The organism is Ensifer sp. 22460, assembly GCF_052044935.1.
Taxonomy (GTDB): domain Bacteria; phylum Pseudomonadota; class Alphaproteobacteria; order Rhizobiales; family Rhizobiaceae; genus Ensifer.
The window spans coordinates 55310-110211 of the sequence record NZ_JBQENZ010000009.1; the positions used below are offsets into that span (position 1 = coordinate 55310).

The following is a 54902-nucleotide window of genomic DNA, read 5'->3' on the forward strand; positions in this document are numbered from 1 at the left end:
AGGAATACGGCGGCAGTGCTTGCGGCCAGGACGGTGGTTGCGGAGAGCGCGTGGCGCGACGCGCGCATGACGTGGATCGGCAAGGTCTTTCGCATGTCTGGCCCTCTTGCGGGCGCACGAAAGCCCTCCGGCAAACGCCAGAGCAAAGCGCCCCAATATCCGAGCGAGATGAGGAAAAGTGCGTGCGGTTTTCCGCCCGCCTCTCGCTCTCATTTCTGAGAATCGATCACGTTTATGATTGTGGGTCGAACGACCCACAATCATCGTGATCTAGTGAAAACGACGGCTGATCTGCCGTCGGAGGCGGTGTCCCCGCCGCCCGAAAAGAGGGATAGTCCGTTTGGAAATGGGCATCAAGAAAAATATGATTCTTTTATTCATGTTTTTCTTGATGAAAACGTCAAGCGCGCAAGGCGCGTGCCGCCGCTTGGTGAAAAGCGGTTAGATATCGAAATGCGCGATGACGGGCACGTGGTCGGAGGGGCGTTCCCAGCCGCGCGCTTCGCGCAGGATGTCGACGTGCTTCAGCGCCGGCGCCAGGTCCGCGGAGGACCAGATGTGGTCGAGCCGGCGGCCGCGGTCGGCCGCTTCCCAGTCCTTCGCCCGGTAGCTCCACCAGGTGTAGAGCTTGTTCGGGGACGGTGTGTGCTGGCGCATCAGGTCGACCCAGCCGCCGCCGTTCATCACCGTCGTCAGGCCTTCGGTTTCGATGGGCGTGTGGCTGACGATCTTCAGGAGCTGCTTGTGCGACCAGACGTCGTCTTCCAGCGGCGCGATGTTGAGGTCGCCGACGAGGATCGAGGAGATGCCAGCCTCGGCTTCCGCATGCAGCAGCTTCATCTCTTCGACGAAATCGAGCTTGTGGCCAAATTTCGGGTTGATGCTGCGGTCCGGCTCGTCGCCGCCCGCCGGGACATAGAAATTATGCAGACGGATCTTCTTGCCGCCGGCCTCGAAAACAACCGAGAGGTGGCGGGCGTCGCCGACGCCGCAATAGTCGCGGCGGTCGCTGAGCTCATGCAGGGGCAGGCGCGAGATCGTCGCCACGCCGTGATAGCCCTTCTGGCCGTGCATCTCGATATGATTGTAGCCGAGCGCTTTCAGCGGCTTGGAAGGGAACTGGTCGTTCGGGCACTTGGTTTCCTGTAGGCAGAGGATGTCGGGTTGCCAGGTCTTCAGGAGATGCTCGACCAGCGGCATGCGCAGGCGAACGGAGTTGATGTTCCAAGTGGCGACGGAAAGGGCCATGCGTCATTCCCTGATCGGCTGGGGCCGGACGCTTGCGAAGGGAACGCCGGCTCGGGATGGATGTTTGACCCGAGCTTTAAGCAGGTCCGGCGCGCCGGGACAAGGAATGCATGAAGAAGGCCGCACTAAACCGCGCGTCTTGTGGGCGCGTATAGGTTCGTAGCGTTTGAATCGCTCAGCCGCCCCGCTTGTTACGGACCTCGTCGTAGGGGATCTGGAAGACCTTGTCGTCCAGCGCCATCCCGGTCTGGACATTGAAGATCATGACCGATGTGTCCTTCTTCTGCGCATCGGTGATCGTCCACTGGCGCAGATCATAGGTCTTCGGGTCGAACATCATGGTGATGGTCGAATCGCCGAAGATCGAGCGGTCGCCAAGCACGATGGTGATGAGGTCGGACTCTTCCTTGACGTCGCGCACCATCTTGCCGGTCAGGTCGATCTTCTCGCTGAGCAGCAGATTGAGCGGTGTCTTCGACAGCGGATAGATGTCCCAGGTCTTGAGCTTCATATTGCCGATGACCACCGACTTGCCGTCGGCAATGACACGCATCGGCGAGGGGGCCTCGTAGTTGAAGCGGATGCGGCCGGGGCGGCGGATATAGAACTTCCCGCCGGTCTGCTCGCCGCGCGGGCCGAACTGCACGAACTCGCCGGCCATCGTCTTTACCGAGGAGAAGTGATCGGCGATCTTCTGGGCGGCTCTCGGCGCCTGGGCGAAGGCCTCAGCGATGTCGAGACCGGTGCCGCCGATGCCGGCGAATGCCGCAAGCCCGCACACGAAGAGGCGGCGCGAAATTACCGGGTGGTTGCGCTCGCCGTTCTTGGTCTCTGTCATCTCAGTCTCCTTCATTTACGGATCATCTGGAGCGCAAGTGCGGCGCCTTCAAGGCGCTACTTTCGAGCTTTAGGGCTCGCGCTCTCACATGACCGTTACCAGTTCGGCCCCGCAATCCGGTGCGGGATTGCCGTGTTGATCTATCGGCGTAAATCCGGACGAAAAATGCCCCGAGATCCTGCCGAAATTGCTTTATTCCTCGGTCGGAACCAGTATTTCGCGTTTTCCGGCGTGGTTCGCCGGGCCGATGATGCCTTCCTGCTCCATGCGCTCGATCAGCGAGGCGGCACGATTGTAACCGATCCCGAGGCGCCGTTGAACGTAGGACGTGGAAGCCTTGCCGTCACGCAGGACGACGGCAACCGCCTGGTCGTAAGGGTCGTCCGAATCGGCGAGATTGGAGGTGCCGGCCGGGCCGCCGCCTTCGCCATCCTCGTCATCATCCTCGGTAATCGCGTCGAGATATTGCGGCACGCCCTGGGTCTTCAGATAGGCGACGACCTCTTCGACCTCGGTGTCGGAGACGAAGGGACCGTGGACGCGCTGGATGCGACCGCCGCCGGCCATGTAGAGCATGTCGCCCATGCCGAGCAGCTGTTCGGCACCCTGTTCGCCAAGGATCGTACGGCTGTCGATCTTCGAGGTGACCTGGAACGAGATACGGGTCGGGAAGTTGGCCTTGATCGTGCCGGTGATGACATCGACCGAGGGGCGCTGCGTTGCCATGATCACGTGGATGCCGGCGGCACGCGCCATCTGGGCGAGACGCTGGACGGCGCCTTCGATATCCTTGCCGGCGACCATCATCAGGTCGGCCATTTCGTCGATGATGACGACAATGTAGGGCAGCGGCGTGAGGTCGAATTCCTCGGTCTCGTACATGGCTTCGCCCGTCTGGCGGTCGAAGCCGGTCTGCACCGTGCGGGTGATCTGCTCGCCCTTGGCAAGCGCCTGCTCGACGCGGCTGTTGAAGCCGTCGATGTTGCGCACGCCGATTTTCGACATCTTCTTGTAGCGCTCTTCCATCTCGCGCACCGTCCACTTCAGCGCGACCACCGCCTTCTTCGGGTCGGTGACGACGGGCGAAAGCAGGTGCGGAATGCCGTCATAGACGGAGAGTTCGAGCATCTTCGGGTCGATCATGATCAGCCGGCACTGGTCCGGGCGCAGGCGATAGAGCAGCGACAGGATCATGGTGTTGATCGCCACCGACTTACCCGAACCGGTGGTACCGGCGACGAGCAGATGCGGCATCTTGGCGAGATCGGCGACCACGGGTTCGCCGCCGATCGTCTTGCCGAGCGCCATGGCAAGACGCGCCTTGGAGGTCTCGAAGTCGCGCGAACCGATGAGCTCGCGCAGGTAGACGGTCTCGCGCCGCTGATTCGGCAGCTCGATGCCGATGGCGTTGCGGCCGGGAACGACGGCGACGCGGGCAGCGATCGCGCTCATCGAGCGGGCGATGTCATCGGCAAGGCCGATGACGCGGGACGACTTGATGCCGGGTGCCGGTTCCAGCTCGTAGAGGGTTACGACCGGGCCGGGGCGCACGTGGATGATCTCGCCCTTGACGCCAAAGTCCTCAAGCACACCCTCGAGCATGCGGGCATTCTGTTCGAGCGCGTCCGGTGAGAGCGATGCGTCGCGGCCGACGTTCTTCGGCTCGGCAAGGAAATGCATCGGCGGCAGCGTGAAGTCGCCATCGTCCTCGACGAAGGAGCGTTGGGCTTCGCGCTCGATCCGCTGACCGGTCCTCGGACGGGGAGCCGGCGTTGCCACGCGCGAGCCCGACTTCAGCAGACCCTGCTTCGGCGGCGCTGCCCGCGGCGCCCAGTCGGCTGCCGGATCGTCGTCTTCGTCGTCGGGCAGGATGCCGGCGGGGCGACGCTCGTCGATGTCGAAGGGCATGTCGTCGTCCTCGTCATCGGCCATGATCGGCGGCGGCGTGACGATGCGGCGTTCGGAGCGGTCGAGCGAGGGTTCGATGCGGTCGCCGGCGGCCATCGGCTTCGGCCGAACCGGCTCGTTCAGCGTGCCGAACTCGTCGTTGTTGAAATCGTAAGGCTCGTCATACTGGCGCTTGGGCGAACTGCGCGTGCCGCTCATGCCGAAAATGCGGCGCACGCGTGCGTGCATGGTGTAGCGCATATGGGCGAAGGAGCCCATCAGCAGGGTGAAGGGGCCCTCGCTGTCGTCCTCGTCCAGCTCGTCGCGAACGGTGCGCGCCTTGCTCGGCGTCGGCTCGACAACCTCTTCGTCTTCCTCTTCATCGCTGACGCCGATGAGGCCGGCGCTGTAGATCAGGCACCAGGCGGCCGGTGCGGCGAAGATGCAGGCGAGTACGGTCGCGAGCGTGCCGGTCGGGAAGGCGCCGGTGAAGAGTGCCGGGAAGCGAAGAATCATGTCGCCGAAGACGCCGCCGAGGCCGTTGGGCAGCGGCCAGGTGATCGGGGCGGGGACGCAGCTCAGCGCCGCGCCGGCAAGCACGGAGCCGATGAACCAGACGCCAAGGCGCTTGAAGGTCTTGTCGAAGCGCTTGCCGCTGATCAGCACCAGCGCCCAGGCGACAGCCGGCAGAAGGGCGACGACGCTGGCAAGGCCGAAGAACTGCATGAAGATATCGGCAAAGGCCGCACCCGGATAACCAAGCACGTTGGTCGGTGCTTCCGATGTGGCGTAGGAGAAGCTCGGGTCGGCGACGTTCCATGTCGATAGCGCCGCGACGGCCAGCGCCAATGCGCCGAACAGCGCAAAGCCCGCCAGCGACGCGATCTGTCGCCAAACGAAGGTGGTTAGCACGAACCGGTTGGAACGGCTGTCAAGCGTTGCCGGATTGCTTCTGCTCATGTTGCCTGCTGCCCGTCTCGATCTCTAGGGCGCATTGCGCGCCATAGAATCAACCTAAGCGGAGTACGGTTAATGCGACATTAACCATGCGTAGTTGCCGCTAAAATAGCGGTGGTTGACCTGAAGATCGGCATGAAAAAGGCCCGGACCTTTCGATCCGGGCCAAGGGCGATCCGCATCAGACGGATCGCGACGGGACTATGAGCGGCGCCAGATTCGACGCTGCAATCCGCTTAGATGTGGTAGGCGGCTTCGCCGTGGGACGAGAGGTCGAGGCCTTCGCGCTCGGCTTCGACGGAGACACGCAGGCCGACGATCGCGTCCACGATCTTGAAGATGATGAGCGAACCGATGCCGGACCAGACGACGGTGACGAGTACGCCCTTGAGCTGCGCCAGGACCTGGGTTGCCACGCCGGGATAGCCCGCCGCGAAATCCGCGGTCGAGTAGTCGACGATGCCGGCACCGCCGAGCGCCGGATTGACAAGAATGCCCGTGGCGATCGCGCCGAGGATGCCGCCGACGCCATGAACGCCGAAGACGTCAAGGCTGTCGTCGTAGTTGAACTTGTTCTTCACGACGTCGACGAAGAAGTAGCAGACGGGGGAGACGATGAGACCGAGCACGATCGCGCCCATCGGGCCGGCAAAGCCGGCGGCCGGCGTGATCGCGACGAGACCGGCGACGGCACCGGAGGCCGCACCAAGCATCGAAGCCTTGCTGCGGACGAGCGTTTCGACGACCGCCCAGGAGATGATGGCAGCGGCAGTTGCGAGGAATGTATTGATCATCGCGAGGCCGGCATAGGCGTTGGCTTCAAGGTTGGAGCCGGCGTTGAAGCCGAACCAGCCGACCCAGAGCAGCGATGCGCCGACCATCGTGAGCGTCATCGAATGCGGTGCCATGATTTCCCTCTTATAGCCCGTACGCTTGCCGAGCAGAATGGCGCCGACGAGGCCGGCAATACCGGCATTGATGTGGACCACGGTACCGCCGGCAAAGTCGATAGCGCCGAAGGAGAAAATCAGGCCGGTCGGAGCCGTGTAGGCGCTCGGGCCGCCCCAGAACCAGACCATGTGGGCGATCGGGAAGTAGACGAAAGTGACCCAGAGAATGACGAACAGGACGACGGCCGAAAACCGGATGCGCTCGGCAAAGGCGCCGACGATCAGCGCCGGCGTGATGCAGGCGAAGGTCATCTGGAACACCACGAAGACATATTCGGGGATGAACACGCCCTTGGAGAAGCTCTCGGCGAGCGTTGTCGTATCAACGCCGGCAAGGAACATCTTCGAAAAGCCGCCGACGAACGGGTTGAGCGATCCGCCGTCAGTGAAGGCCAGCGAGTAGCCGTAGGTGACCCAGATAATCATGACGATCGCGGTGATCATCAGTACCTGCATCAGAACCGACAGCATGTTCTTGGCGCGCACCAGGCCGCCGTAGAAGAGCGCAAGGCCCGGAACCGTCATGAGGAGCACGAGGATGGTGGACAAGAGCATCCAGGTGGTATCGCCCTTGTCGGGAACCGGGACGGCGGCAACAGCCTCCGTTGCAGCCGGGGCTGTTTCCTGTGCGAAGGCGACAACCGGCGCAAGCAAGGCGGCCGTCAGCGCGCCGAGGCGTCCAAGAGAGGTGGAAAGTTTCGTAGATGACATCGAGTAGTGCTCCCTGAACGGCGTGATTTACAACGCTTCTGAATCGGTTTCGCCGGTGCGGATGCGCACGGCATGGTCAATGGCGTAGACGAAGATCTTGCCGTCGCCGATCTGGCCGGTCTTGGCGGCTGCGGCGATCGCTTCCACCGCCATGTCGACGAGCTCCGAGGGAACGGCGATTTCGATCTTCAGTTTCGGCAGGAAGCTGACGGCATATTCGGTGCCGCGGTAGATTTCGGTGTGTCCCTTCTGGCGGCCGTAGCCTTTGACTTCGGTCACGGTCAGGCCCTGGATGCCGACAGCAGTGAGGGCTTCGCGAACCTCATCGAGCTTGAACGGCTTGATAATGGCCATCACAATTTTCATCTGGTTTCATCCTTGTTCGCCTCCGGAGGAGGCCATCTCTCCTTGCTGCGGAGCGCCAGTGCGCCGTGCAACCGGATAATGACATTCAAGGGGCGTGCCAGATTCGGATGTCTGTTCTAAGTCTATGAAAAACAATGGGAAAAACGGACGCCGCAGCGACAATGCTGCGGCGCATCAAAAAATCGTCAATTTAGAAGATTAAAAAATAGGCAGATTGAAAAAACTGCCCGTTTTCTATTCAGTTGCCTTTTTCCGGATCAGCCCTTCCTGGGCGACGGAGGCGATCAGCACGCCGGAACGCGTAAAAAGGCTGCCTCTGGTCATCCCGCGGGCACCATGTGCACTCGGACTGTCCTGGGTATAGAGCAGCCAGTCGTCCATCTTGCAGGGGCGGTGGAACCACATGGCGTGATCGAGGCTCGCGACCTGCAGGTTCCGATCGAAGACCGAGGTGCCGTGCGCATAGAGCGAGGTGTCGAGCAGGGTCATGTCGGAGAGATAGGCAAGGATGGCCGCCTGGATATGGCGCTCGTCCGGAACCGTGCCGACCGCCTTGACCCAGACGTCCTGGATCGGCTTGCCGTCGTTACGGGTGAAATAGTGGTGCAGCGAGGCCGGGCGGATCTCGATCGGTCGCGGCCGCTCCCAGTAGCGCCGGATCGCTTCCGGCGCATGCACGAGGAATTTCTCCTTCAGCTCCTGTTCGCCCGGCAGGGTTTCCGGCATGGCGAGTTTCGGCATTTCGATCTGGTGGTCGAAACCGTCCTCGTCGTACTGGAAAGAGGCGGACATCGAGAAGATCGCCTTGCCGTGCTGGATGGCGACGACGCGCCTTGTGGCGAAGCTCGAACCGTCGCGGATACGGTCTACCTCGTAGATGATCGGCACGGATGGATCGCCCGGCCGCATGAAATAGGCATGCAGCGAATGGACGAAGCGGTCCGCGTCGACGGTGCGCTGGGCCGCCACCAGTGCTTGGCCGATGACCTGGCCGCCGAAGACCCGCTGCCAGCCGACCTGCGGGCTCAAGCCGCGGAACAGGTTTTCCTCCAGCTTCTCGAGATCGAGAATGGCGAGCAGCGCATCCATGGGCGTGGTGGTCTCGGTGGGGCGCGACATTTCGGCTGTCTCCGATGGTAGGAACGTCGATGGCATTGATCTATATAGACATAAAACGATGCTCAAGTGCGACGGAGAAAGCCGATGCTCGATGTCTTGATTGCCGGTGGCGGCTATGTCGGCCTTTCGCTCGCCTTATCCCTGAAAAAGGCGGCGCCGCATCTCAGCGTCATGGTGATCGACGGCGCGCCGGAAGGCGCCTGGAAGAAGGACCAGCGCGCCTCGGCGGTTGCGTCGGCTGCCGAACGCATGCTCGACGTGCTTGGCGTCTGGGATCAGATCGTGCCGGAGGCGGAGCCGATCCGCCGCATGGTGATTACCGATTCGAAGGCGGCCGATCCGGTGCGCCCTGTGTTTCTGACCTTCGATGGCGACGGCGGCGATGGCCGGCCCTTCGCCCATATGGTGCCGAACACGGCAATGGTCGGTGCGCTGCGCGGGGCGTGCGAGGACCTTGGCGTCGTCAATCGTCAGTCGACGATGGTCGAAACCTTTAAAAGCGGGGACCATGCGGTCGCCGTCACGCTCGCCGGCGGCGAACAACTGGAAGCGCGCCTGCTCGTCGCCTGTGACGGCGTACGCTCCAAGCTGCGCGATGCCGCCGGCATCAAGACGGTCGAATTCGACTACGGCCAGTCCGGCATCGTCACGACGGTCGAGCACGAGCGGCCGCACGAGGGCACGGCGGAGGAGCATTTCCTGCCGGCCGGTCCGTTTGCGACCCTGCCGCTCAAGAACAACCGCTCGTCGCTGGTCTGGACCGAGCGCACCGAGGACGCCGAACGCCTGGTCGCCGGCGACGATTTCCTGTTCGAGGAAGAGTTGGAGCGCCGCTTCGGCCACAAGCTCGGGCACCTGAAGGTGGTTGGCGGGCGGCGGGCCTTTCCGCTGGGCCTGACGCTTGCGCGCGATTTCGTCAAACCGCGTTTCGCGCTTGCCGGGGACGCGGGCCACGGCATTCATCCGATCTCGGGGCAGGGGCTCAATCTCGGCTTCAAGGACGTGGCGGCGCTCGCGGAAACGATCGTCGAGGCGGATCGCCTCGGGCTCGACATCGGCTCGCTCGCCGTGCTCGAGCGCTACCAGAGCTGGCGGCGGTTCGACACCTTCCGCATGGGGGTGACGACCGACGTGCTCAACCGGCTGTTTTCCAACGATATCACTCCGGTTCGCATCGCCCGCGACTTCGGCCTCGGTCTGGTCGACCGGCTGCCGTCTCTCAAGAATTTCTTCATTCGCCAGGCGGCCGGGATTGCCGGCGAGGCGGATCCGCGGCTCTTGTCGGGCGAGCCGATCTGAACATCGACCTGAGGATTGCCCCTCACCCTAGCCCTCTCCCCGCAAGCGGGGCGAGGGGACTCGGTCGAATGCGTGGCACTGTCTTGATGTCGAAGAGAAGAGGTTGGCGCCGAGTGCGCCACGAGGTTCCTTCTCCCCGCCTGCGGGGAGAAGGTGGCCGGCAGGCCGGATGAGGGGCTAAAAACTCCGCATCAAAGAAGGCCGCGCCCTCAATCCTCGATCTTGCGGGCTTCCGAGACCAGCATGATCGGCACGCCGTCGCGTATCGGATAGGCGAGGCGGGCCTTTTCCGAGATGAGTTCGTTGGCTTCGGCGTGGTAGCTGAGGCGCCCCTTGGTCAGCGGGCAGACGAGCAGTTCAAGCAGTTTCGGATCGACCTTGCTGGCGTTGATATCCATTATCCGTCGCTCACTGCAGGATGCTGTCCATATCGCCGAAGTCGCGCGCGAGCACGATCTCGGTGATGGCGATCAGGGTTTCCGCGCGTGTCTTGAGATCGGGCGCTTCGAGCAGCGCCTGTTTTTCTGCCGGGCCGTAGGGCGACATCATCGCCATGGAATTGACCAGGGTGCGGTTGCTCGCCCGTTCGACGCTTTCCCAATCGGCCTTGAGCTTGTTGGCTTCGAGATAGGCCTTGAAGGCGGCAAGCAGAGCTGCCCGGTCGACGAGAGTTTCATCGTCACGGTTTTCGAGATCGGCGGCAAAGGGGCCGATGCGGAAACGGCGGTAACCGCGCGTCGCTGAAACTTCCGAAAACAGCCGGTAGCGGCAGACGCCGGTGAGTGAGGTGATGTAGCGGCCATCGCCGGTCTCGGCGAAGGAGGTGATGCGGCCGATGCAGCCGACCTCGCAGAGCGCCTGCATCGGGCCGGTGGCAGTCTCGCTGCGGCCTTCGCAGAAGGAGGGCTGCACGATGCCGATCAGGCGGTTGCCGGAGAGCGCGTCATCGAGCATGGCAAGGTAGCGCGGTTCGAAGATGTTGAGCGGAAGCTGGGCGCCGGGAAGCAGCAGGGCACCGGTCAGCGGAAACACCGGAATGATCTCCGGCAAGTCCTTCGGACCGAGATAGCGTGCATTTCCGACGTGCATTTTCCGATAGACCTTGCAGATGTCCGCTCTTGCCCCGCCAAGGAAGCGTGGTCAACCAGACCAAAAGATGGTGCATTCCTTGAAAATCTCAAGGGACGAGCACACCGATCTTCATGGGTGAATGTGGATCGTGATCAGACGCACTTACGAAAAAGGGGCGCAAACAGCGCCCCTCCTCGAAAAAAATGCCTGACGGCTCAGGAGAACAGGATCGACGAGAGCTTGCGCCGTGCGGCGATCGTTGCCGGATCCTTCGGTCCCCAGACCTCGAAGAAGGAGAGCAACTCGCGCCGCGCGCCGTCGTCGTCGAAAGTTCGATCGCGCTTCATGACCGTCAGCAGGTGATCGGCCGCAGCCGTCCGGTCGCCTTCGACATTGCGGATCTTGGCGAGCAGCACGCGCGCCTCATGATCATCGGGATTTGCGGCAAGGCGCCGCTCGAACTCGTTGGGATCGCCGAGCTTGCGGGCTTCCTCGATCTGGTCGAGCTTCTTGCCGATGGCCGCAATGCCTGCGTCCTTGGCAAGGTCTTCCGGCAGCCCGGAGAGCGCTTCGCGGGCTTCGGCGACCTGGCCGAGCGCGATCATGCAATCGACCATGCCGGCGATCGCCACGACGTTTTCGGGGTCGGCCTGAAGCACGGCGCCGTAGAGGCCGGCGGCGTTCTGGGCGTCACCGGCGTCGATGAGCGCCTTGGCATCGGCGAGAACCGCTTCGATCTCGGCCTTGCTGTCGTCGACGGCCGGACCGGCGATCTTTTCGATGAATTGCTTGATCTGGCTTTCCGGCACCGCGCCCATGAAGCCATCGACCGGACGCCCGCCGACGAAGGCGATGACGGCGGGGATCGACTGGATGCCGAGCTGTCCGGCGATCGAGGGATGATCGTCGATGTTCATCTTCACGAGTTTGACGCGGCCTGCGGCTTCCGTGACCACCTTTTCGATGACGGGGGTCAGCTGCTTGCAGGGGCCGCACCAGGGCGCCCAGAAATCGACGAGAACCGGCTGCTGCCTGGAGGCGTCGAGCACGTCCTTGGTGAAGTTGGCAGTGGTGGTTTCCTTGATCAGGTCACCGTCCGACGCGGCCGCCGGCGCCGGCTGACCGAAAGAGGCCGAAGCCGTCATCTGAGTGCCGAAAGACCCTGCATAGGGATTGTCGCTGCCCGTCATTCTTCTCTCCTCGCCGGCTCGTCTGCCAGCTTACTGCATTCGCGCCAAAGATCGTATGTCAGGCCGTGACTTTCAAGACAAGCGGTTCGTGTCCGGTCGCTTCCATGAAGCGCAGCAGATCGCTGGATGCAATCGAGGTCGTCGCGTCATTGGAGAGCGGATGGCAGTTGACGACGTCGAACTTCATCAGCTCCTCGTCGAGGATCATCTTGACGTTGCCCTCGGTGTCATTGATCGCGCCGAAGGCGGTCACGGCACCTGGAATGACGCCCAGATATTCCATCAGCTTCTCCGGCTTGCCGAAGGACACCTTGCTTGCCGCACCGATCACCTGGTGAACGGTCTTCAGGTCCACCGTCGCGTGTTCCTCGACGGTGAGCAGGAAATAGTTGTCCTTCTTGTCCTTCACGAAAAGGTTTTTCGTGTGGCCGCCAGGGATCTCGTCACGCAGCGCCACCGATTCGGCGACGGTGAACACCGGCTCGTGGCTCTTGGTTTTATGCTCGATCCCAAGTCCGTCGAGAAAATGAAAGAGGTCTTCGGCGGTCTTCGGCTGTGATTCACTCATGATTCTCATCCCTTGGGCATTCGTTTCGCCTCTGCTTTAGGGGAGAAGCCGGTGGCCGCGCAATCTCACAGGCGGCGGCAGCGGCCGAAAACGCGGCATTTCCGGGCTTCGCGAGGGGTCTCCAAAAAAATATTCGATTTCTCGTCATTTCCCTGTTGCATTCCAAAATCGCTTAGGCCATATACCGCCCGTCGCCGCAAGACAGCGACGCCACGGTCCACCGACTACCCCCGGACCGCGGTTTATGAGCGGGTGTAGCTCAGGGGTAGAGCACAACCTTGCCAAGGTTGGGGTCGGGCGTTCGAATCGCCTCACCCGCTCCAATTTCTCCCAACCACTTCATTTCACTGTTATTTTGGAAATGAACGGCATCCGCCGTCAGGCGCATTGCGCTTCGCAACCGGATGCTTCGCCATGCGAACACCTGTCGGCGATCGGACAGCACGACGGTCCTTGGAACGTTCGCCGTCCCTTCCCTTGTCGCTAGAGATCGTCGACGCCCGCGCGCCACTCAGCTCTTCATGAAGACGTAGTCCGTCTCCTGCCGGCGGATCTCACCGGTGCGCAGTACCGCGTTCGGGAAGCCGGCATGGTTGATGGCGTCCGGCCAGATCTGCGTTTCCAGGCAGAAACCGGCAAATGCGCCGTAGCGGCGTCCCTCGAGGCCGGGGACGGGGATGTCGAGCTTTGCGCCGGTATAGAGCTGCACACCAGGCTCGGTCGTCAGCACTTCGAGCGTGACGCCGGAATTGATGCTGCGGGCAAGCGCCACCGAATGTTTCGCCATGGGCTCGTTCGAAAGGCAGAAATTGTGGTCGTAGCTGATGCGTTCACCTTCGGTCTGGCGACGCATCGACGTCATTTCGCGGAGATCGAAGGCGGTGCCCTCGACCGCACGGATCTCGCCCGTCGGCACCTGGCGTTCGTTGGTCGGCAGGTAGTGGTCGGCGGCGATCATGATGTCGTGTCCGAGCGCGTCGACAGTGCCGTCGAGATTGAAGTAGCTGTGCTGGCAGACATTGGCGAGCGTCGGCCGGTCGGTCTCGCTCTCGTAGACGACGCTCAAGACGCCGCCGGGCTTCAGCGCGTAGGTGCAAGTGACCTTGCAGTTGCCGGGATAGCCGGCGCGTCCATCCGGATCGGTAATGGTGAGCGTCACGCTATCAGGCGTCTGGCGGACGATCGTCCAGTTGCGCTTGCCGATATTGTCGCTGCCGCCGTGCAGGTGGGTGACACCCTTCTCGTTCAGTTCGAGCTGGTAGGTCTCACCGTCGAGCGTGAAGCGCCCGTCGGCGATCCGGTTGGCGCAGCGCCCCGGTGTCGCGCCGAGATAGGGCGAATGGGCGAGATAGCTTTCGAGATCGGCGAAACCGAGCACCAATGGCGGCTCATGGCCTTCCAGGCGCAGGTCCTGGATCACCGAGCCCCAGGTCAAGACATGGGCGGTGAGGCCGCCACCGGAGAGCACCATACGATGGACCGGCTCGCCGGACGGCAGATGGCCGAAGATTTCCGTGTTCTGATGCATGTTCACCGCTGGCTCCCTCTTCGCGACCGCAGCAACCTGCGTCATTTCCAAAGGCACGGCAACCGGAAAATCATACTAAATGGGGCCTTGCTTCGTCTCTGGCCTGAGGGCAAAAACGTCTAGCTATTCAAGGTGCTACAGCGACCTCTCTGCGGTCATGTCAGCGCGATAGCTGCTTGGTGGCATCCTGCAGGCCGGCGAGCGTCAAAGGGAACATCCGCCCCTCGAACAGGCTCTTCACCATGCCGATCGACTGGGTGTAGCCCCAGTGCTGTTCGGGCACGGGATTGATCCAGATCGAACGCGGAAAATGCGCTGTCATGCGCGAAAGCCAGAGTGCGCCTGCCTCGTCGTTCCAATGTTCGACCGAGCCGCCGGGATGGCTGATCTCATAGGGGCTCATCGACGCGTCGCCGACGAAGATGGCGCGATAGTCGCCGCCATAGGTGCGCAGCACTTCGGTGGTGCGGGTGATGTCGACGCGGCGGCGACGATTGTCCTTCCACAGACCCTCATAGACACAGTTGTGGAAGTAGAAATGCTCCATATGGCGGAACTCGCCGCGGGCGGCTGAAAACAGTTCCTCGACGATGCGGATGTGATCGTCCATCGAGCCGCCGATATCGAAGAACATCAGCAGCTTGACCGCATTGCGGCGTTCGGGCCGCGTCACCACGTCGAGATAGCCGTGCTCGGCGGTGGCACGGATCGTGCCGGAAAGGTCGAGTTCGTCAGCCGCCCCCTGGCGCACCCAGCGCCTGAGCCTTTTCAGCGCCACCTTGATGTTGCGGGTGCCGAGTTCGACCGTGTCGTCATAATCCCTGAACTCGCGCCGGTCCCAGACCTTGACGGCGCGGCGGTGGCGCGACTGGTCCTGGCCGATCCTGACCCCTTCGGGATTGTAGCCATAGGCGCCGAAGGGGGAGGTGCCGGCGGTGCCGATCCATTTCGAGCCGCCCTGATGCCGGCCTTGCTGCTCCCGAAGCCGTTGGCGCAGGGTCTCCATCAGCTTGTCGAAGCCCCCGAGGGATTCGATCAGGCGCTTTTCTTCCTCGGTCAGGTGTTTTTCGGCGAGCTTGCGCAGCCAGTCCTCGGGGATGACGGCCTCTTCGCCCGTCTCCATGGGATTGACCGCCTCGAGCCCGGAGAAGCAGTGCTGGAACACCCGGTCGAAGCGGTCGATATGGCGCTCGTCCTTCACCAGCGCCGTGCGCGCCAGGAAGTAGAAGGCTTCGACATCGAATGTGGCGATGCCCGCCTCCATCCCCTCGATCAGCGACAGGAATTCCCGGAGCGTCACCGGAACTTTCGCCGCTTTGAGTTCGAGGAAGAAGGGGATGAACATCGGTCAGTCCTGGCTTTCTCCGGTGCCGATCTCTGCGAGATCATAGGGCGTCGTCTGGTACATCTCGTTGATCCAGTTGCCGAAGAAGAGGTGCGCATGGCTGCGCCAGCGGTTCTGCGGCGGCAGGGTCGAATCGTTGTGCGGGAAATAGTCGTGCGGCATCTTGATCGGCACGCCTGCGTCCACGTCGCGAAAATATTCGTCCGACAGCGAGGTCGAATCATACTCCACGTGGTTGAACATGTAGAGCCGGTTGCCCTTTTTCTCGTGCACGAGGCAGACGCCCATCTCCTTCGATTCCATCAGGATTTCGAGGCTGGGCACCTTGTCGATGTCGGCACGCCTGACCTCGGTCCAACGCGAGACGGGGACGGCGAAGTCGTCGGAGAAGCCGTTGAGATAGACCGACGAGCGATTGAGGTTCTGGTGGCGGTAGACGCCAAAGGCCTTCTCGTTCAGCGGATACTTCGGCACGTCGTGGAAATGGTAGATCGCCGCCATCGCCCCCCAGCAGACATTGAGCGTCGAATGCACGTTGGTCTCCGTCCAATCGAGGATGCGCTTCAATTCGTCCCAATAGGTGACGTCCTCGTATTCGAGCGTCTCGACCGGCGCGCCGGTGATGATGAAGCCGTCGAACTTGCGGCCCTTCACCTCGTCCCAGGTCTCGTAGAAAGAAAGCAGGTGATCTTCCGAGGTGTTCTTCGCCCGGTGGGCGCCGATGCGTACCAGCGACAATTCCACCTGCAGCGGCGAGGCGCCGATCAGGCGCGCCATCTGGATCTCGGTCTTGATCTTGTTCGGCATGAGGTTCAGGAGCCCGATCTGGAGCGGGCGGATATCCTGACGGATCGCCACGGTCTCGGTCATCACCCGCACACCCTCATGCACGAGGGTTTCGAAAGCGGGCAGCGTATCGGGAATCTTGATGGGCATGGGCTTCCACTCGATCAATACAAAAAAACCGGCGGCGATTGATCGCGACCGGTCCTCGGAAATCCAACTTTCCTCGGCCCTTTAGCGACTTGTTTAACGTGGCTGCAAGCCGGCCGGCCAAATCACCACGAGGAATTTGATAGCGCGACTGGGGCGCGGGGGTCAAGAAAAACGATTCGGGCGGTCGGGCGGCCCCTCATCCCGCTGCCGCGACCTTCTCCCCGCAGGCGGGGAGAAGGGAGCTTGTGGCACCCGCTCGCGCCTCCCAGGGGCCGATCATTTCCGTTCCAGAAAGAAGCCCGGACATCATTGTCTCGCGGCGACCGTCGCCATTTCCGTCCCCTCTCCCCGGCTGCGGGGAGAGGGCTAGGGTGAGGGGCAACTTCCGTGCGTGTGAAGATAATCTAGGCCGTCCTGCATGCCGTATCCGAGCCGACGGCTAGCCTCGTCTAAGCCGAGCCAGAAGAAGCGAAAGCGGATCGGCGCACCACCGCCAAAGGGCGTCATTTCATGGTGCAGCCAGGTTTTCTGTTGCTCGCCGGCAAGGGCGACATGAAAATAGTGCCGGCGATGGCAGATGGTCTGGCCTTCCTTCCGGAAGGAGTAGTCCTTCGTGACGAGATGGGTGAGGGCCCGCGATGGCGTCAACCCGGTCTCTTCCACGAATTCCCGCAAGGCGGCAGCTTCAGGGCTTTCGCCCGGCTCCATCGTGCCGCCGGGTACCTGCAACTCGATTTCGGGAAAGTCCGGCTCGTCGAAGACCAGCAGGTGGTCCTGCCAGGTGGCGTAGATCAGGACCTTGTGGGCGTCCGGCCTCATCCGTCGCGGCGCGCCATGAAGGCCAGGCGCTCGAAGAGATGCACGTCCTGCTCGTTCTTCAACAGCGCCCCGTGCAGCTTCGGCAGCATGGTCTTGGCGTCGACGCGGAGGTCGGCCGGATCGACCTCGTCGGCGACAAGCAGGCGGATCCAGTCGAGCGCTTCGGAGGTGGACGGCTTCTTCTTGAGGCCCGGCACCTGGCGGATGTCGTAGAAGGCGGCAAGGGCCGCAGATAGCAGCGTTTTGCGGATGCCGGGATAGTGCACCTCGACGATGCGCGCGAGCGTTTCGGCATCGGGGAAGCGGATATAGTGGAAGAAGCAGCGACGCAGGAAGGCGTCCGGCAGTTCCTTCTCGTTGTTGGAGGTGATGATGACGATCGGCCGGTGACGGGCGCCGATCATCTCGCCGGTCTCGTAGACATGGAATTCCATGCGGTCGAGTTCCTGCAAGAGGTCGTTCGGAAACTCGATGTCGGCCTTGTCGATCTCGTCGATCAGAAGCACCACGCGACGGTCGGCCTCGAAGGCCTGCCAGAGCTTGCCCTTGCGGATATAGTTCCTGACCTCGTTGACGCGCTCGTCGCCGAGTTGGCTGTCGCGCAGGCGCGACACGGCATCATACTCGTAAAGGCCCTGCTGCGCCTTGGTCGTCGACTTGACGCTCCATTCGATCAGATCGAGGCCAAGGGCAGCGGCAATCTGGCGGGCAAGCTCGGTCTTGCCGGTGCCGGGTTCACCCTTGACGAGCAGCGGCCGCTCCAGCCGGATCGCAGCATTGACGGCGATCATCAGGTCCTTGTCGGCGATGTAATCTGCGGTGCCTTCGAATTGCATAATCGTCTTCCGGTTCAGCATAGGTCTAGCAGGCGGTGTCCATGGACTATCGCATATTGGCCAAAATCGGAATCGATTTGAGAAGAGATGGCGTGAGCAGAAAAGCTCGGTCTCAGCCGCGGAGGGCGGTGACTTCGATCTCGATCAGCATTTCCGGGCGGATCAGATCGCAGACGATCATGGTTGCGGCCGGACGGATCTCGCCGAAGACTTCGCCGAAGATCGGGAACACCCGGTCGGCGAAGCTGGCATCGGTGACGTAGTAGTGATTGCGCACCACGTCTTTAAGCGAGAAGCCCGCTTCCTTCAGTGCGCCCTCGATCGTCTTCAGGCAATTGCGCGCCTGCTCTTCCACCGTTTCGGGCATGGTCATGGTGGCATAGTCGTAGCCGGTCGTGCCGGAGACGAAGCACCAGTCGCCCATCGCGACGGCACGCGAATAGCCTGCCGTCTTTTCGAAGGGCGAACCCGAAGAGATGAGCTTGCGCGCCATGTCTCGCTTTAAGCCCAGGGGCGCGAGGCGCCGACCGTCTTCTCGAAGCTGTCGATCGCGGTTGCCTTTTCCAGCGTCAGGCCGATATCGTCGAGGCCGTTCAGCAGGCAGTGGCGCTTGAAGGCATCGACCTCGAACTTGACCGAGCCGCCGTCCGGGCCGGTGATTTCCTGGGATTCCAGGTCGACCGAGAGGATGGCGTTGGAGCCGCGCGAAGCGTCGTCCATCAGCTTGTCGAGGTCGGCCTGGCTGACGACGATCGGCAGAATGCCGTTCTTAAAACAGTTGTTGTAGAAGATGTCGGCAAAGGACGTGGAGATCACGCAGCGGACGCCGAAGTCGAGCAGCGCCCAGGGGGCATGCTCGCGCGAGGAGCCGCAGCCGAAGTTGTCGCCGGCAACCAGGATCTTGGCGTTCTGGTAGGCGGGTTTGTTGAGCACGAAGTCCGGGTTGACCGAGCCATCCTCATTGTAGCGGGCTTCGGCGAAAAGACCCTTGCCTAGGCCGGTGCGCTTGATCGTCTTCAGGTAATCCTTCGGAATGATCATGTCCGTGTCGATGTTGACGACGGGGAGGGGGGCGGCGACACCGGTGAGCTTGACGAATTTTTCCATAACTTCAGGCCTTCGATTTCAGAAGAATGTTGCGCTAGCGTTTAGATGAGTTTTGCGCCGAAATGAAGGAAAATCTATCCAAACACGCTCCGCCGGGCGGGTGAAAATGCCCGCCCGTGAAAGCTTCGTCCGGATTTCGATTGTCGGGAAGCCCTCAGCCTGCCTTCACCGGGCTGTTCATGGCCCAGAGAACGCCGAAGGGATCGCGGAGCTGGCCGTAGCGGTCGCCCCAGAACATCACCTCGATCGGCATCACCACCTCGGCGCCGGCGGCAACGGCGCGGTCCCACCAGGCATCGATGTCCTCGACGGTGAGCGTCAAGGTAAAGGCCTGCGGCTTTTCCAGCGGATGGCCATATTCCGGATAGGCATCCGCCAGCATCAGCGAGCTGCCGTTGACGTAGAGATGGATGTGCATCGTCCGGCCCTGCTCGTCGAGCGGATGCCGGTTGACCTCCTTGGCGCCGAAGGCGCGCTGGTAGAATTCGGATGCCTTGGCGGCGCCATCGACCTGAAGATAGGGCAGAAGCCCGTTCAGGACCGGTGCCGGCTGCTTCGTTTCGGTTTGCTGCGTCTCAGTGTCCATGTCGTTCTCCATCCTGTTCGAAGAGCCAGGACCGTGCTGGCCTGCCTCAAGGACGGACATGGAGCGATCGATCCGACACGGGGATGGAAAAATTTCGCAGCCGGCTGAATGGCAGCTCTCGAGAAACAGCAAAAGGCTTCGAGCCGATTACGGATCGGCCCGATTGCGGATCACTACGATCGCCGGGATCAGAGGTCGATGATCGTGCCGCGACCGTCGTTCCAGATGCGCATCTCGCGCTGGCCGTGGGCGGCAGCGGCGGCGGCCGGACGGGCGGTGGCGCGGGCCGGCCTGAGGTTCAGCCGGGCGGCAATCGCGCTGCCGATCACGACGACGGCGGCGATGCCGGCCAGTGCCAGCGCCAGCGAGGCGGTCAGAACGAAGGCCGCAAACGTGATGGTCAGGGCTGCGGCCGTGAAGAGAACAGAGCGAATGCTTTGCATAATCGTCACCTTTCTGATGGCGATGTGGGGGCTCCTCCCCGCACTTGCAAGAGGCGGCTTTGCGAAAGGGGTGCGGCGGTTCGCCTCGTCTTGCGGAACGAGGCAAAGGCGGGCACAACTGAAACATGAGCAAATCGATCGAACATCACCCGGTGCGCCTGCGTCGCTCGGTGCTATCGGTGCCGGCCGACAATGCCCGCGCGCTTGCCAAGGTCGCTGAACTCGCGACCGATGCCGCGATCTTCGATCTCGAGGATGCGGTTGCGCCTGAGCGCAAGATGGAAGCACGCGAGGCGCTGGTTCGGCATCTGACGATGAACCGGCCGGATTGTGAGATCGTCATCCGCATCAATGCGCTCGGTTCCGGCTTTGGCCAGGACGATCTCGCCGCGGTGCTTGCGGCGAAGCCCGACGCCATTCTTCTGCCGAAGGTCGAAAGCCCGGCGGATATCCAGGCGGCGGCCGACTGGCTGGCCGAAAACGATGCGCCGGAGACGCTGCGTCTCTGGGCGATGATCGAGACGCCGCGCGGTGTCATCAACGCGCCTCTTATCGCCGAGACCGGCCGCACCTTCGGCGGCCGGCTCGATTGTTTCGTCGTTGGTCTCAACGACCTGCGCAAGGACACCGGCGTTCCGGATCGCCCCGGCCGTCCCTATCTGATCCCCTGGCTGATGCAGATCCTGCTGGCGGCGCGCGGCGGCGGGCTCGACGTCATCGACGCCGTGTTCAACGATTTTCGCGACGCTGATGGATTCGACGAGGAATGCCGGCAGGGCCGCGACATGGGCTATGACGGCAAGATGCTGATCCACCCGGCCCAGATCGGCCCGGCGAACGAACGTTTCGGCGTAGAGCAGATCGCTGTCGACGAGGCGCGCGCGATCATCGCTGCCTTTGCGCTCTCGGAAAACGCCGGCAAGGGCGTCATCAATCTCAACGGACGGATGGTCGAGCGGCTGCACCTCGATCAGGCCGTGATGCTCGCCGCCAAGGCGGATCTCATCGAAAAACGAAAGACAAGATCTTGAAACTCTATCGCTTCCTGACCGGTCCCGACGACGCTTCCTTCTGTCACAAGGTGACGGCAGCGCTGAACCAGGGCTGGAGCCTGCACGGCTCGCCCACCTATGCCTTCAACGCCGATACGCAGCACATGCAGTGCGGCCAGGCGGTGTTCAAGGAGGTCGAGGGCAAGGATTACACCCCGGATATCAAGCTGTCGGAACAGTAGTCGAGGCTGTTTGCCGTCGTGCAAGTTTGCCCCTCACCCTAACCCTCTCCCCGCAGGCGGGGCGAGGGGACGCGGTTGATGCTCGCAATCGGCGTGTGAGGCCTGTTTTCTGGTATCGGTTAACCCGTGCTCCGATTGGGATGCGAACGGTACCGCGAGTCTCCTTCGCCCCGCTTGCGGGGAGAAGGTGCCGGCAGGCGGATGAGGGGCAGATAAAACGGGTTAGCCGCCGACGTGCTCGACGCTGGCTTCGATCCGCTCCATGTCGTCGTCGGAAAGGCCGAAGTGATGGCCGATCTCATGGATCAGGACATGGGTGATGATGTCACCCAGCGTCTCCTCGTTCTCAGCCCAATAGTCGATGATCGGGCGGCGATAGAGGGTGATGCGGTTTGGAAACTGGCCGGTTTCCATGGTGAAGCGCTCGCTGATGCCACGGCCCTCGAAAAGGCCGAGCAGGTCGAAAGGCGTTTCCAGTGCCATGTCCTCGAAAATGTCGTCGCTCGGGAAGTCGGCAACTTCGATGATGAGGTCGGTCGTCAGCTGGCGGAATTCCTGCGGCAGGTGGCCGTAGGCTTCCAGTGCGAGCTGTTCAAAAGTGGTAAGCGTCGGTGCGTGGCGTTCCCGCCAATCATCGGTCTGGTCAATGCGGGCCATAGGCACTCCTTGTTGCCCTCCATATAGCGATTTTGCCAGTGTTTTTCGAGTGTTGAATTCCGCGGGCATGGGGACAGGAATAAATTCTTAGAATTGGCTGTTGACTCATTTAGGAAGCTCTGGAATCTAATAGAACATAACATGAACATTTATGATGGGAGTTGACCGTCATGGCCGACAAAGCCGTGGAGCGGGAGACGGTACTTTCGCTCCGAGAGACCATAGCCAGGATCGAAAACCGTCGGCTTCCGGGCGTCGTGCGCGCCGCCAAGGCGGCCGATCCCGGCGGCTTCCGTCAGCGCGAGGAAGATGAGCCTGGCCGTCGGGCGCTTGCGCTCGGGGTTGCGGATCTGGACACGCTTCTCGAAGGCGGCCTACCGCTCGAAGGCATGACGGAAATCCGCAATGCCGAGACGCGCGATGCCGGCGCTGCCGCCGGTTTTGCCGCGGCACTCAGCGTGCTCTGCCAGCAGGCGCGCCTGGAAAAAGGCGAGCCGGCAGCTCCGGTTCTCTGGATCAGCCAGTCGATGGCTTCCAACGAGGCGGGCCTGCCCTATGGATTGGGTCTCAAGGCCTATGGGCTCGATGTCCGCGGCCTCGTCTTCAGCCTGCCGCGCACGGTGAAGGACGCGCTCTGGATCGCCGAGGCGGCGCTTTCCGTCCCGAGCTTCTGTGCCGTCATCCTGGAAATTCGCGGCAATCCCGCAGCTCTTGCGCTCAGCGAGAGCCGGCGCCTGCATGTTCGCTCACGCGCGGGCCATGTTCCCCTTCTGCTCCTGCGCCAGTCCGGGCACGAGGAGGCGAGCAGCGCCTTCTTCCGCTTCCTCGTCGAGCCGGCGCCGGCGCGCGAGCGTCCCCTACCGGATGGATCGATGCTTCGCGGCAGCATCGGCCATCCCGTCTTTCATATCATCGCCGAGAAGAGCAGGGCTCCTGCGCCGCTCGGCTTCCTGCTGGAGTGGAACCCCCATGACCGCCGCCTTTACCCCGTCGAGCCCCTACCAGCCGCTGCTGCGGCAGATCCAGAACCAGCGCATTCTGTCGCTCGCCTTTCCGCATCTTCCGGCCGATCGGGTCGCCCGCAAACGCTGGGGGAACTCGTGGCTTTCCCGCGGGCGTCCTGAGCATCCGCCTGTCGTCTTCGCTGACAAGGTGAAGAGCGCGATGCGCCTCGTCGCGCTCGACGGTTACGCCGAAAAGTGCGGGTTTCACATCGGTCAGGGTGTTGCCGAAGCCCGGGCCATGTGTCCCGAGATCGACGTGCTGCCGGCCGATCCCGCTGCCGATCGGGCCCTGCTCGAAGGCCTTGCGGATTGGTGTTGCCGCTATACACCGCTCGTCGCGCTCGATGGCGACAGCGGCCTCTTTCTCGACATCACCGGCTGCGCCCATCTTCTCGGCGGGGAAAAGGCGCTGTTCGACGATCTGCTCGCCCGTCTCTTTCATCTGGGGGTCGAAGCCCGCGCGGCGATCTCCTCTTCCGCCGGGCTCTCCTGGGCGGTGGCGCGGTTCGGCTCCGACGGCATTCTTGCCCCGGACGAGGCGGCGCGGGTGCTGGCGCCGCTGCCGATGGCGGCTCTTCGGCTGCCGCGGGAGACGATCGAAACGCTTGGCCGGGTCGGGCTCAAGCAGGTCGGCGACATCGTCGAGGCGCCGCGCGCGCCGCTTGCCCGCCGGTTCGGCGCGACCCTGCTTCTGCGCCTCGATCAGGCGCTCGGGCGGGAGGATGAGCCACTGTCGCCGCGGTTGCCCGTCGCCGCCCTCTCAGTGGAGCGCCGTCTCGGCGAACCGGTCCAGGGCGAAGACGATATTCTCGGCTTGACGGAAGAGCTGGCGATGCGGCTGAAGCCGGAACTGGAAAAGCGTGGGCAGGGCGGGCGTCTGTTCGAGCTTCTGCTTTTCCGCGTCGATGGCGCGGTCTTCCGCATCGCCGCCGGCACGTCCTCGCCGCTCAACGAGCCGCGGCGCGTCGCCGGTCTCTTCCGTGAACGGCTGCAGGCGGTGCACGAGGATCTCGATGCCGGCTTCGGCTTCGAAATCCTCAGGCTCTCGGTGCCGAAGAGCGAAAAATACGAGGCGATGCAGGAGGATTTCTCCGGCACGCCGGATCGCGAGCGCCCGCTTGCGGCCTTTGCCGACCGAGTGATGGCAAGGTTCGGGGCGGAGAGCCTGCTGGTGCCGGCTCTGTCGGAAAGCCACGTGCCGGAGCGGGCGGCAAGCTTCCGCCCACTCACGGATCTCGCGCTCATGGGCAAGGCCGAGGCGCCTGCGCAAAACATTCCCGCGATCCTGCTTGCCGCGGCGGCTCGGCCGCAGCGGCTCTTTCCAAGCCCCGAGCCGGTGGAGGCGGTGGCCGAGGTGCCGGAGGGGCCGCCGAGAAGCTTCCGCTGGCGGCGCACGCTGCACCGCATTGCGCGGGCCGAGGGGCCGGAGCGGATCGCCGGCGAGTGGTGGCTCGACGGCGAGCCGGCGATGGAGCGCGATTATTTTCGGGTGGAAGACGAACGCGGCCGGCGGTTCTGGCTGTTTCGCGAGGGGCATTATGGTGCGAGCGCCCCGCCGCGCTGGTTCATGCATGGAGTCTTCGCATGAGCGACGCTGTCCCCTATTTCGAGATCGGCGCCTGGTCGAATTTCTCCTTCCTCGAAGGCGCGTCTCATCCGGGCGAGATGGTGGTTGCGGCGAGCCGTCTTAACATTGGCGGCCTTGGCATTGCTGACCGCAATACGGTTGCCGGCGTGGTGCGCGCGCATGCGCAGGCCAAGGTGGAGAAATACGCCTTTCAGCCTGGCGCGCGGCTCTCCTTTGCGGAAGATCTGCCCGACGTGCTCGCCTATCCCTGCAATCGCCGCGGCTGGGGCAATCTCTGCCGGATGCTGAGTGCTGGAAACCTGCGCGCCAAGAAGGGCACCTGCACGCTCTATGAAGCCGATCTCGTCGAGTGGGGCGAGGACCTGTTGCTCGTCGTGCTGCCGGATCCGGTGATCGGCGCGCCGGAGGCAACCCTGCTTGCCGATTTTCTCAAACGCCTGAACCCGCATTTCTCGGGTCGGCTCTATCTGGCGCTGGTACCGCGTTATGACGGCTTCGATCAGCTTGCCTTTGCCGGGCTTGCGACCATCGCCCGCCATGCGGCGGTGAAGATCGTCGCCACCAACAGTCCGCTGTTTCATGCCGCCGACCGCCGGCCGCTTGCCGATGTCGTCACCGCCATCCGCGAGCATGTGACAATCGCCACGGCCGGCTATCGGCTGCACGCCAATGCCGAACGGCATCTGAAGGCGCCTGCCGAAATGGCGCGCATCTTCCGTGATTACCCGGAAGCGATCACCAATACCGGGCATTTTTTTGGGAGGCTGAAGTTCTCGTTGTCGGAGCTCGAATATCAATATCCGGACGAAAGCACTCCGGGCGAGACACCGACACAGACTCTGCGGCGACTGACGATGGAGGGTGCGCACGAGCGCTATCCCGACGGCATTTCGCAGAAGGTTTCCAAGCAGATCGAATACGAGCTCGAGTTGATCGCCAGCAAGCGCTACGAGCCCTACTTCCTGACGGTGCGCAATATCATGCAGTTTGCGCGCGGCGCCAAAATCCTCTGCCAGGGGCGCGGTTCGGCGGCGAACTCCACCGTCTGCTATTGCCTGCGCATTACCGAGGTCGACCCGCTTTCGACCACCCTGCTCTTCGATCGCTTCCTCTCGACCGAGCGGGACGAGCCGCCGGATATCGACGTCGATTTCGAGCACGAGAAGCGGGAAGAGGTGATCCAGCATATCTACCGCACCTACGGCAGGGAGCATGCGGGGCTGACGGCGGCCGTCATCAGCTACCGGGCGCGCTCGGCCGGCCGCGAGACCGCCAAGGCCTTCGGCTTTTCCGAGGACGTGCAATCGGCGCTCGCCGGCTCGGTCTGGGGCTGGTCGGTGGCCGATCTTTCCGAGCGCGAGGCGCAGGCTGCCGGTCTCGATACGAAGGACCCGACGACTGTCCGGGTGCTCGATTATGCCACGGAGCTGATGAGCTTCCCGCGCCACCTCTCCCAACATGTTGGCGGTTTCGTCATCACCCGCGACCGGCTCGACGAGGTCGTGCCGATCATGAACACGGCGATGCCAGACCGCTACATGATCGAGTGGGACAAGGACGATCTCGACACGCTGAAGATCCTGAAGATCGACGTGCTGGCGCTCGGCATGCTCACCTGCATCGCCCGGGCCTTCGAGCTGCTCGACCGGCATTACGGCGAGCGGAAAACCCTGCATCAGCTCTTCAAGGATGACCAGAAGGACGTTTACGACATGATCTGCCGCGCCGATACGATCGGCGTCTTCCAGATCGAGAGCCGGGCGCAGATGAGCATGCTGCCAAGGCTGAAGCCGCGCATCTTCTACGACCTCGTCATCGAGGTGGCGATCGTCCGGCCAGGGCCGATCCAGGGCAACATGGTGCACCCCTATCTGAAACGGCGGGAGCAGCGTGCTCGCAATATCCCCATCGAATATCCGAGCCCTGAACTAAAGGTGGTGCTGGAGCGAACGCTCGGCGTACCGCTCTTCCAGGAACAGGCGATGCAGATCGCGATTACCGCCGCTGGGTTCTCACCCAGCGAGGCTGACCGGCTACGGCGTGCCATGGCGACCTTCAAGCGCACCGGCACCATTCATACCTTCCACGAGAAGATGATCGAAGGCATGGTCAAGAATGGCTATGACAGGGACTTTGCCGAGCGTTGTTTCAAGCAGATCGAAGGTTTCGGCGAATATGGCTTTCCCGAAAGCCATGCCGCGTCCTTCGCGCTCTTGGTCTATGTCTCCTCCTGGCTGAAGACCTATTACCCGGATGTCTTCTGTGCCGCGCTTCTGAACTCGCAGCCGATGGGCTTTTACGCGCCCGGGCAACTGGTGCGCGACGCGCGCGAGCATGGGGTCCGGGTGCGGCCCGTCGACATCAACCATTCGGTCTGGGATGCCGATCTCGAAGACGGCGGCCTCGATAAGGGTGCCATCGAGCCGCGTCATCGCGAAATGGAGGACGTGATCAAGACTGACAAGGCGATGCGCCTCGGCCTCAATTCTATCAAAGGGCTGAACCAAGAAGAGATCGAGAAGAAACTCGTCGCCAACCGGGGTACCGGTTACGGGACGGTCCGTGACCTCTGGCTGCGTTCGGGTCTCTCCCGCTCCGCGCTCGAAAGGCTCGCCGATGCGGACGCTTTCCGTTCGATCGGGCTCGATCGCCGCAAGGCGCTCTGGGCGGTAAAGGCGCTGGACGAAAAGAGTGCTGCCGAAAGGCTGCCGCTCTTCGAAGGCGCAGCGAGGGAGGAATTGCGGCCGGAGCCAGCCATGATCCTGCCGGAGATGCTGCCGGGCGAGCAGGTGATCAACGACTATCGTTATCTCTCCTTCTCGCTCAAGGCGCATCCGGTCTCCTTCCTGCGAGAGGCGCTTTCCGAGAAGGGCATCGTCACCAGCCGCACGCTTGCGACCGCCCCGGTCGGGCGGCGGATAACGGTCGCCGGGTTGGTGCTCGTTCGCCAGCGTCCGGGCTCCGCCAAGGGGGTGATCTTCATGACGATCGAGGACGAAACCGGCGTTGCCAATGCGATCGTCTGGCCGAAGGTGTTTGCGACCTATCGGTCGGTGGTCATGGGCGCGCGGCTGGTCAAGATCCGCGGCCGGCTGCAGCGCGAAAGCAGTGTCATCCATGTGGTCGCCGAACACATCGAAGACATCACACCGATGCTGGGACTGTTGCGTGCAGAGGCGCGGCGGTTCGGCGCAAGCGACCGTGCCGATGAAGCGCTGAGGCCGACCGGCGACGCGCGCGAGAAGAAGGCGCAGGGCGATCTGCGCCTTGCCACGGCACGGCGTTCCGGTGGCAGCCCGGAACAGACGACGGCCGAGGTGGCGGACGTGATGCCGAAGGGGCGTAATTTCCATTGAAGGCAGGGTCCGACCCGCGCTGCTTCAACGGGCAGCCGGGTGGGCCTTTCGAGGAAAAAGCAGATCAACTTACGCGAGGTCCGGAACGGTCCGGATCATCATGTGTGCAGGCCACAGTCGGGCTCTTCATAGTAGGGTAGCGCCTGCGGTGTGTAAAAATGTCGCAGGACACGCGCGGCATGATCGACCTCTGGTTTACAAGAATAGTCGTTCATGTTTCTCTAAAATTCTGAAAAGACGAAGTTTTTTGTCAAGTTTAGAGTCGTTCTAATCGACCTGCAACTTCCGCTCGCGGAGTTTTTAGTTGACACTAAATGTCCTGTTTTGCTTTATGCGCTGATACAGGGCGTTGCGTACGACAGGCGAGACGACATGCTGGTTTGCAGCTGCAATTTCATCACGGAAAAAGAGATCGAGGATACGATCATCGGCCTCCTCGACGAGGACTGTTGGCAGCTGATCGTGCCGGCGAAAGTCTATCACGCGATGGAAAAGCGCGGCCGTTGCTGCGGTTGCTTCCCCAATGTCGTCGACATCATCATCCGCACCACCGAGCAATATCACGCGCACCGCGACTCGACGGACGCCGAGATATTTGATTTCATGACCCGCCTCAAACAATTCCATGAGGATAATCGGAGGGCGGATCTTGAAAGGCGACAAAAAAGTCATCGAGCAGCTTAACGAAGCGCTCTATCTCGAACTCGGTGCCGTCAACCAGTATTGGCTGCATTACCGCCTCCTCGAAGACTGGGGTTACACGCTTCTCGCCAAGAAGGAGCGCGCAGAATCCATCGAGGAGATGCAGCATGCCGACAAGCTCGTTGCGCGCATCATCTTCCTTGAAGGCCACCCCAACCTGCAGACGGTTGCGCCGCTGCGCATCGGCCAGAACGTCAAGGAAGTGCTGAAGGCCGACCTCGCCGGCGAATACGACGCCCGCACCGCCTACAAGAAATCGCGCGACATCTGTCATGCCGCCGGAGACTATGTCTCCATGAAGCTCTTCGAAGAACTGCTCGCCGACGAAGAAGGCCATATCGACTTCCTGGAAACCCAGCTCGAACTGCTCGACAAGATCGGCGAAGAGAAATACGGTCAGCTCAACGCTGCCCCGGCCAACGAGGCCGAAGCCGACTGAGTTCGGCGCAATATTTGAAAGAAAAGCCGGCGATCTCGCCGGCTTTTTTATCAGTGAGAAGTGCTGCGCACTTTTGCGCCACACGCCTTACGGCGCGAGATGCGCGAAGGCCGTGACAACCTCCTCGTAGACCTTGCGCTTGAACGGCACGATCAGATCCGGCAATTCGCGCATCGGTTTCCACTCCCAGGCGTCGAACTCCGGGTCATGCCCGCCCGGAGGCGGGTTGATGGCGATTTCGTTCTCCTCGCCCTCGAAGCGGAAGGCATACCAGCGTTGTGTCTGGCCGCGATACTTGCCCTTGAGACCGATGCCGATCAAGTGCTCGGGCAGATCGTAGTTGATCCAGCCCGGCGCTTCCGCGAGCAGCGACACCGTGCTCATGCCGGTTTCTTCGTAGAGTTCGCGATAGGCGGCCTTCAGCGGATCCTCACCCTTGTCGATGCCACCCTGCGGCATCTGCCATTGCTGCGGCGAGCCATCATATTCGGAATTGCCGACGGCGATGCGATGTCCAGCCCAGACGAGACCCGCGCGGTTCAGCACCATGACCCCTACGCAAGGACGATAGGGAAGGTCCTCCGCTCTGAGTTGTTTGTCCTTGTCTTTGCTCATCGGTTGCCTCTTCTTTCCAATCGTCAAATCATCCTGTCGGGATGGCTGTAAGCTAGTTCTGTTGCGGATCCTTGACGAGCGCGGAAACGCCGACGATCTCGATGCCGCGCCCCTGTGCTTCGCCGATCCAGGAGGCAATCGCGCCGACGCTTTCGTCGAAGGCGGAGGCGACACCGATGGCGGTGCCATTGCGGCGCGCAATGCGCTCGAGCTCGTCGAGCTTCTTCAGGATCGCGCTGCGGCTGAGCTCGGTGTCGAGTGTCAGGTCGGCAAAGCCATGCGGCACATCGAAGGCATCGGCGAGCTTGCCCGAGAGCGATTGCGCCGAGGTACCGTCGTCGAGGAACAACAGGCCGCGCTTGCCGAGATCGCGCATGACCGGCTCCAGCGCATCGGCATCCGACAGGAAGCGGCCGCCGAGATAATTCATGATGCCGGTATAATTGGTGATCTCGGCGAGGTTCTGATGCAGCTCCGCAAGGTTCTTCTTGGCGCCGAGACCGATGCGCAAGGCGTTGGGGCCGGGATCATTGGCCGGATAGTCGAACGGCTCCATCGGCAGCTGCAGCAGGATCTCATGGCCGCTTCGGCGTGCCTCCTGCATCCAGCGCTGCAGGCTGTTTCCGGCGGTAGCAAAGCCCAGCGTCACTTCGCCCGGCAGGTCGCGGATCGCCTTCTGCGTTCCGGTCTGGCTGAGGCCGAGACCGCCGACGACCAGCGCGATGCGGGTGCCGCGCGCGCCGGACCAGGGCCGCGCATATTGATCCATGGGGCGCAGCCCGTCCGGACCGGTGATCGGCAGGCGCCCGGCGGGGCTCTCTTCCAGGAGATCGTCATTGGGCATGGCCGCCATGCGCGGATCTTGGCCGCGGATCGGACCGACATTGATGAGGGCAGGGCCCTTGCCGTCGCGGCCGCGCGGCGAAAACGTGGTAACGGTGGAACCGTCATCGGTGAGCGTATGTTCGACGTCGGCGCCGGAATAGGCGGTCCCCGGCTTCATCGTTCCGCCTACGCCCGATTGGCCATTATCTGCCTTCGCTGGTTTCTCGTCGGTGCCCTTCGCACTCTCGCTCGCCGCTGTTTCGGTCTGACCGCGCTTCAGCCCATCAGGCGCAAGGGTGCCCCACAGCGACAGTCCGACGACCGACGCAATACAGAGACCGAGTAGAGAGAACCCGAGCATGCGTCGGGGATTGCGCTTCGCCGCTGGCTTTACCCGCCGGTTCTGGCCCAGGGGGGCATTGAGATCAGTTCCCAAACGGAGCCTCGGTCGATCTGTGCGATGTTGCCGCTTCTGCACGCCTGCCTATGATCATAGTCGATCAAAGGACAAAACACGCAGCAATTCAAAGTGCTGCAGCGACCTTCGCGCATCGAGCAGGACGCGCGGCGCTGCAGTGCGAGGCGGCGCTGAGACGCTTCGCCTGTTCTTCCCTTAGCGCGCCGGTGGTCTGAGAATCAGTGGCCGCGACAGCGCCTGTACCCCTATAATTTAGCGGTGTCGCGTTGACCAGTGCATCTGCCTTGGGCGGAGGATGCGCCTTACTGAAATGCAGAGCGCCGCGTGTTCTTTCGAACACGCGGCGCTCTCAATTGCATACCCTGCAGGCTTACTTCTTGAGCTGCGCCTGTTCCGGGTTGGCCGGGAAGGTCGGATCCGTCTTCTTGCCACGCAACAGGTCGAGTGCGTAGTTGAGCTGCAGGTCGTCCTTTGTTTCCGGCGGCACATAGGCGACCGAGCCCGAACCTTCGTCGGTCTCGCTCTGACCCTGGATGTGACCGCGCAGGTCGGATTCGCCCTGAGCCTCGACCTTGCCGAGCAGTTCCGGCGGCAGTGGCTGTTCGACCTTGATGTCGGGCGAGATGCCCGTGCCCTGGATCGATTTGCCCGACGGCGTGTAGTAGAGCGCCGTCGTCAGACGCAGCGCACCGGCTTCGCCGAGCGGGATGATCGTCTGGACCGAACCCTTGCCGAAGGAGCGCGTGCCGAGAACGGTTGCACGCTTCAGATCCTGCAGGGCGCCGGCGACGATTTCCGAAGCGGAAGCCGAGCCGCCGTTGACGAGCACGATCACCGGCTTGCCATCGGTCAGGTCGCCCGGCGTCGCGTTGAAGCGGCGGGTTTCGTCCGGATTGCGGCCGCGGGTCGAAACGACCTCGCCACGCTCCAGGAAGGCGTCGGAGACGTTGATCGCCTGGTCGAGCAGGCCACCCGGATTGAGGCGCAGGTCGAGCACGTAGCCCTTGAGCTTGTCGGCCGGCACTTCCGCCTTGATCTTCTCGATGCCCTTTTTCAGGTCGTCATAGGTCTTCTCGGTGAAGGAGATGACGCGCAGGTAGCCGACGTCGCCTTCGGTGCGAACCTTGACGGCGCGAACGGCGATGACGTCGCGAACGATCGTCAGTTCGATCGGCTTGTCCGCGCCCTTGCGCAGGATCGTCAGCTTGATCGGGGTGCCGACGGCGCCGCGCATCTTTTCAACGGCGTCTTCGAGCTTCAGGCCACGAACGTCCGCACCGTCAATCTTCGAGATGAAGTCGCCGGCAAGCACACCGGCGCGTGCCGCAGGCGTGTCGTCGATCGGGCTCGTCACCTTGACGAGGTCGTCTTCCATCGTGACTTCGATGCCGAGACCGCCGAATTCGCCGCGGGTCTGGGTGCGCATGTCCTCGGCGTCGGCCGAGTTCATGTAGCTCGAATGCGGATCAAGCGAGGAGAGCATGCCATTGATGGCGTTCTCGATCAGCTTGTCGTCCTGCGGCGGCGTCACATATTGCGCGCGCACGCGTTCGAATACGTCGCCGAAAATTGCCAGTTCGCGGTAAGTCGAAGTGTTGGCAGCGACGGCCGGAACGACAGCCGAATAAACCACGCCCATCGCGGTCGCGCCCATGAGCGCTCCGACCAGAACAAGTGAAGCCCTACGTATCATTTCGCGCCTTTCCAACCTCTGCTGCGGTCCACCACGGTCGGGAATCAACCGGTTTTCCGTCTTTTCGGAATTCAATGTAAAGCGTCGGCCGGTCCGTTTCCAGCGCCAAGGCCGCAGCACTTGCGACTCTTTTTGCGCCCATCGTCGCCAGCGGTTCACCCGCCACGACAAATTGTCCGGTCTGCACGCTCACCGTCTCCATGCCCGACAGCACCACATGGTAGCCGTCACCAGGATTGAGAATGATCATCTGCCCATAACTGCGGAAATTGCCTGCATAGACGATCCAGCCATCTGACGGCGCAGTCACCAGCGCGCCGGGATTGGTTTCCAGCATGATCCCTTGCAGGGAGTGCCCCGTGCCATCGGCATCACCAAACTTTCGCAAAAGCGATCCCGCGGCCGGATAGGCAAGCTTATTCCTCAGCTCCGAAAACACGTATGCTGGCGCAATGCGGTTTTTGTCGGGCACGGCATTGCGGGCCAACTCGCGTGCCGCTTCGCGCTCGGCCTCGCTCATGCGCAGGCGCTCTTGCTCCTGGGCGCGGGCTGCTTCTGCGGCCTCTCGAACAGAGGCGATCTGGCTTTCGAGCGAGCCGATCAGGCCCTGGAGATTGGTGGCCTGGCTGGCAAGTTCCTGCGCCTTGCGCTGCTCGGCGGCGAGTTCGCTGGCGCTCGACTGGCGCAGCTTCTCCTTTTCGGCGACGAGCATCGACATGCGGCGCTCTTCTTCGACATTGGCCGTCATCGTCGCGGTCAGCTCTTCGCGCTGCCGGTCGATGCCGGCGCGAATGTCGGCCAATGCCTTGAGGTCGGCCACCAGGTTTTCGGTTTCCTTGCGAAGACCGGGTACGACGGCGCCGAGCAGAATGGCGCTTCGCACCGAGGACAGCGCATCCTCCGGCGTCACCAGGATCGCCGGCGGCGGGTTGCGTCCCATCCGCTGCAGCGCGGCGAGAACCTCAGCAAGTACCCCGCGGCGCGAGTGCAGGGACTTTCGGACGGCGTCCTCCTTGGTTCGCAGATCGCTCAGTTTCTTTTCGCCGTCGACGATCTGCTGCTCAAGGCCCTGGCGCTTCTTGGCGGAATCGACGATCGCAGCGCGCAGCGTCTCATTGGTCTTGTCGATCTCGGCGATGGTCTCGGTCAGCGCGTTGGCGCGCTCCTGCGACAGCGTGATGGTCTTCGAAAGCGCGTCGAGTTCGCTGCGCGTGCTGTTGCGGCGAAGGGTGAGGTCGGCGGCAGGATCGGGCGGCCCCTGTTCCTGGCCGGCCATCGAGGCGCCGGGCGGCGTGACCTCCTGGGCGCCCGCCGGCAGGCCGATCGCCAGCGCAAGCGCAAAGGCCGCCGCTTTACGGGCAAGCCGTCCTGCGTCGTCTCTTCCCATGCTGAAAGCGCTGGTCCTGCCTCGGCGCGTCATCGGTTCGCGTGCGTCCATCCGGAAATATGAAGAAAAAACCTAATCTGATTTGTCGCACACGACCAAGCATATTCTCGTTATCGGTGCGTGTTGCCGGGTGAGGGATCCCGCGGAAAACGGCCCACCTGGCCTAGACCCGATGATAGGGGTGGCCGGAGAGAATGGTGACGGCGCGGTAAAGCTGCTCGGCGATCAGAATGCGCACCAGCTGGTGCGGCCAGGTCATCTTTCCAAGGTTGAGTACCGCATCGGCGCGGGCGTGAAGGCTCGGGTCGAGGCCGTCGGCGCCGCCGATCGCAATCATCAGGTCGCGCTTGCCGCTGTCGCGGAACGTACCGAGGAGCGATGCAAAGCCCTCGGAATCGAGCGCCTTGCCACGTTCGTCGAGAAGCACGAGCAGGCTGCCTTCGGCAAGCGCCTTCTCAAGCTGGGAGGCTTCTTCCCGCTTGCGCGTGTCGGCATTCGACGCACGGCTTTCGTTGACTTCGACGACGCGGGAAAGTTCCAGACCGATCGCCGGACCGGCCTTGGAAAAGCGATCGAGATAACGGGCCGCGAGATCCTTTTCCGGCCCCGCCTTGAGGCGGCCGACTGCGAAAAGTCCGATACGCATGACCTTATCCGTCCTCGCTTGCGCTGCAACGCACACTGCATAGTTCCTGAAATCGGATCGATTCAAGGAGAATCTTATGCCGCGTCCATGGAGCCTTGCAGCGTCGTTCGCGCCTGGTCCGGATAACGAGCTCAAAAGGTTACGATCAGTCGCAACAAACTTCCGGCTGACAACGCCGCGAGCGGCGCCAGCCCTTCAAATTCATGCATGACCGCATCTCGGCTCGTCCGGCACTCAGCTGCGCGGCGACCCGGTCGGTCTCAATGCAAGGTGCCGTCCTCGATCTCAGGAGCCGCCCACATCCTCTCGATGTTGTAGAACTCCCGGATCTCCGGCCGGAAGATGTGAACGATCACATCGCCGGTGTCGATCAGCACCCAGTCACCGCCTTCCAGACCTTCGACACGGGCATTGCCAAAGCCCCCGTCTTTCAGGTCGGTCGTCAGGTGATCGGCAATGGCCATCACATGCCTCGTCGATCGCCCGGAGACAACGACCATGAAGTCTCCCAGCGCCGATTTTCCGGCAATGTTGATGCTGACGATATCTTCTGCCTTCGAGTCCTCTAGGCTTTCGAGGACCAGTTGAAGCGCACGGACAGCGGCTTCGTCGCTAGATCCCGTGCTGCGCGGGAACGCGGAGACCGCATATCCCTTGGCGTGTGCTGTTGTCAGGGTCTTTCCTTTCCACATGAACAGAACAGGCACTATCGATTCGAACAAAGATCGAACCGTTAGTGAATGTAGGCATCAAACCGTAGCGGTTTCAAGACAGGAAAAGTGAATCATGGGAATTCACGTAGGTTTCACCGCCCGAAGCGCGGTCGAGCTCATCGATGAGCGAGGCCCATGGATGAAGGTCCAGGCGGGGGCTGCGTGATAGGCCAGACGGCGGGCGTCGTCCTCGTCGATGCGGGCATAGTCGAAGGTCCTGGCCATGCGCGAGGAGAGATAGGCGAGCGTCGAGCCCGGCCGATCGATGACGGCGATCGGGAAGGTGCGGGCGATCTTCTGCCAGTTCTGCCAGCGGTGAAAGCTCTTCAGGTTGTCGGCGCCCATGATCCAGACGAAGTGGATATCGCGGTTGCGGGCGCGCACCGTCTCCAGCGTGCGAGCGGTGTAGCTTTGGCCGAGCGCCTGTTCGAAGGCGGTCACCTTGATGCGCGGGTTGGGTGCGATCTTCTCGCTCATGGCGATGCGGTCTGCGAGCGGCGCCAGGTTGTTGTGGTCTTTCAGCGGATTGCCGGGCGTCACCATCCACCAGAGCTGGTCGAGCCCCAACCGCTGGATCGCCGTGTCGGCGACCAGCACATGGCCCTCGTGCGGCGGATTGAAGGATCCGCCGAAGAGGCCGACCACCATGCCGCTCTCGACATGGGGCATGCGCAGGTAGCGGGCGTTCACCTTGCCCGCGGTCACTTCAGGGCCTGACCTGTCCAGCACCACGCACCCGATACTTGAAGGAGGTCAGTTGCTCGACACCGACTGGTCCGCGCGCGTGCATCTTGCCCGTCGCGATGCCGATCTCGCCGCCCATGCCGAACTCACCGCCATCGGCAAACTGGGTCGAGGCGTTGTGCAGGAGGATCGCGGAATCGATCTCCGCAAAGAAACGCTCGACCACCGCAGCATCCTCGGCGATGACGGCCTCCGTATGGGCCGACGACCAGGTGGCGATGTGCTCGATGGCGCCCGAGATGCCGTCCACTAGCTTCACCGAGATGATGGCGTCGAGGTATTCCGTTGCCCAGTCTTCGTCGGTCGCGGCCTTCAGTCCGTCGACTGAGCCTGCGAGCTCATCCGACACACGCACTTCGCAGCCGGTCGCAAGTAGGGCGCTCAACAGTGGCTTGACCAGCCGCTCGGCGTCGTTGCGGTCGATCAGCAGCGTTTCGGCCGCGCCACAGATGCCGGTGCGGCGCATCTTGGCGTTGACGACGATCTTTTCCGCCATGGCAAGGTCGGCCGAAGCGTCGACATAGATGTGGCAGAGACCTTCGAGATGAGCAAAGACCGGCACGCGCGCTTCATTCTGGACGCGGGCAACCAGGCTCTTTCCGCCGCGTGGCACGATGACGTCGATTGCGCCGCCAAGACCAGCAAGCATGGCGCCGACGGCGGCGCGGTCGGCGACCGGCACCATCTGGATCGCGTGCTCGGGCAGGCCCGCGGCCCTGAGGCCCTCGACGAGGCAGGCGTGGATGGCGCCCGAGGAATGGAAACTGTCGGAGCCGCCGCGCAGGATCACGGCATTGCCGGCCTTGAGGCAGAGCGCGCCGGCGTCTGCCGTCACGTTGGGCCGGCTTTCATAGATGACGCCGATGACGCCGAGCGGGGTGCGCACGCGCTCGATGTGTAGGCCGTTCGGCCGGTCCCATTCGGCAATCACGTCGCCGACCGGGTCCTTGAACTCGGCGATGGCGCGGATGCCGTTCGCCATGTCGCGGATGCGGCCTTCGGTGAGCGTCAGGCGGTCGATGAAGGCGCTGGCGACGCCGGTCTCGCGGGCGTTTTCCAGGTCGATCGCGTTCGCGGCGAGAATCTCGTCCATGCGCGCGACGATCGCATCAGCCATGGCGATGAGGGCGGCGTGCTTGCGTTCGGCGCTGGCGACAGCAAGCGGTCGGCTGGCGGCCTTGGCCCTGCGGCCGATTTCCAGCATGACGCTCTCGACGTCGTCCTTGTTCTTCACCTCGTCAAGCATGGACCTCATCCTTCCGGCTGCCCCCTTCTTGGGCGCGTTTTCCGGTCATCACCATATCGTCGCGATGCACCATGGCGGCGCGGCCGGCATAGCCGAGGATCGCGGCGATCTCGGCCGATTTCTTGCCGGCGATCTGGCGCGCCTCGTCGGCGTCGTAGCCGGCAAGCCCTCGGGCGATCTCGCGGCCCGATGTGCCGAGAATAGCGATGGTATCGCCGCGGCTGAAGCTGCCGGTGACGTCGCGAACGCCGGCCGGCAGCAGGCTCTTGCCAGAGCGCAACGCCTCTTCGGCACCGGCGTCGACACTGAGTGTTCCGGCGGGCAGCAATTGCCCGGCAATCCAGGTCTTGCGCGCGGTCACCGGTGAACCCGAGGGGGCAAACCAGGAGGAGCGGGCGCCTTCTTCGATTGCTGCAAGCGGATGGTTGGGCTTGCCGGAGGCGATGATCATGGCGCAGCCGGCGGTCGTCGCGATCTTGCCGGCATCGATCTTGGTGCGCATGCCGCCGCGCGAAAGCTCGGACGCGGCACCACCGGCCATGGCCTCGATTTCCGGCGTGATCTCGGCAATCGTTTCGAGGAAGCGGGCATTCGGGTCGAGATGCGGCGGGGCGGTATAGAGCCCGTCGATATCGGAGAGCAGCACCAGGAGGTCGGCGCCGACCATGGTGGCGACGCGGGCGGCGAGGCGATCATTGTCGCCATAGCGGATTTCGGTCGTTGCGACCGTGTCGTTCTCGTTGATGATCGGCACGGCACCGAGCTTCAGCAGCTGGTTGATGGTGGCGCGGGCATTGAGATAACGGCGGCGCTCCTCGGTGTCGCCGAGCGTCAGCAGGACCTGGCCAGCGACGATCGCATCGGTCGAGAGGCTCTCCGACCAAGCGCGCGCCAGCGCGATCTGGCCGACGGCGGCGGCCGCCTGGCTTTCTTCCAGTTTGAGCGCGCCCGCCGGCACGTTGAGCACCGTGCGGCCAAGCGCGATCGCGCCCGATGAGACGACCAGCACTTCGACGCCGTTAGCCTTGAGATTGGCGACATCGGTGCACATCGCGTCGAGCCAGGCTTTTTTCAACCCGGTGGCGCGGTCGACCAGCAATGCCGACCCGATCTTGATGACGACCCGGCGATACTTCAAAAGCGGCTTGCGGGTCTTGGTCATCTTAGAGGTTCTCCTCGCCGAAGCCTTCGCCGGCCTTGGCGGCGACGATGACGCTGCGCAGCGCCCTCAGCGCCTCGGTCATGCCCTTGCCGACTGCGGCGGAAAGCAGAAGGGGCTGTTCGCCACAGGCCTTTGCCAGCGCCTTGGCCTTCACCTTCAATTCGTCCTCGTCGAGCACGTCGATCTGCGACAGCGCGACGATCTGCGGCTTATCCTCGAGGCCGCCGCCATAGGCTTCGAGCTCGTACTTCACCGTCTTATAGGCCTTGGCGACATCTTCTTCCTGGGCGGAAACCAGATGCAGCAGAACGCGGGTGCGCTCGACATGGCCGAGGAAGCGGTCGCCGATGCCCACACCCTCATGCGCGCCTTCGATCAGACCCGGGATATCGGCGATGATGAACTCGTTGCCGTCGATGGTCGCGACGCCGAGATTGGGATGGAGCGTCGTGAACGGGTAGTTGGCGATCTTCGGACGCGCACGGGTGCAGGCGGCGAGGAAGGTCGACTTGCCGGCATTCGGCAGGCCGACCAGACCGGCGTCGGCGATCAGCTTCAGCCGCAGCCAGAGGGTCTTCTCATCGCCTTCGAGGCCTGGATTGGCCCAGTTCGGCGCCTGGTTGGTGGACGACTTGAAGCGGGCGTTGCCGAAGCCGCCATTGCCGCCGGCGGCCAGCCGGTAGCGCTGGCCTTCGGCCACCATGTCGACGATCAGCGTCTCGTTGTCTTCCTCGAAGATCTGGGTGCCGACCGGCACCTTCAGCGTCACGTCGTCGCCGCCGGCGCCGGTGCGGTTGCGACCCATGCCGTGCTGGCCGGTCTTGGCCTTGAAGTGCTGCTGGTAGCGGAAGTCGATCAGGGTGTTGAGACCGTTGACGGCCTCCACCCAGACATCGCCGCCGCGGCCGCCATCGCCGCCGTCCGGTCCGCCGAACTCGATGAACTTCTCGCGCCGGAACGAGACGGCGCCTGCGCCGCCGTCGCCGGAGCGGATATAGACTTTCGTTTCGTCGAGAAATTTCATTGGGCTGCCATCTGTTCGGTGTAGGTGCGCGGTCTTAATTTGCCGCCATCGATATAGGCGGTTTATTCGGAGGTCAAAGAATATCGTGCGGTTCGTCAGCTACAACATCTAATACGGTATCGGTCTCGACGGCCGCTTCGACCCCGAACGCATCGCGGCCTCGGTCGGGGACGCCGACATCATTGCGTTGCAGGAAGTAACGCGCGGTTTTCATCGCAACGATCACGTCGATCTCGTCGCCCGCTTCGAAAAGTTGTTCCCGGGTCATTTCGCGGCCTTTCACGCGCCCTGCGATATCGACGTCGGCTCGACGATCGAAGATGGCCGCGCCGTCAGCCGCCGCTTCCAGTTCGGCAATCGGCAACATGATCCTGTCGCGCTGGCCGATCCTTGCGACGCGGCTGATCCCCCTGCCGCGCACCCGCACGATCAGCCCGATGAACCTGCAGCGCGGTGCGACCGAGGCGTTGATCGCGACGCCCGGCGGTCCGCTCCGGGTCTATTCCGTGCATCTCGATCATGTGCTTCCCGCCGAGCGCATCGCCCAGATCCGCTACCTGAAGGACCGGTTGCTCGGCTATCCGCTCGAAGGTGGCGCGATCACCGGGGCGGTCGATTTCGGCCTTGCCGAGCCGCCGCATCCGGAGGACTTCGTCGTCATGGGCGATTTCAACATGGAGCCGGAGACGACGGAATATAACACCATGGTGGGTGCGCGCGATGCCTACTATGGCCGTTCGCTGCGGCTTGAGAATCCGGTCGACGTGCTTGCCCATCTCGGTCGACTGACGCCGGAAAGCTATAGCTGGCTTCATCCCGAAAACCCCGAAAAACGCATGCACCTCGACTATTGTTTCTTAAGCGCCGGCCTCGTTCCGCGGTTGACGGACGCCTGGACGGATTATGACGCCAAGGGCTCCGATCACCTGCCCGTCGGCTTCACGCTTTCATGAAAAATCCCCCGCAAAGGCGAGCTTCGCGGGGGATGTCGTTCAATGCGGTCGGTGCAGATCGGCAGCGGTCAGCCGGGTTTCGATATGCGCGACCATCGCGTTGCGGGCGAGCGCATAGACCTGGCTGCAGCCAGTGATCTGAAACCCGATCTTCTCCTGCACCTTCAGCGAGCCCGGATTGTCGGCAAAGACGCCGGAATGCAACATCGTTTCCGGCATGCGGCGGAAGAAGCGCTCGACCGCGGCATAGACCGCCTCGGAGGCAATACCCTTGCCCCAGTAGAAGCGGTTCAGCCAGTAGCCGACATGCCATTGGCCGTGCCTGAGCTCGATGCCGACACAGCCGATATGCACGTCGTCGCCAGTGGTGACGGCGAATGTCCAGTCGGGCGTGAGGCCTGAGGTCTGCGCCGTCAGCCAGTCGAGCGCGTCCTGCAGGTCGTAGGGTGCCGGAACGCGCGCAAGCATGCGCGCCACCTGGAAATCGCCGAGCGACTGGGCGATCGCCTCGGCGTCATTTCGCCGATGCGGGCGCAGCACAAGACGCTTCGTCTCGATGACCGGGCAGGGCCCGGGACCGGGGCGGGCGATGACCCGCTGGCGTTCGGAAACGAGCGCGTTCATCGCATGCCTCCCCAGCTTCTCAAGGACACCCATGTCTTGCGGTCGAGCCGGTACCATTCGACGGCGATCGAGCCGCCGAGCGCCAGGCTGCCGACCATGCCGCTTCCCTGGAACTGGAAGCCGCACTTCTGGATGACCCGGCGGGATGCCAAGTTCATGACCCGGCAGCGCGCATCGATCTGGTCGATGTCGCGGGTGCGGAAGGCCATGTCGGTCAGGACCTGGGCCGCCTCGGTGGCATATCCCTGGTTCCAGTAAGGTTCGCCCAGCCAATAGCCGAGTTCCGCCGTCTTGCCGTCGGGATGCGGTTCGATACCGCAGCAACCGAGAAATGCGCCATTGTCCGCCTTGGTAATCGCGTAGACGCACTTGCCAATCGTGCCGGCTTTCGCGCGTCGCACGAAGTCGGCGGCATCGGCCGTCGTATACGGGTGCGGCATGCGCGAGACCATGGTCGCGACATTGGCATTGTTGGCAAGATGGGCAAGGGCGTCGATATCGTCTTCATGGGGGGCGCGCAGAACGAGCCGGGGTGACAACAATATCGGGCAATCGGTCCTTGACCGTTGGGGCCGCAGCCTCTGCTCGGGAGACCGGGATTGGTCTTCCCTCAACAATTCGGTTTGCATGGTTTCCTCCAGAAACGAAAAAGGGGAGTTGGGTATTGCCCCATCTCCCCTTTGAAGTCTGGCTTGGAACCATCAGGTGCGTCAGCCGGGTCGATGAGACGCCGGCTGTTTTAGAGCGCTACCGGCTTATTCCGCTGCTTCGGCTTTCGGCATTACAGACACGTACACGCGGCCATTGGCCTTCGTACGGAAGTCCACGTTGCCGGCCGTAAGTGCAAAAATCGTGTGGTCCTTACCGAGGCCGACATTGGCGCCCGGATGCCACTTCGTGCCGCGCTGGCGCACGATGATGTTGCCTGCAACGACGTTTTCGCCGCCGAACTTCTTCACGCCAAGGCGCTTGGACTCAGAATCGCGACCGTTACGCGACGAACCGCCAGCTTTTTTGTGTGCCATTGGTGTTCTCCTTTAAACCTTAGATCCCTGAACTCAGTTTGCAGCGGCTTCAGCGGCGGCTTCGGTCTTCTTCGAAGCCTTCTTCGCCTTGCCACCGGCAGCAGCGATGTCCAGGATGCGGACGGTCGTCTGGTGCTGGCGGTGACCGCGCGAGCGCTTGGAGTTCTGGCGGCGACGCTTCTTGAAGGCGATAACCTTCTTGGCGCGGCCCTGTTCCACAACTTCAGCGCTGACAACGGCGCCTTCGACAAACGGAGCACCGATGGTTGCATCGGCGCCAACGCCGACCATCAGGATCTCGGTGAATTCGATCTTGTCGCCTGCAACGCCTTCCAGCTTTTCGATGGTGAGGACGTCGTTGGCGGCCACGCGGTACTGCTTACCGCCGGTCTTGATGACTGCGAACATTTTTTATCCTTTCATGTTCGATCCGGCTCTCTGCCCGAGGACAAGGCCGTCTTTTTGTCAGTCGACAGTTGAGTGGAATGCCCAAAAGGATATCCACCGGTGAAAGGGCGCAAATCACACCCGATGCGGAATGGCCAGGCCACACCACTTCATTGCGCGGATTACAAGGAATCGCGCGTGTGTGTCAAGGCGAAAGCAACGGGGCCGTTACATATTCTTCAAACAGGCCCTTGCCAGCACCCGAATCTGCCGCTATGAACCCGACCGCGCTAACCAAGCGCCGACCAGCAAAGCGGAGAGGTGGCTGAGTGGTCGAAAGCACCGCACTCGAAATGCGGCGTACGGGCAACCGTACCGTGGGTTCGAATCCCACCCTCTCCGCCATATTTTCTTCGACTCAATCGTCGCAATCATGCCGCAGTTCGTCAAACGGCCAGAGATGGCGGCGCGAATCTCGTAGTTCCGTCAAAGGCCCGTTGCACGACGTGACCTGCTCCGGCAGGGCCTGCGTCAGGCGACTTTCAGAGCTGCCGATATTTCCGACAAGGTAGCTTTCTCCGCGTCGCTCACCGCAACGCCGCCAAAGCCCATGAAGCCACCTTCCTTGGCGGCCTCTGCCACCCGTTGGCTGATCTGGTACAGCCATGCGGCGAATGCCCCGGCGTCGCCGGGCGCCTTGGTCTCGACGGTGGTTCGGGCCTGCCGCAGCGTTTCAATGCAACGAGTCTTCATTTCCTGGGGCTTGGCACCTTTGAGTTTTGCCTGCAGGCCGTCGCGGGCGGCGGTCCGTCCTTCCGAGGTTTCGAAGTCGGCGACAAGCGCTTTGACAAGAGGATTTGCGGCATCCGATTTTGCCTGCAGAAGCGCGCTGCTATTGGCGATGCCCTCCTTCAGCATACCCCAGAGGCCGCTCGGCTCTGCCGCCGTCACGGCAATGCCGGCCATCATCACGCTCTCCAAGAGCAGCGTCCATTCTTCCGAGGTGAATGTCGATTTGTCAGCCATGGCTGATCCTCCTTCGTTCGATTTTGTCGATGACAATTGCCGCCGGTCCGCGCAGCGCGCAAAAGGCCGGCGGTCTCTCTCTCTCTCTCTCTCTCTCTCTCTCTCTCTCTCTCTAGCCGCTCTGTCAGGCCGACAGGCCGGCGAGCTTGGCCTTCAATGCGTCGATCGTCGGCTTTAGGATGTCTGAAACGCCGGGGATGGCCAACACCTTGTCGAACAGCCCGTTGAGCGTCGGCATCATCGGCCCGACCAGTGCCGAAAGGGCTGCCTTTTGCTCGGCAGACAGTTGCCCGGCCGTGCTGCTTACCTTGTCGAACCCGCCTGAGATCTCCTCCAGGCCATTGGCTTTTCCTCCACGTTGATGTCGTCGGACATCGACAGCACTCATGGAGCGGTCGCCCGACGGCGCGGCAATTGGCTGCAAACAATTCGCGTTTATCTGATTATCGTCTGCGAGACCGGTTCGTCTGGAACCCTCGGCGCGAAAATATTAGCACTTGTGGGTGTATTTGCCCAGTTCACGGCAACTTGCGGAAACGGCGGCGCTCGGGGCAAGCAACACGCGCCACGGTGCGCCCGCATTTTGACCGACCCATGGCCTGTCGCCAAAAAGGGAGCGAGGCGGGCGGACGTTCTCCAGCTCGTAGGCCGGATTTCCCGGTCGGAGCGGCAGCGTCGGTGACTGCTCACAGTCGGATCCCCGGCCCCACGAGGGGTCAGGGATCTTGTCAGTCTTGCCTTACTTCTTCGGTGCTTTCTCCGCAGGTGCCGGGGCCTGTAGGTCGCCGAGCAGCGAGGAAATGGCGTTCTCGCCGTTGAAGCCGGCCTCCTTCAGCAGCTGGTCGAGGACCGGCTTGTTGGCCTGGTAGGCGAGTAGCTGGCCCGCAAGGCCGTCGCCGAGGCCGATGCCGTTCTTGGCGCCTTCGCCGCCTGCACCGCGGCCGAGCATGCCGCCGGTGTCGAAGATGCGGATGTCGGAGATCTTCTCGATCGGCTTGACCGCTTCAGCCAGCGCTTCGGGAATGATGCGGATGCGCTCGCGTAGGATCTCGAACTCGATGATGGCGGAGCTCAGCTTGTTGCGGGCTTCGTTGAGCAGGGCCTCGCTTTCGGCCGCGGCCTTGCCGGTTTCGAGCACGCCCTTGGCCTTGATGATGGCCGCTTCGGCTTCGGCGGTGGCGAGCGTCTTGATCGCATCGGCCTGGTCGAGGGCCGCCTGCTTTTCGGCTTCGGCGCCAACGGTCACGGCCGTTGCTTCGGTTTCGGCGTTCTTGCGGGCGTCGATGACGGCGATCTGGCGTTCGCGTTCGGCGATTTCCACGGCCTTTGCGGTTTCGACCTTTTCTTCTGCGGCAATCGCCAGGGCGCGGGCGTTTTCGGCCTTGGCCTTGGCTTCCGATTCCTCGCGGCTTTTGTTGGCGACGGCGATGGCGCTTTCCTGAGAGACGATCTGCAGGTCGCGCTTGGCTTCCGTGTCGCGCTGCTGAACAGACCGGGTCGCGTCGATGTTGGCGTTTTCACGAACCTGCTTGGCGGTCGCCTCGCGCTCGGCAATCGCCTGTTCGGTGGCAATGCGGGCTTCTTCTTCCGCGCGCTTGGCGGCCTGCTCCTGCTGCGCGGTTTCGGCCCGGGTGGCGGCCGACTTGTTGGCGATGTCGCGCTCCTGGTTCAGTTCCGCCTCGCGCTTGGTGCGCTCGATCGCCAGCGATTGCTGGCGCGCTTCCAGGTCCTTCTGGGCGATGGCGACTTCGGTGTCGCGGACGATCTCGTTGCGCTCCTTCTTGCGGCCCTCGGTGATGCGGGTCAGCGCCGCCAGACCATGGGCGTCGAAGAAGTTGTTGGCGTTGAAATGCTTGATATCCGTCTGGTCGAGGCGGGTCAGCGAGACCGATTCGAGCTCGAGGCCGTTCGACTGCAGGTCGGCGCCGACTGCTTCCTGCACCGCCTTGACGAAATCCATGCGCTGCTCCTGCAGCGCGTCGAGGCTCATGGTGGCGGCAACCGAGCGCAGACCGTCAACGAACTTGGCCTCGATCAGCACGCGCAGTTGCTCCGCGTCATTGGTGCGGTCGCCGAGCGTCTGGGCCGCAAGCGCGATCGAGGAGGCATCGGGCTTCACGCGCACATAGAATTCCGCGCCGATATCGACGCGCATACGATCCTTGGTAATCAGCGCGTCGCCTTCGCCGCGGCGGACCTCGAGGCGGAGCGTTTTCAAGTTGACGCGGGCGATCGAGTGGAAGATCGGCAGCACGATGGAGCCTCCGTCGAGGACCACCTTCTGGCCGCCGAGGCCGGTGCGCACATAGGCCTCGTCGCGGCTCGAGCGGGTATAGAGCGATGCAAGTACAAAACCGATGCCGAGGATCAGGACAATGCCGATGCCGGCCGGCACCAAGAGGTCGTAAAACATGGTTGCTCCGATGGGAAGGATTAAGGGTTTGGCGGCGTCAGCAGGTCCGACGGCGCGGATATCGCAATAAAAATGTCTGATGCGCGATCAACGATCAGCACCTGCGCGCCGATGGCGATCGGTTGCTCGTTGCGGGCGGCCCGTGCGCGCAGTACGTGCCAGTTGCCGTGGCGATCCTTGAGGCGGATGCGTCCCGGCAGGCCCTGGTCCAGCGGACCGACGGTGACTTCGCCGCTGCGGCCGACGAAATCGCCGAGGTCGACGACATAGCTTTCGTCACGCGGGACGATCTTCGCCACCCACCGGCTCGACGCGCGAACTGCGGGTAGCGAGAAGGCGAGCGCCGGCAGGGCCGCGGCAAGCGCCGGCAGCGGCGCCCACAGGGCTCCTGCCACCGCCTGAATGACAAACCCGGTCATGGCGAAGAGGCCGAGGAAAAGCATCAGCAAAACAAGCAGCGGCACGCCGCCGACATTGAACCAGGACATCAGTCCGCCCAGCGCGTTGTGATCGTCCAGCCAGGCCTTGTCGATCGCCTCGCCCAGCGAAAAGCCGAGCAGCAGGCAGAGGATCTCGATGCCGGTGAAGGCGGCCAGCATCACCGCCGCAATCGCGAATGGCAGGGATTCCGGGGCGAGGAAGAACAGCATGGGCGTTAGTGCTGCTTTGCCTTGAACTCGGCCAGCCTTGCCTCGATCGCCCTGTCGCGATGCAGGCGGTCGAGTTCGTCCAGTTCTGCACTGTCGCCGTGATTTCCGCCCGGAACCCCGGTGGCGCGGGAGACGGCGGCGGCGGCGCGGGCTGCACCATCAACGGGGCTGGCCTTTGCCAGGCCTGAAGCTTTGCTTTCGGGGAACTGGGCGATGCTGCGCTTGAGATCGGCGAGCCGCGCTTCGGCTTCGCGGCGGGTGGCGAGGACCGCCTGCAATGCCTGCTGGCCCTCTTCGAGATCGGTGCGGGCGCCGGCCAGCGCCTTGTCCAAGGCGGCCAGCTGCGATTCCAGATCGATCTGGCGCGCGACGCTGGCCTTGGCGAGGTCCTCTCGGGCGGCGGAGATCGCGGTCAGGATCTTTTCGTCCAGTTTCGTGAGATCGGCGCCGATTTCGTCGCGACGGCTGAGAATACGGTATTCCTCGGCGCGCGCCTGGCCGATATCGACCCTGGCCTCTTCGGCGGCTGCGTCGATTTCGCGGAGCGCCTGCTCGACGACCACGATCTTGTTGCTGCCTTCCGCCTTGTCGACGGCGGCATTGGCGAGACCGGCGATCAAGCGGCCCATGCGGGATAGGATGCCTTCATTCGTCATCATTTTCTTCTCCGTTCGGTCGGAATGCGTGGTGACGCCGATGTGGATCTGATAGCCGCCGTCTTGTGCAACGAGCTGGGCGGCGAAGATATTCAAGGTGCCGGGCGAATAGCCGGCGACGTCGTAGGGGATCGCGACGCGACCGCGCACGGTGGCGACGGTCAGATCCGACGGTCCCTTGATTGCAAAAAGCTTGTCGTCCAGCGGGAGCCTTCCGGCGTTGGCCGCATGTCCCCGGTTCGCCGCGAAGTCGCGCAGTCCCAGCGTGACCATCCGCGCCGGAAGGCCGGTGCGCTCCCGGACTGTTTCGTAGGCAAGCTCGTGCAGGGTTACGAGGTTGGCCCCCGCCTTTTCTCCGGCGAGTTCATCGAGCATCGCCAGCATGTTGGCGTAGGCGACGAAAGTTTCCTCGAGCGCGTGTCTGGCCTCCTCGTCAGGCGCGAGATCGTAACACAAGATCGACGTGTGGTTGCTCTGGGCCATGAGTAATTACATAAAGCACCGCTTTTGTGCTTTCAAGGAGCGGCTCAGTTTTAGGTTGCAATTTTCTGAATTGAACGCGACCGGCGCCGCCACGCGTGTAGCGCGCGCCAGAGGAAGCTGACGTCGGAGGCGCGAAATCGCCCGGCGGGCTCAATCCGCTGCGTTGTTGCGGAGCCAGGTTTCCAGTGCGGCGATGACGGACAGTCGCAGGCTTGCGCCCTTGGACAAAGCGCGGGTGAGGGACATGTCGTCGCCTGCAAAACCCATCTCGGCCATGATGTCGTTCGCGCGCATCCGCCGGCGGTTCATGATGGTGCGGATTTCGGCGATCGTTTCAGGAAGGAGATAGCGACCGCTGGCAATCGCCGCGGCTTGGTGCGCCACGAGCGGCGGATCGTTTTCTGCTTGTGCGGAGGCCATTTCCACGGCGCCATTGCTGCTCAGCCACTTCAGGAAAGTCTCACGCTCGGCGGGGCTTGCCTTGGTCCAGGAATTCTTGAGTTTGTCGAGGCGGGTGCGCTCGTCCTTGAGCCCTGCCGCAACAAGCGCCTTGCGCAGAGACGGAATGCGGCCGGCCATGAGATCGGCGTGGATATCGGGAAAATCGAGCTTCAGGCGCTGCACGTCAGCGGTTTCGTCGCTCTTGGTTTTCTTCGACATGCTCATTCCCGCGCCGTTCGTCCGCGCCATGCTCTAGCGTGCCCGCGCGCCCGGCGCGAGCGAAATAGGTCGCTATCCTCTATCCTTTGTCGGTCGATCCCGTTAGGGAGCACATGGAGAATAACGCGAGGCTGCATGCTGTGCCCTTCGCCGGACGTCATGCATCCAGCTTTACGCAAGTCCCTTCGCCTATCGTCACCGCAATGGCCGGGATGTGACACGGCGAATGAAGGACAATGATATGTCAAACGATATCGAGCATTACCGCGACCCATCCGATTCGATGGTTGCCCTCTATCTCGCGAACAATGACGGCGACGAACTGACCGATGTCCTGGTCGCCGCGCTTGAAGATGCCTTCCGCATCCTCCGCGACGAGATCTCCGGCGAAACGATGCATTGAGCGGAGCGTGTCTCCTCCACGAAGTATTCTTGGAACGTAATCCAGCATCGGTTGCGAATCGAATCATGGATATCCTATTCTGGCCGGGTTCCAATCGGCGACGCGTCGGATTTCGGGAGAGTTCGCGGCCGCTTATCGCCAGCGCTAGGGGAGGCGTATGAGCATGACATTTTCTATCTGGCATATGGTCATGGCGCTGCTGATCATCGGCGTACCCGTCTGGCTGATCCTTCGGGCCTTGAAGCGCTCACGCTAAAGCGCGCCGCGATCAATTCTGCTTCATCGCATATCGCTGTCGCAAAATCGGCGCGCACTTCACTCGGCATGCTTGGCGCATCAAGGCGCGAGCGATCGGCCGTAGAGAACAGGGCGTTGCGGGGTCCGATTTCGACGGGATTCGTGCCCGTTCGATGTCCTTATCGACAGCGACTGCTGAACCGGCCTGTTTACAGGCCGGTGTTTCATTCGATGACCATCGGGCGACGCTCAATTTTCCTGAAGCAGCGCCTCGGCCGAAAGGGCTGAGGCCAGTACGGTCGCATCGGTTCCGTTTCGCCCAACCAGCATCAGTCCGGCCGGCCGCACGAGACCCGGCATCGGCAGGGTGATGGCGTTGAGATCGAACTGGTTGGCAACCTGGCAATTGCGTAGGAGCAGTCCCTCGACGCGGTTGTATTCCGCCACGTCCGTTTCGACGCTGGCGATCGGCACGGCGGCGATCGGTGTCGTCGGCAGTGCGATGAGATCGAAGGGCGAAAGCCGCTCGTCCATGGCGGCGGCGAGTGCGCGCCGAGTTTCCAACAGGGCCGAGATGGCTGCATCCGGTACGGTGAGGCGGCGGCGAAGCGGGAGCTTGACCCTGTCATCGACGGGAGCACCATCGTCATTTAGCCAGCCGGCATGGATGCGGCTTGCTTCCAGGCCGGCGATCGAGCCGATTCGCGTTGCTTCGGCAAGCCGCTCAATCAAGTCATCGAGTGTACAGTCGACGATCTCGGCGCCCGCCTTGGCCAGCCGGTCGAGGCTTGCGGCAAAGGCATTGGCGATTTCGGGCGAGAGCTCTTCGAGCAGCCTTCCCCGGGGAATACCGATGCGAAGTCCTGCAATCGGGCGGGCGACAGGCGGTATCGGTTGCTCACCGGCCATCACGGCGTCCGCTATCGCGCAATCGGCAACGGTTCCGGCGAGCGGCCCGAGCGAATCGAGGCTTGGCGACAGCGGAAAGGCGCCTTCGAGTGGAATGCGGCGAGCGGTCGGTTTGAAGCCGACGATGCCGTTCAACGCCGCGGGGATGCGCACGGAACCGCCGGTGTCGGAACCGATGGCGATGTCGCAGGTGCCTTCGGCCGCCGAAACCCCGGCACCGGAAGACGACCCACCGGGGATGAGCCGCTGGTCGGTGGCGTTTCCGGGCACCGGATAGTGCGGGTTGAGGCCGACCGCGGTGAAGGCGAACTCGGTCATGTGGGTCTTGCCGATGATTACGGCACCCGCGGCGCGCAGCCGCTGGACGACGAGCGCGTCTCTTTGGGCCGGTGCCGCATCGCGACGGATGATGGAACCGGCAAGCGTTTGCTCGCCCGCCACGTCGAAGAGATCCTTGATCGAAACGATCTTGCCGTCGAGCGCACCAAGGCTCGCGCCGCCTTGCCGCCGGCGGTCGGCGGCATCAGCTTCCGCGCGGGCACGTTCCGCATAGAGGCGCACGAAGGCTTTTTCTTCGTGCCGGCGATCGTTGAGCCGGCTCAGGATCTGTTCCAGTCGATCGCGGGCGGGCGTGTTGGCAAAGTGAGACACGATGATGACCTGTCGATTTCGGTGTCGCCGCGCGGCGGCATGAGGCGGGATCATTGCCCGGATTCGCGAAAGCTGCCGAGCTATCTACTTTGATAGCAGCATTGGCAGCGAAAGCCATTGCTCCGATGCAGAGCGAAGTGCCCCTACCTTCACTGAATTGTCGCCAAACCGTTCAAATAGTTTCATGCCGTTGTTACGCCGCTGACATCGGTATGACCAAAGGTCCGGTACGCGCGGTCGCGCTGCCGAATCGGAGGTCTGTTTGGCCGATATCCTCAAGACGCTTTCCCGGCGTTCTTTTCTGCTTTCCGCCGGTGCCGCGGGCTTCGTGGCCTCGTCCAGTCTTTCGACACCCTTCTATGCGAGAGGCTACGGCCGGCCGGAGTTCATACATGGCGTGCAATCGGGCGATGTAGATACGTCCTCCGGCATGATCTGGACGCGTGTGGATCGACCGTCGAAGGTGTCGGTCGAGTATTCGACCACCGAGAGCTTCTCCAATCCGGTTCGCCTTGCCGATCTCACAGCGACGCCGCAGACGGATTGTGCGATCAAGTGTTCGCTCGACGGATTGCTGCCGGACCAGGACATCTTCTACCGGTTCACCGCCACCGATCTTTATGATGTCAACCGGGTCTCGGAACCGGTCACCGGCCGGTTTCGCACGGCCCCCTTGCGCAAGCGCTCGGTCCGCTTCGTCTGGTCGGGCGACACCGCCGGCCAGGGCTGGGGCATCGATGATGTCGGCATGAAGACCTATTCGACGATGCGGCTGCATGAACCGGATTTCTTCATCCATTCCGGCGATACGATCTATGCCGACAATCCTATTCCTGACGAGATCCAGCTTCGGGATGGCGGCGTCTGGAAGAACCGGGTGGTGACCCACGAGAAGCGCGACGTGGCGCGCACACTCGAGGAATATCGCGGGCAATGGAAATACAATCTGCTCGACGATCATGTGCGGCAGCTGAACGCCGTCTGTCCCACCTTTTATCAATGGGACGATCATGAGGTCTTGAACAACTGGTCGGCTTCGACCGACCTTCGCGACGATGCCCGCTATCCGGAAAAGGACGCCGCCGTCTACGCGGAACGGGCAGCCCGGGCGTTTCACGAGATGACGCCGATCCGCACGCCGGCGACGCAGCCCGGCCGCATCTTCCGCAAGGTCGGCTATGGGCCGCTGCTCGACGTGTTCTTCGTCGACCTGCGCTCCTATCGCGGCGCCAACCAGGGCGAAGACGGCGGCGGCGCGCTGTTTGGCTGGCGGCAGGCGGATTGGCTGAAGCGCGAGCTTGCCGCTTCGCGCGCGGTCTGGAAGGTGATTGCCTGCGACATGCCGATCGGCCTCGTCGTCTGGGACGACTACACGAATAAGCGCGGCTCCGACGCCATCGCCAATGGCGACAACGGCCTACCTTCGGGGCGCGAGCCGGAGTTTGCCGATCTCCTGCGCTTCATCCGCGACAACGGCATCGACAACCTCGTCTGGCTGACGGCGGACGTACATTATACCGCCGCGCATCACTACGATCCCACGCGTGCCGCCTTCAAGGAATTCACGCCTTTCTGGGAGTTCGTGTCGGGGCCGCTTCATTCCGGCACCTATGGGCCGAAGGAACTCGACATGACCTTCGGGCCGGAGGTCCGCTTCATCAAGGCGTCGGGCGGCGGCATCGACAGTAACCTGCCGCCATCGGCGGGCTTACAGTTCTTCGGCATCGTCGATATCAACGGTCAGACGCAGCAGATGACCGTGCGGCTGATGGACCGGCAGGACCAGGAACTCTGGCGCGTGACGCTCGATCCGGCCGCGATTGCATGACGAATCTGGTCGCGGCTAACAGCTTTCCAAACCCCTCACGCGAGACCCCTGGCGGTTGCAAACCCATGGCCTACCGGCATTTGACCGCGGCACTGATGCGCGCGCCCCCTTTCGCAATCGCAAAAAAACCTGTATGAGCGCGACCATTGAAAAAGCGGCGTGGCCCATCGGGGCTTGCCCTGAACCTCCGAGACGAAAAATGAGCATTCGTAACATCGCGATTATCGCGCACGTTGACCATGGGAAAACGACCCTTGTTGACGAGCTCCTGAAGCAGTCGGGCTCGTTCCGCGAAAACCAGCGCGTTGCCGAACGCGTCATGGACTCCAACGACATCGAAAAAGAGCGCGGCATCACCATTCTCGCCAAGGCGACCTCGGTCGAGTGGAAGGGCGTGCGCATCAACATCGTCGACACCCCCGGCCACGCCGACTTCGGCGGTGAAGTCGAGCGCATCCTGTCGATGGTGGACGGTGCCATCGTTCTCGTCGACGCTTCCGAAGGTCCGATGCCGCAGACGAAGTTCGTCGTCGGCAAGGCGCTGAAGGTCGGCCTGAAGCCGATCGTCGCGATCAACAAGATCGACCGTCCGGACGGTCGCCACGAAGAAGTCATCAACGAAGTCTTCGACCTCTTTGCCAACCTCGACGCCTCCGACGAGCAGCTCGACTTCCCGATCCTCTACGGTTCGGGCCGCGACGGCTGGATGAACGTCAACCCGGAAGGTCCGAAGGACCAGGGCATGGCGCCGCTTCTCGACCTCGTGCTGCAGCACGTACCGGAGCCGACGGTTGCCGAAGGCCCGTTCCGCATGATCGGCACGATTCTCGAAGCCAACCCCTTCCTTGGCCGCATCATCACCGGCCGCGTTTATTCCGGCTCCGTCAAGCCGAACCAGGCCGTCAAGGTTCTCGGCCAGGATGGCAAGCTGCTTGAAACCGGCCGTATCTCCAAGATCCTCGCCTTCCGCGGCATCGAGCGTCAGCCGATCGAAGAAGCACAGGCGGGCGACATCGTCGCGATCGCCGGCCTGACCAAGGGCACCGTCGCCGACACCTTCTGCGATCCGTCGGTCACGGAAGCGCTGACGGCACAGCCGATCGACCCGCCGACCGTTACCATGTCGTTCATCGTCAACGACAGCCCGCTTGCCGGCACCGAAGGCGACAAGGTCACGAGCCGCGTCATCCGCGACCGTCTGTTCAAGGAAGCCGAAGGCAACGTTGCGCTGAAGATCGAGGAATCTTCGGAAAAGGATTCGTTCTTCGTCTCCGGTCGCGGCGAATTGCAGCTCGCGGTTCTGATCGAAACCATGCGCCGCGAAGGCTTCGAGCTTGCCGTGTCGCGTCCGCGCGTCGTCATGCACAAGGACGACAATGGCCAGCTGCTCGAGCCGATCGAGGAAGTGGTCATCGACGTTGACGAGGAGCACTCCGGCGTCGTCGTTCAGAAGATGTCCGAGCGCAAGGCCGAGATGGTCGAACTGCGTCCGTCCGGCGGCAACCGCGTCCGTCTGGTGTTCTTCGCTCCGACCCGCGGCCTCATCGGTTACCAGTCGGAACTACTGACCGACACGCGCGGCACGGCGATCATGAACCGCCTGTTCCACGCCTACCAGCCTTACAAGGGCGAGATCGGTGGTCGCGTCAACGGCGTTCTCCTGTCGAACGATGCCGGTGAATCGGTTGCCTATGCGATGTTCAACCTGGAAGACCGCGGCCCGATGATCATCGAGGCCGGCGAAAAGGTCTATGCCGGCATGATCATCGGCATCCACACCCGCGACAACGATCTGGAAGTGAACGTTCTCAAGGGCAAGAAGCTCACCAACATGCGCGCTGCCGGCAAGGACGAAGCTGTTCGCCTGACGCCGCCGATCCGCATGACGCTGGAGCGCGCGCTCTCCTGGATCCAGGACGACGAACTCGTCGAAGTCACGCCGAAGTCGATCCGTCTGCGCAAGCTGCACCTCGACCCGAACGATCGCAAGCGCTTCGAGAAGGCCCGCACCGCCGGCGCGGCTTAAGCTTCTGACATTACCGAGCCTGAAAAAACCCCGGAGCGATCCGGGGTTTTTTGCTGTGTGTGCCACGGATGGGCGACTTGCGGATAAAGTTAAAAAGGCGTTAACCTTCCATAGGGTGCCGTTAAAGTTGCCTGTGGGTTAACGCTGGCCGGCAACCGGGCGGGATTCCTGTTCGCCTTGTGTGCGTTTAGAGTCGCGAGTCATGAAGACTGTTTCGATAGAGATTCGGCCCGGAGAGCCGCAGGAAGCGTCGGCAATTGCCGATGTGCACCGCGTTTCGTGGCTGCAAGCCTATGGCGGTCTCATCCCCCACCGTCCCCTGGTTCAGATGGTCAACCGTCGCGACGAGGTCTGGTGGCGCAAGGCGACACGCGGGCCTGCTACGCTGCTCGTCGTCGACGTGGCCGGAACCATTGCCGGCTACGCCACGCTCGGCCTCAGCCGCGCCAAGGCCCTGCCGCAGGAAGGCGAGATCTACGAGATCTATCTCCGGCCGGAATATCAGGGCATCGGTCTCGGGCGCATTCTCTTCGGCGAAGCCAAGAGCCTGCTGCGTTCGCTCGGCTGCCGCGGCCTCGTCGTCTGGTGCCTCGAGGATAGTGAGCACGCCTACCAGTTCTTCCAGGGCGCCGGTGGCACGGACATCGCCGAAGGCATGGAAGATTTCGGCGACAAGCATCTGAAGAAGGTCGGCTTCGCCTGGAACTAGAGCAT

At 62.7% G+C, this 54902-nt stretch carries 55 protein-coding genes, 2 tRNA genes, 1 pseudogene and 1 riboswitch (1 of these 59 cut by a window edge); of the genes and pseudogenes, 15 read left to right on the forward strand and 43 right to left on the reverse strand.

Annotated features, from left to right (window positions below; all coding sequences use genetic code 11):
• From ACTJKM_RS13390 to tesB, 7 genes are all read right to left on the reverse strand, one after another.
• Positions 1-95, reverse strand: the beginning of a protein-coding gene (locus ACTJKM_RS13390) for a TonB-dependent siderophore receptor (RefSeq protein WP_440660473.1). Its footprint begins 2089 nt before the window's first position; only the first 95 of its 2184 coding nucleotides appear in the window; its start codon is at positions 93-95; the stop codon falls past the left edge of the window.
• A gap of 346 nt (positions 96-441) precedes the next feature.
• Positions 442-1248, reverse strand: a complete 807-nt coding sequence (locus ACTJKM_RS13395) for an exodeoxyribonuclease III (RefSeq protein ID WP_440660474.1) — start codon at positions 1246-1248, stop codon at positions 442-444.
• Between the two features lie 175 nt (positions 1249-1423).
• On the reverse strand, positions 1424-2086 hold the full coding sequence (locus ACTJKM_RS13400) for an outer membrane lipoprotein carrier protein LolA (protein WP_057254933.1): 663 nt from the start codon (positions 2084-2086) through the stop codon (positions 1424-1426).
• A 192-nt stretch (positions 2087-2278) separates the two neighbouring features.
• Positions 2279-4933, reverse strand: coding sequence for an FtsK/SpoIIIE family DNA translocase (locus tag ACTJKM_RS13405; RefSeq protein WP_058325732.1), 2655 nt, complete (start codon positions 4931-4933; stop codon positions 2279-2281).
• 233 nt (positions 4934-5166) lie between these two features.
• Entirely contained in the window at positions 5167-6591 is a 1425-nt protein-coding gene (locus ACTJKM_RS13410; RefSeq protein WP_058321694.1) for an ammonium transporter, read from the reverse strand.
• Positions 6592-6618: 27 nt separating this feature from the next.
• Positions 6619-6957 carry a P-II family nitrogen regulator gene (locus tag ACTJKM_RS13415; RefSeq protein ID WP_057254936.1) on the reverse strand — a complete coding sequence of 113 codons (339 nt, stop codon included), beginning with the start codon at positions 6955-6957 and terminating at the stop codon, positions 6619-6621.
• A gap of 234 nt (positions 6958-7191) precedes the next feature.
• Complete coding sequence (gene tesB, locus ACTJKM_RS13420) at positions 7192-8076, reverse strand: acyl-CoA thioesterase II (RefSeq protein ID WP_058325731.1); 885 nt, start codon at positions 8074-8076, stop codon at positions 7192-7194.
• Positions 8077-8160: 84 nt separating this feature from the next.
• Here tesB and ACTJKM_RS13425 point away from each other — a divergent pair, with 84 nt between their 5' ends.
• A complete protein-coding gene (locus ACTJKM_RS13425) occupies positions 8161-9375 on the forward strand; it encodes a ubiquinone biosynthesis hydroxylase (RefSeq protein WP_440660476.1) in 1215 nt (404 codons plus the stop codon).
• A 209-nt stretch (positions 9376-9584) separates the two neighbouring features.
• On the opposite strand, the gene ACTJKM_RS13430 is transcribed toward ACTJKM_RS13425, so the two are convergent.
• The 4 genes from ACTJKM_RS13430 to ACTJKM_RS13445 all read right to left on the reverse strand — a co-directional run bounded on the left by ACTJKM_RS13430 (position 9585) and on the right by ACTJKM_RS13445 (position 12204).
• Positions 9585-9773, reverse strand: a complete 189-nt coding sequence (locus ACTJKM_RS13430) for a Trm112 family protein (protein ID WP_057254939.1) — start codon at positions 9771-9773, stop codon at positions 9585-9587.
• 10 nt (positions 9774-9783) lie between these two features.
• Entirely contained in the window at positions 9784-10464 is a 681-nt protein-coding gene (locus ACTJKM_RS13435) for an LON peptidase substrate-binding domain-containing protein (protein WP_057254940.1), read from the reverse strand.
• A 197-nt stretch (positions 10465-10661) separates the two neighbouring features.
• The gene (trxA, locus tag ACTJKM_RS13440) at positions 10662-11636 is read right to left on the reverse strand and encodes a thioredoxin (RefSeq protein ID WP_058325730.1); all 975 of its coding nucleotides are present in this window, start codon (positions 11634-11636) and stop codon (positions 10662-10664) included.
• A 58-nt stretch (positions 11637-11694) separates the two neighbouring features.
• Positions 11695-12204: a prolyl-tRNA synthetase associated domain-containing protein gene (locus tag ACTJKM_RS13445; RefSeq protein ID WP_082616175.1), complete on the reverse strand. Its 510-nt coding sequence runs from the start codon at positions 12202-12204 to the stop codon at positions 11695-11697.
• A 248-nt stretch (positions 12205-12452) separates the two neighbouring features.
• Between ACTJKM_RS13445 and ACTJKM_RS13450 the strand changes: the two genes are divergently transcribed.
• Positions 12453-12527, forward strand: a tRNA-Gly gene (locus tag ACTJKM_RS13450).
• Between the two features lie 188 nt (positions 12528-12715).
• On the opposite strand, the gene ACTJKM_RS13455 is transcribed toward ACTJKM_RS13450, so the two are convergent.
• From ACTJKM_RS13455 to ACTJKM_RS13495, 9 genes are all read right to left on the reverse strand, one after another.
• The gene (locus tag ACTJKM_RS13455; protein WP_057254943.1) at positions 12716-13732 is read right to left on the reverse strand and encodes an aldose epimerase family protein; all 1017 of its coding nucleotides are present in this window, start codon (positions 13730-13732) and stop codon (positions 12716-12718) included.
• A gap of 160 nt (positions 13733-13892) precedes the next feature.
• Entirely contained in the window at positions 13893-15077 is a 1185-nt protein-coding gene (locus ACTJKM_RS13460; protein ID WP_057254944.1) for a vWA domain-containing protein, read from the reverse strand.
• A 3-nt stretch (positions 15078-15080) separates the two neighbouring features.
• Complete coding sequence (metA, locus tag ACTJKM_RS13465; RefSeq protein WP_057254945.1) at positions 15081-16013, reverse strand: homoserine O-acetyltransferase MetA; 933 nt, start codon at positions 16011-16013, stop codon at positions 15081-15083.
• A gap of 61 nt (positions 16014-16074) precedes the next feature.
• Positions 16075-16152, reverse strand: a riboswitch (SAM riboswitch).
• 227 nt (positions 16153-16379) lie between these two features.
• Positions 16380-16832: an NUDIX hydrolase gene (locus tag ACTJKM_RS13470; protein ID WP_058321699.1), complete on the reverse strand. Its 453-nt coding sequence runs from the start codon at positions 16830-16832 to the stop codon at positions 16380-16382.
• On the reverse strand, positions 16829-17668 hold the full coding sequence (locus tag ACTJKM_RS13475) for an AAA family ATPase (protein ID WP_057254947.1): 840 nt from the start codon (positions 17666-17668) through the stop codon (positions 16829-16831). Before ACTJKM_RS13475 ends, ACTJKM_RS13470 begins: the two co-directional genes overlap by 4 nt.
• 112 nt (positions 17669-17780) lie before the next feature.
• A complete protein-coding gene (locus ACTJKM_RS13480; protein WP_057254948.1) occupies positions 17781-18161 on the reverse strand; it encodes a RidA family protein in 381 nt (126 codons plus the stop codon).
• 8 nt (positions 18162-18169) lie between these two features.
• Positions 18170-18775 (reverse strand): 3-isopropylmalate dehydratase small subunit, encoded by a 606-nt coding sequence (gene leuD / locus ACTJKM_RS13485; RefSeq protein WP_058325728.1) that lies wholly within the window; start codon positions 18773-18775, stop codon positions 18170-18172.
• A gap of 154 nt (positions 18776-18929) precedes the next feature.
• Positions 18930-19361 carry a VOC family protein gene (locus ACTJKM_RS13490; protein WP_057254950.1) on the reverse strand — a complete coding sequence of 144 codons (432 nt, stop codon included), beginning with the start codon at positions 19359-19361 and terminating at the stop codon, positions 18930-18932.
• Between the two features lie 188 nt (positions 19362-19549).
• Positions 19550-19804: a hypothetical protein gene (locus ACTJKM_RS13495; RefSeq protein WP_057254951.1), complete on the reverse strand. Its 255-nt coding sequence runs from the start codon at positions 19802-19804 to the stop codon at positions 19550-19552.
• Positions 19805-19929: 125 nt separating this feature from the next.
• Here ACTJKM_RS13495 and ACTJKM_RS13500 point away from each other — a divergent pair, with 125 nt between their 5' ends.
• Complete coding sequence (locus ACTJKM_RS13500) at positions 19930-20835, forward strand: HpcH/HpaI aldolase/citrate lyase family protein (protein ID WP_058325727.1); 906 nt, start codon at positions 19930-19932, stop codon at positions 20833-20835.
• Complete coding sequence (locus tag ACTJKM_RS13505; protein WP_057254953.1) at positions 20832-21038, forward strand: DUF1737 domain-containing protein; 207 nt, start codon at positions 20832-20834, stop codon at positions 21036-21038. Before ACTJKM_RS13500 ends, ACTJKM_RS13505 begins: the two co-directional genes overlap by 4 nt.
• Before the next feature lie 222 nt (positions 21039-21260).
• Here the strand turns inward: ACTJKM_RS13505 and ACTJKM_RS13510 are convergent, their stop codons facing one another.
• Positions 21261-21695: a metallopeptidase family protein gene (locus ACTJKM_RS13510; protein ID WP_057254954.1), complete on the reverse strand. Its 435-nt coding sequence runs from the start codon at positions 21693-21695 to the stop codon at positions 21261-21263.
• Positions 21696-21865: 170 nt separating this feature from the next.
• On the opposite strand from ACTJKM_RS13510, the gene ACTJKM_RS13515 reads away from it, so the two are divergent.
• The 3 genes from ACTJKM_RS13515 to ACTJKM_RS13525 are packed head-to-tail and all read left to right on the forward strand — an operon-like array spanning position 21866 to position 27643.
• Positions 21866-22819, forward strand: a complete 954-nt coding sequence (locus ACTJKM_RS13515) for an ImuA family protein (RefSeq protein WP_058325726.1) — start codon at positions 21866-21868, stop codon at positions 22817-22819.
• Complete coding sequence (locus ACTJKM_RS13520; RefSeq protein WP_286161503.1) at positions 22734-24287, forward strand: Y-family DNA polymerase; 1554 nt, start codon at positions 22734-22736, stop codon at positions 24285-24287. Before ACTJKM_RS13515 ends, ACTJKM_RS13520 begins: the two co-directional genes overlap by 86 nt.
• Entirely contained in the window at positions 24284-27643 is a 3360-nt protein-coding gene (locus tag ACTJKM_RS13525; RefSeq protein ID WP_113512872.1) for an error-prone DNA polymerase, read from the forward strand. The genes ACTJKM_RS13520 and ACTJKM_RS13525 overlap by 4 nt, the downstream gene beginning before the upstream one ends.
• A gap of 300 nt (positions 27644-27943) precedes the next feature.
• On the opposite strand, the gene ACTJKM_RS13530 is transcribed toward ACTJKM_RS13525, so the two are convergent.
• On the reverse strand, positions 27944-28168 hold the full coding sequence (locus ACTJKM_RS13530) for a hypothetical protein (protein ID WP_244495724.1): 225 nt from the start codon (positions 28166-28168) through the stop codon (positions 27944-27946).
• Here ACTJKM_RS13530 and ACTJKM_RS13535 point away from each other — a divergent pair.
• Both ACTJKM_RS13535 and bfr read left to right on the forward strand, forming a co-directional pair.
• Complete coding sequence (locus ACTJKM_RS13535; RefSeq protein WP_244495725.1) at positions 28070-28327, forward strand: (2Fe-2S)-binding protein; 258 nt, start codon at positions 28070-28072, stop codon at positions 28325-28327. The two genes, ACTJKM_RS13530 and ACTJKM_RS13535, sit on opposite strands and share 99 nt — an antisense overlap.
• Positions 28293-28784 (forward strand): bacterioferritin, encoded by a 492-nt coding sequence (bfr, locus tag ACTJKM_RS13540; RefSeq protein WP_034802698.1) that lies wholly within the window; start codon positions 28293-28295, stop codon positions 28782-28784. The genes ACTJKM_RS13535 and bfr overlap by 35 nt, the downstream gene beginning before the upstream one ends.
• 87 nt (positions 28785-28871) lie before the next feature.
• Here bfr and ACTJKM_RS13545 read toward each other — a convergent pair whose 3' ends face one another.
• The 10 genes from ACTJKM_RS13545 to obgE form a co-directional block, all read right to left on the reverse strand.
• The gene (locus tag ACTJKM_RS13545; RefSeq protein ID WP_058325723.1) at positions 28872-29399 is read right to left on the reverse strand and encodes an RNA pyrophosphohydrolase; all 528 of its coding nucleotides are present in this window, start codon (positions 29397-29399) and stop codon (positions 28872-28874) included.
• 52 nt (positions 29400-29451) lie between these two features.
• Positions 29452-30660 carry a divergent polysaccharide deacetylase family protein gene (locus ACTJKM_RS13550; RefSeq protein ID WP_058325722.1) on the reverse strand — a complete coding sequence of 403 codons (1209 nt, stop codon included), beginning with the start codon at positions 30658-30660 and terminating at the stop codon, positions 29452-29454.
• Between the two features lie 352 nt (positions 30661-31012).
• Positions 31013-32335, reverse strand: a complete 1323-nt coding sequence (locus ACTJKM_RS13555; protein ID WP_057254961.1) for a S41 family peptidase — start codon at positions 32333-32335, stop codon at positions 31013-31015.
• The gene (locus ACTJKM_RS13560) at positions 32325-33722 is read right to left on the reverse strand and encodes a murein hydrolase activator EnvC family protein (RefSeq protein ID WP_058321706.1); all 1398 of its coding nucleotides are present in this window, start codon (positions 33720-33722) and stop codon (positions 32325-32327) included. The genes ACTJKM_RS13555 and ACTJKM_RS13560 overlap by 11 nt, the downstream gene beginning before the upstream one ends.
• 163 nt (positions 33723-33885) lie before the next feature.
• Positions 33886-34368: a 23S rRNA (pseudouridine(1915)-N(3))-methyltransferase RlmH gene (gene rlmH / locus ACTJKM_RS13565; protein WP_057254962.1), complete on the reverse strand. Its 483-nt coding sequence runs from the start codon at positions 34366-34368 to the stop codon at positions 33886-33888.
• 260 nt (positions 34369-34628) lie between these two features.
• Positions 34629-35060, reverse strand: coding sequence for a ribosome silencing factor (gene rsfS, locus ACTJKM_RS13570; protein WP_057254963.1), 432 nt, complete (start codon positions 35058-35060; stop codon positions 34629-34631).
• Positions 35061-35162: 102 nt separating this feature from the next.
• Positions 35163-35771, reverse strand: a complete 609-nt coding sequence (locus ACTJKM_RS13575) for a nicotinate-nucleotide adenylyltransferase (RefSeq protein WP_082616199.1) — start codon at positions 35769-35771, stop codon at positions 35163-35165.
• A gap of 16 nt (positions 35772-35787) precedes the next feature.
• Positions 35788-37071, reverse strand: coding sequence for a glutamate-5-semialdehyde dehydrogenase (locus ACTJKM_RS13580; protein WP_058325721.1), 1284 nt, complete (start codon positions 37069-37071; stop codon positions 35788-35790).
• Positions 37064-38233 carry a glutamate 5-kinase gene (gene proB, locus ACTJKM_RS13585; protein WP_058325720.1) on the reverse strand — a complete coding sequence of 390 codons (1170 nt, stop codon included), beginning with the start codon at positions 38231-38233 and terminating at the stop codon, positions 37064-37066. Before proB ends, ACTJKM_RS13580 begins: the two co-directional genes overlap by 8 nt.
• A 1-nt stretch (position 38234) precedes the next feature.
• Positions 38235-39257 carry a GTPase ObgE gene (obgE, locus tag ACTJKM_RS13590; protein ID WP_057254966.1) on the reverse strand — a complete coding sequence of 341 codons (1023 nt, stop codon included), beginning with the start codon at positions 39255-39257 and terminating at the stop codon, positions 38235-38237.
• 118 nt (positions 39258-39375) lie between these two features.
• On the opposite strand from obgE, the pseudogene ACTJKM_RS13595 reads away from it, so the two are divergent.
• A pseudogene (locus tag ACTJKM_RS13595) lies at positions 39376-40210 on the forward strand (endonuclease/exonuclease/phosphatase family protein).
• 39 nt (positions 40211-40249) lie between these two features.
• Here ACTJKM_RS13595 and ACTJKM_RS13600 read toward each other — a convergent pair.
• From ACTJKM_RS13600 to rplU, 4 genes are all read right to left on the reverse strand, one after another.
• Positions 40250-40834 (reverse strand): GNAT family N-acetyltransferase, encoded by a 585-nt coding sequence (locus ACTJKM_RS13600; RefSeq protein ID WP_058325719.1) that lies wholly within the window; start codon positions 40832-40834, stop codon positions 40250-40252.
• Positions 40831-41463, reverse strand: a complete 633-nt coding sequence (locus ACTJKM_RS13605) for a GNAT family N-acetyltransferase (RefSeq protein WP_034802649.1) — start codon at positions 41461-41463, stop codon at positions 40831-40833. Before ACTJKM_RS13605 ends, ACTJKM_RS13600 begins: the two co-directional genes overlap by 4 nt.
• Positions 41464-41589: 126 nt before the next feature.
• Positions 41590-41859, reverse strand: coding sequence for a 50S ribosomal protein L27 (gene rpmA, locus ACTJKM_RS13610; protein WP_037470908.1), 270 nt, complete (start codon positions 41857-41859; stop codon positions 41590-41592).
• A gap of 33 nt (positions 41860-41892) precedes the next feature.
• On the reverse strand, positions 41893-42267 hold the full coding sequence (gene rplU / locus ACTJKM_RS13615) for a 50S ribosomal protein L21 (protein ID WP_057254969.1): 375 nt from the start codon (positions 42265-42267) through the stop codon (positions 41893-41895).
• 294 nt (positions 42268-42561) lie between these two features.
• Here rplU and ACTJKM_RS13620 point away from each other — a divergent pair.
• Positions 42562-42651: transfer RNA gene (locus tag ACTJKM_RS13620), tRNA-Ser, on the forward strand.
• A 126-nt stretch (positions 42652-42777) separates the two neighbouring features.
• Here the strand turns inward: ACTJKM_RS13620 and ACTJKM_RS13625 are convergent.
• The 6 genes from ACTJKM_RS13625 to ACTJKM_RS13650 all read right to left on the reverse strand — a co-directional run bounded on the left by ACTJKM_RS13625 (position 42778) and on the right by ACTJKM_RS13650 (position 48134).
• Positions 42778-43212 (reverse strand): hypothetical protein, encoded by a 435-nt coding sequence (locus ACTJKM_RS13625; protein ID WP_440636596.1) that lies wholly within the window; start codon positions 43210-43212, stop codon positions 42778-42780.
• A gap of 184 nt (positions 43213-43396) precedes the next feature.
• Positions 43397-43660, reverse strand: a complete 264-nt coding sequence (locus tag ACTJKM_RS13630; RefSeq protein WP_058325717.1) for a hypothetical protein — start codon at positions 43658-43660, stop codon at positions 43397-43399.
• Positions 43661-44011: 351 nt separating this feature from the next.
• Positions 44012-45685, reverse strand: coding sequence for a flotillin family protein (locus tag ACTJKM_RS13635; protein WP_058325716.1), 1674 nt, complete (start codon positions 45683-45685; stop codon positions 44012-44014).
• Between the two features lie 20 nt (positions 45686-45705).
• A complete protein-coding gene (locus ACTJKM_RS13640) occupies positions 45706-46335 on the reverse strand; it encodes an OB-fold-containig protein (protein ID WP_058325715.1) in 630 nt (209 codons plus the stop codon).
• A 5-nt stretch (positions 46336-46340) separates the two neighbouring features.
• Positions 46341-47474, reverse strand: coding sequence for a PspA/IM30 family protein (locus tag ACTJKM_RS13645; RefSeq protein WP_058325714.1), 1134 nt, complete (start codon positions 47472-47474; stop codon positions 46341-46343).
• A 150-nt stretch (positions 47475-47624) separates the two neighbouring features.
• Positions 47625-48134 (reverse strand): hypothetical protein, encoded by a 510-nt coding sequence (locus ACTJKM_RS13650; protein ID WP_440660478.1) that lies wholly within the window; start codon positions 48132-48134, stop codon positions 47625-47627.
• A gap of 241 nt (positions 48135-48375) precedes the next feature.
• On the opposite strand from ACTJKM_RS13650, the gene ACTJKM_RS13655 reads away from it, so the two are divergent.
• Positions 48376-48537 (forward strand): hypothetical protein, encoded by a 162-nt coding sequence (locus ACTJKM_RS13655; RefSeq protein WP_192495158.1) that lies wholly within the window; start codon positions 48376-48378, stop codon positions 48535-48537.
• A 486-nt stretch (positions 48538-49023) separates the two neighbouring features.
• On the opposite strand, the gene ACTJKM_RS13660 is transcribed toward ACTJKM_RS13655, so the two are convergent.
• Positions 49024-50334: an amidase gene (locus tag ACTJKM_RS13660; RefSeq protein ID WP_440660479.1), complete on the reverse strand. Its 1311-nt coding sequence runs from the start codon at positions 50332-50334 to the stop codon at positions 49024-49026.
• A gap of 262 nt (positions 50335-50596) precedes the next feature.
• Here ACTJKM_RS13660 and ACTJKM_RS13665 point away from each other — a divergent pair, with 262 nt between their 5' ends.
• From ACTJKM_RS13665 to ACTJKM_RS13675, 3 genes are all read left to right on the forward strand, one after another.
• Positions 50597-52162 (forward strand): alkaline phosphatase D family protein, encoded by a 1566-nt coding sequence (locus ACTJKM_RS13665; RefSeq protein WP_440660481.1) that lies wholly within the window; start codon positions 50597-50599, stop codon positions 52160-52162.
• Between the two features lie 199 nt (positions 52163-52361).
• Positions 52362-54188 carry a translational GTPase TypA gene (gene typA / locus ACTJKM_RS13670; RefSeq protein WP_058325711.1) on the forward strand — a complete coding sequence of 609 codons (1827 nt, stop codon included), beginning with the start codon at positions 52362-52364 and terminating at the stop codon, positions 54186-54188.
• A 202-nt stretch (positions 54189-54390) separates the two neighbouring features.
• Entirely contained in the window at positions 54391-54897 is a 507-nt protein-coding gene (locus ACTJKM_RS13675) for a GNAT family N-acetyltransferase (protein ID WP_057254977.1), read from the forward strand.
• The last annotated feature ends 5 nt before the right edge of the window (positions 54898-54902 follow it).

What these genes read in the sequence shown, in the direction of transcription:
- ACTJKM_RS13430 (WP_057254939.1), bottom strand. Translation starts at nt 9,773, where the DNA reads ATGGATATCAACGCCAGCAAGGTCGATCCGAAACTGCTTGAACTGCTC.
- ACTJKM_RS13675 (WP_057254977.1), top strand. Translation starts at nt 54,391, where the DNA reads ATGAAGACTGTTTCGATAGAGATTCGGCCCGGAGAGCCGCAGGAAGCG.
- ACTJKM_RS13405 (WP_058325732.1), bottom strand. Translation starts at nt 4,933, where the DNA reads ATGAGCAGAAGCAATCCGGCAACGCTTGACAGCCGTTCCAACCGGTTC.
- ACTJKM_RS13480 (WP_057254948.1), bottom strand. Translation starts at nt 18,161, where the DNA reads ATGGCGCGCAAGCTCATCTCTTCGGGTTCGCCCTTCGAAAAGACGGCA.
- obgE (WP_057254966.1), bottom strand. Translation starts at nt 39,257, where the DNA reads ATGAAATTTCTCGACGAAACGAAAGTCTATATCCGCTCCGGCGACGGC.
- ACTJKM_RS13635 (WP_058325716.1), bottom strand. Translation starts at nt 45,685, where the DNA reads ATGTTTTACGACCTCTTGGTGCCGGCCGGCATCGGCATTGTCCTGATC.
- ACTJKM_RS13425 (WP_440660476.1), top strand. Translation starts at nt 8,161, where the DNA reads ATGCTCGATGTCTTGATTGCCGGTGGCGGCTATGTCGGCCTTTCGCTC.
- ACTJKM_RS13445 (WP_082616175.1), bottom strand. Translation starts at nt 12,204, where the DNA reads ATGAGTGAATCACAGCCGAAGACCGCCGAAGACCTCTTTCATTTTCTC.
- ACTJKM_RS13495 (WP_057254951.1), bottom strand. Translation starts at nt 19,804, where the DNA reads ATGCAAAGCATTCGCTCTGTTCTCTTCACGGCCGCAGCCCTGACCATC.
- ACTJKM_RS13500 (WP_058325727.1), top strand. Translation starts at nt 19,930, where the DNA reads ATGAGCAAATCGATCGAACATCACCCGGTGCGCCTGCGTCGCTCGGTG.
- ACTJKM_RS13455 (WP_057254943.1), bottom strand. Translation starts at nt 13,732, where the DNA reads ATGCATCAGAACACGGAAATCTTCGGCCATCTGCCGTCCGGCGAGCCG.
- ACTJKM_RS13555 (WP_057254961.1), bottom strand. Translation starts at nt 32,335, where the DNA reads ATGATACGTAGGGCTTCACTTGTTCTGGTCGGAGCGCTCATGGGCGCG.
- ACTJKM_RS13400 (WP_057254933.1), bottom strand. Translation starts at nt 2,086, where the DNA reads ATGACAGAGACCAAGAACGGCGAGCGCAACCACCCGGTAATTTCGCGC.
- trxA (WP_058325730.1), bottom strand. Translation starts at nt 11,636, where the DNA reads ATGACGGGCAGCGACAATCCCTATGCAGGGTCTTTCGGCACTCAGATG.
- ACTJKM_RS13510 (WP_057254954.1), bottom strand. Translation starts at nt 21,695, where the DNA reads ATGGCCCGCATTGACCAGACCGATGATTGGCGGGAACGCCACGCACCG.
- ACTJKM_RS13560 (WP_058321706.1), bottom strand. Translation starts at nt 33,722, where the DNA reads ATGGGAAGAGACGACGCAGGACGGCTTGCCCGTAAAGCGGCGGCCTTT.
- ACTJKM_RS13655 (WP_192495158.1), top strand. Translation starts at nt 48,376, where the DNA reads ATGTCAAACGATATCGAGCATTACCGCGACCCATCCGATTCGATGGTT.
- rpmA (WP_037470908.1), bottom strand. Translation starts at nt 41,859, where the DNA reads ATGGCACACAAAAAAGCTGGCGGTTCGTCGCGTAACGGTCGCGATTCT.
- ACTJKM_RS13490 (WP_057254950.1), bottom strand. Translation starts at nt 19,361, where the DNA reads ATGGACACTGAGACGCAGCAAACCGAAACGAAGCAGCCGGCACCGGTC.
- ACTJKM_RS13545 (WP_058325723.1), bottom strand. Translation starts at nt 29,399, where the DNA reads ATGAGCAAAGACAAGGACAAACAACTCAGAGCGGAGGACCTTCCCTAT.
- ACTJKM_RS13580 (WP_058325721.1), bottom strand. Translation starts at nt 37,071, where the DNA reads ATGCTTGACGAGGTGAAGAACAAGGACGACGTCGAGAGCGTCATGCTG.
- ACTJKM_RS13525 (WP_113512872.1), top strand. Translation starts at nt 24,284, where the DNA reads ATGAGCGACGCTGTCCCCTATTTCGAGATCGGCGCCTGGTCGAATTTC.
- ACTJKM_RS13650 (WP_440660478.1), bottom strand. Translation starts at nt 48,134, where the DNA reads ATGTCGAAGAAAACCAAGAGCGACGAAACCGCTGACGTGCAGCGCCTG.
- ACTJKM_RS13630 (WP_058325717.1), bottom strand. Translation starts at nt 43,660, where the DNA reads ATGAGTGCTGTCGATGTCCGACGACATCAACGTGGAGGAAAAGCCAAT.
- rlmH (WP_057254962.1), bottom strand. Translation starts at nt 34,368, where the DNA reads ATGCGTATCGGACTTTTCGCAGTCGGCCGCCTCAAGGCGGGGCCGGAA.
- tesB (WP_058325731.1), bottom strand. Translation starts at nt 8,076, where the DNA reads ATGTCGCGCCCCACCGAGACCACCACGCCCATGGATGCGCTGCTCGCC.
- ACTJKM_RS13460 (WP_057254944.1), bottom strand. Translation starts at nt 15,077, where the DNA reads ATGTTCATCCCCTTCTTCCTCGAACTCAAAGCGGCGAAAGTTCCGGTG.
- rsfS (WP_057254963.1), bottom strand. Translation starts at nt 35,060, where the DNA reads ATGTGGAAAGGAAAGACCCTGACAACAGCACACGCCAAGGGATATGCG.
- rplU (WP_057254969.1), bottom strand. Translation starts at nt 42,267, where the DNA reads ATGTTCGCAGTCATCAAGACCGGCGGTAAGCAGTACCGCGTGGCCGCC.
- ACTJKM_RS13475 (WP_057254947.1), bottom strand. Translation starts at nt 17,668, where the DNA reads ATGCAATTCGAAGGCACCGCAGATTACATCGCCGACAAGGACCTGATG.
- proB (WP_058325720.1), bottom strand. Translation starts at nt 38,233, where the DNA reads ATGACCAAGACCCGCAAGCCGCTTTTGAAGTATCGCCGGGTCGTCATC.
- ACTJKM_RS13515 (WP_058325726.1), top strand. Translation starts at nt 21,866, where the DNA reads ATGGCCGACAAAGCCGTGGAGCGGGAGACGGTACTTTCGCTCCGAGAG.
- ACTJKM_RS13395 (WP_440660474.1), bottom strand. Translation starts at nt 1,248, where the DNA reads ATGGCCCTTTCCGTCGCCACTTGGAACATCAACTCCGTTCGCCTGCGC.
- ACTJKM_RS13415 (WP_057254936.1), bottom strand. Translation starts at nt 6,957, where the DNA reads ATGAAAATTGTGATGGCCATTATCAAGCCGTTCAAGCTCGATGAGGTT.
- ACTJKM_RS13640 (WP_058325715.1), bottom strand. Translation starts at nt 46,335, where the DNA reads ATGCTGTTCTTCCTCGCCCCGGAATCCCTGCCATTCGCGATTGCGGCG.
- ACTJKM_RS13625 (WP_440636596.1), bottom strand. Translation starts at nt 43,212, where the DNA reads ATGGCCGGCATTGCCGTGACGGCGGCAGAGCCGAGCGGCCTCTGGGGT.
- ACTJKM_RS13605 (WP_034802649.1), bottom strand. Translation starts at nt 41,463, where the DNA reads ATGCAAACCGAATTGTTGAGGGAAGACCAATCCCGGTCTCCCGAGCAG.
- typA (WP_058325711.1), top strand. Translation starts at nt 52,362, where the DNA reads ATGAGCATTCGTAACATCGCGATTATCGCGCACGTTGACCATGGGAAA.
- ACTJKM_RS13600 (WP_058325719.1), bottom strand. Translation starts at nt 40,834, where the DNA reads ATGAACGCGCTCGTTTCCGAACGCCAGCGGGTCATCGCCCGCCCCGGT.
- ACTJKM_RS13645 (WP_058325714.1), bottom strand. Translation starts at nt 47,474, where the DNA reads ATGGCCCAGAGCAACCACACGTCGATCTTGTGTTACGATCTCGCGCCT.
- leuD (WP_058325728.1), bottom strand. Translation starts at nt 18,775, where the DNA reads ATGGAAAAATTCGTCAAGCTCACCGGTGTCGCCGCCCCCCTCCCCGTC.
- ACTJKM_RS13470 (WP_058321699.1), bottom strand. Translation starts at nt 16,832, where the DNA reads ATGAGGCCGGACGCCCACAAGGTCCTGATCTACGCCACCTGGCAGGAC.
- metA (WP_057254945.1), bottom strand. Translation starts at nt 16,013, where the DNA reads ATGCCCATCAAGATTCCCGATACGCTGCCCGCTTTCGAAACCCTCGTG.
- ACTJKM_RS13410 (WP_058321694.1), bottom strand. Translation starts at nt 6,591, where the DNA reads ATGTCATCTACGAAACTTTCCACCTCTCTTGGACGCCTCGGCGCGCTG.
- ACTJKM_RS13435 (WP_057254940.1), bottom strand. Translation starts at nt 10,464, where the DNA reads ATGCACGTCGGAAATGCACGCTATCTCGGTCCGAAGGACTTGCCGGAG.